Source organism: Dongia sp. agr-C8, from assembly GCF_054658695.1.
In genome coordinates, this window is sequence record NZ_BAAGHZ010000001.1 from 958,884 (window position 1) to 1,015,277 (window position 56,394).

Genomic DNA, 56,394 nt, shown 5'->3' on the forward strand with positions numbered 1-56,394 from the left:
GGCGCCGAGCTCTCCGGCGCCGATCTCCGGAGCGGCGCCCTGCTGATGGACGGCGGCGCAACCGACGCATCGGCCGACAGCGAGCTGGAGGAGGGACCGCGCCTGCGCCGCGCCAATCTCGATGGAGCGCGGCTCAGCGGTGCGATCGTCCGCCGGGCGGATCTCACCGGTGCCAGCATGCGCAACGCCAAGCTGGAGGGCGCCGATCTCAGCGGGACGAAGCTCCAGGACGTGGATCTAACTGGTGCCGATCTTTCCCGCTGCGATCTCACCAGCGCGCGCCTCGACCGTGCGAACGTCGCCGGCGCCAAGCTGGACGGCGCGGTGCTGAAAGGCGCGAACCTGATCGGCGTCGACCTCTCGACGCTGGCGCTCTGCAACGCCGACACTTCCGAGAGCATCCGGGTCGATGATTCGCCGGAGGCCTGGAACAAGCTGCAGGAGATGATCGCGCGCCACGTCCGCTGGGTCGATTCCGGCGGCGCGGAAGGCGCGCGCGCGGAGTTCGTGCGCGCGGACCTTTCCGGCCTCGACCTCTCGGGGGCGCGGCTGGTCGGTGCCGTGTTCAAGGAGGCGAAGCTGCGCGGCACCAAGCTGATCGGCGCCACGCTCAACCTGGCGAGCTTCCTCAACTCCGATCTCAGCGGCGCCGATCTCAGCAATGCCGAGCTGCGCGGCGTCCACTTCGATCAGTCGGTGCTGGATGGCGCCAATTTCGGCGGTGCGGATCTCGGCGTCGAAACGGTGCGGATGTCGGCAACCAAATCCGCGGATCATCCCAGCGTGATCTCGGCTTGCACGCTGGTGAAAGCCAACTTCACCGGCGCTTCGCCACGCCGATTGGTCGCCAAGGAAGTGGACTTCGGCAAGGCCGTCGCCGATGCGGCGTTCTGGGACTTGCTGAAGCCGGCGCAGCCGGCGACCTGAGGAAACTACCGCTCGGCCGTCAGTGAACGACGCGCTTCACCAACGCCGGCTCCTTCTCGGCCTCGAAGGCCCCGATCGGCTCCAGCGAGTTCAGCAGGTCTTCCAGCGCATCCGACTGGTCGTCGGAAAGCGCCTCGGGCGCGGCGGCAGCCGCCGGCGATGCCGCATGCAGGGCCGCTTCGTCGATCTCGGCCCGGCAATGGGCGGCGATCTTGCGCAAGAGCTCCGCGGAATCGATCGGCTTGGCCACGAAGTCGTTCATGCCGGCCTCGAGGCAGCGGCGGCGGTCTTCCTGCATCGCGTTCGCGGTCATGGCGATGATCGGCACGGCCTTGCCCATGGCGCCCAGCTGGCGAATGCGACGGGTCGCCTCGAGCCCGTCCATCTCCGGCATCTGCATGTCCATCAGGATCACGTCGAAGCTCCTGGCATGGACCGCCTGGACCGCCTCGACGCCGTTGGCCGCGACCTCGGCTCGCATGCCGGCCTTTGCGAGGATGGTGGTGACCAGCAGCTGGTTGACCTGGTTGTCCTCGACGACCAGCACGCGGAGCAGCGATCCGGTCACGTTGCCCGGCATGAGCTCGGCCGGGGCTGCGCGATGCGGGGTCGCCTCGCCGACGCCGAGCACCTGGGCCACCGCCGAGATCAGCGCCGAGCGCCGGACCGGCTTCGGCAGGCTTTCGTCATAGCCGAGGTCGAGCACCTGGTTGCGGTTCAGCATGGCCGCGGAGGAGGAGAGGATGCATTTCTCGATCGTCACCCAGGGCATCCGCCGCGCCGCGGTCAGGAAGTCCGGTCCGGTCAGGTTCGGCATCATGTGGTCGACGACGGCGAGCGCGATCGGCATGGCAATGGCGTTGCGCTCGAGGTCGGCCAGCAGCACTTCCGGGTCCTCGTAGGAGAGGACGCGGGCGCCGAAGCCGCTCATGTAGCGCGCGAAGATCTCGCGGTTGATCGTGTTGTCGTCGACGATCAGCACGGTGCGGCCGCGCAGCTTGTTGCCGATGACGGCATTGGTGTTGTCGGCATGGTCGCGGCCGAGGCCGAACCGGCCGGTGAACCAGAAGGTGCTGCCGCTGTCGCTGCCGGTACGGGAATCGACGCCGATATCGCCCTGCATCAGGTCGACGATCTGCTTGCAGATGGCGAGACCCAGGCCGGTGCCGCCGAAGCGCCGGGTCATCGAAGCATCGACCTGGCTGAACGGCGAGAACAGCTTGGTGCGTGCCTGTTCCGGCACGCCGATCCCGGTGTCGCGCACCGAGAAATGCAGCTTCACGTCGTCCGGGCCGGCGTCGGCGAGCTCGACGGTCACGCTGACGCCGCCGGACTCGGTGAACTTCACCGCGTTGGACAGGAGATTGATCAGCACCTGGCGCAGCCGGCCGGGGTCGCCCTTCAGCATGGTGGGGACTTCCGGCGAGATGAAGCTTGCGACCTCGATGCCCTTGGTATGGGCGCGGCTGGAAACCAAGTCGATCGTACTGTCGATCACGGAGACGAGTTCGAACTCGATCGCCTCGAGATCGAGCTTGCCAGCCTCGACCTTCGCGAAGTCGAGAATGTCGTTGATGATGGAGAGCAGCGATTCGCCGGATTGCTGCAGCACCTCGACGAAATGCTGCTGCTGGGAATCGAGCTTGGTGTCGGAGAGGAGGCCCGCCATGCCGAGCACGCCGTTCATCGGCGTGCGGATCTCGTGGCTCATGGTGGCGAGGAATTGGGTCTTGGCGACGTTCGCGGATTCGGCCTGCTCCTTGGCGGCGCGCAGATCCTGGGTCATCGCCGCCGCCAGGCGCTCGGCGCGGGTCTGGGCGCGGCTCAAGGACCAGATGATGCCGGCGGCGAGCAGGCTCGCCGCAAGACCGGTCGTCAGCATGACGCTCGGCAGCCGGGTGTCGCGTTGCAGCAGGAAATTCGAGCGGGCCCGGAACTCGAAGGTGAGCATCTGGTCCGCGAACTGCAGGATATCGTGATGGCTGTAGGTCGGGACCGCGCTCATGTCGAACAGGCTGGGCGCGACCGCGGGCGTCGCCGCGCTCGGGCTCGCCGTGCCATAAAGCAGGTTGTCCGGCATGGCCGCGCCCATATAGACCTGGATATCGACCACGTTGGCGGTCTCGGCGACCGCTTCGTTGACCAACTGGTCGAACTCGACTGGCAGCACGACCCAGCCGACCAGGCGCTCGCGGCGCTCATCGACCGATTTCGGCGCGCTGCCCGGGGTGTAGACCGGTGCCAGCACAAAGGCCGATCCGGCGATCTCGCCGACTTCCTCGGTCATCACCTTGGACAGCGTGGTCTTGCCGCTGGTCATCGCGCGGTCCGCCGCCTGGCGCAGCCGCCGGTCTGAGGCGAGATCGAGGCCGAGGAAATTCGGTGCAGCCGAAGCCGGCTCGAACAGCGTGACCGGATAGATCCGATCGGCTTGCGGATCACCGAGCGATTCAATCGAGATGTCGGAGGAATAGGTGTAGAGCCGGGTCAGCAGGCTGACCGCATAGGGCTTTGCGCGTTCGGCATAGCCGATGCCGATGAGGCCGGTCAGCGACTTCCAATCGAGCCCATTGGTGAAGGAGGTCCACTGGTCGGGATTGGTGTTGTTGACGATCTGCACCATGCCGAGGCCGAGCTCGGAGATCAGCGTCAGATGCGCGAGCCGTTCGGTGACCCGTTTCTTGACCAGATCGATCTGATGGACGAAGCGCTCCTCGGCCGTGCGCTCGATCTCGCCGCGCATGACATTGGCGAGATAGAACGAGAGCGCGACACCGCAGACCAGCACCAGGACCGGTAGCATCTTGATGACAAGACGCACCGCTCGTCTGCTGGCTGCGGGGATCGACCGCAATGTCGTCGAGACGACCATGGAGGCTCGCAGAGCTTCGCCCTTTCAGTGGGGAAAACGCAGAGACCCGTACCCGATGATGTGATGGTGCCCAGTTGAGGTGAAAGATTCGTTAAGGGCGCGCTTTTTCGGAGGATGAAGTTCATCCGCCAACCTTCGCAGCCAAAAAGGAAATTGGTCTCAAATTTTAGCTAAAGGCTGGATGTCCTCAGCGGCCGATGAAGCGTGGGTTGCGCTTCTCCAGGAAGGCCTTCAGGCCCTCCTGGAAGTCTTCGGTTTCAGCGGCTTGGCCCTGCAATTCCGCCTCGAGGGCCAGTTGCTGCTCGAGCGAGTGATGGCCGCTGGCATTCAGCGCCTGTTTGGTCAGGGCGACCGCGGCGGTCGGGAGTTGGGCCAGGCGCTCGGCGGTGGCGTCGATCTCTCTCGCAAAATCGGCGTCCGGAACCGTTTTCCAGATCAGGCCCCATTGCTGCGCGGTCTTGGCATCGACCGGCTCGGCGAGCAGAGCAAGGCCCAGGGCGCGGGCCGAGCCCACCAGGCGCGGCATGAAATAGCTGCCGCCGGCATCGGGGACCAGGCCGATCTTGGAGAAGGCCTGGACGAAGCTCGCCGATTCCGCGGCGATCACCAGGTCGCAGGCAATGGCGAGGCTGGCGCCGGCGCCCGCGGCAATGCCGTTGACGGCGGCGAGGACCGGAATCTGCAGGCTGCGCAGCAGCCGGATCGCCGGATTGTAGAGCCGCTCGACCACGGCGCGGACCGCGGCGCCGTCCTCCACCGCACCGGCCTCGCGCAGGTCCTGGCCGGCGCAGAAGGCGCGGCCTGACCCGGTGATGACCAGGGCCCGCGCTTCATCGTCGTTGGCGATGTCGGTCAGCGCATCGTCAAGTTCGCTCAGCATATCGCGGGTGAAGCTGTTCAGCTTCTCCGGGCGATTGAGGGTGATGCGCCGGATGGCGCCCTGGCGCTCGTAGAGGATGCTGGATTTGGTCATGAGAATAATCACTCGAGGTGCGTCGATGCGGGATAATGCCATGGCCGAACAACAATGCTACAGGCAATCCGATCGAGGATGAGGAGCAGCGTGATGGGGAAGTGGCTGGCCGCGGCCGGGCTGAACGGGCTCTGCGGCGTCGGGTTCGGGGCCTGGGCGGCACACGGCGCGGAACCGCTGATCGGGCCGGCTGCGGCCGAATGGGTGAAGACCGGCGCGCAGTATCAGCTCTGGCACGCGGCGGCCCTGCTGGCGTTGATCGGATTGCCGGCCGGATACGCGCGGCTGCGCGGCTGGGCCGGATCGTGCTTTTGCCTCGGCGCCTTGCTATTCTCCGGCAGCCTCTATGGGCTCGCGCTGATCGGCTGGCGCGGATTCGCTTTCATGACGCCGGTCGGCGGCCTGTTCATGCTGCTCGGCTGGTTGCTGTTGGTTGGTTTCGGATGGAAGGCATGGCGCAGCGGACAGTGATGCAGCTTCTGCTCGGCGCGGTCTTGCTGGCGCCCTGCGTTGCATCCGCACAGGATCAGGCGGGACCGCAGGACCTGACCCGCAACACCACCGATCCGATCGATCGGCTGGTCGGGCTGTGGCGCGTGGACAAGATCGAGGGCGCCGCGCCGGCCGATGTCGGATCGGGGCAGGTGTTGCGGATCGATCGCCAATCGGTCGCGACCCTGACGCAGGGCACCTGCAGCAACCCAAGCTTTGACGAGGATCTCGGCGCGATCACCGTGACCTGCCTGGGCCAGGACCTCGCATCGGCCGCCTGGAACCCCGAGCAACCTGGGAATCTCTATTGGGTCGAAGGCGGCCTTAGGGTGGAACTCAGCCGAATCTCCGGCACCGAGGCAATCGACTCCCCGCCGCCCGCCGCCGGGGAAGCGACGCCGGATGAAGGAACCGAAGGAGCCGAGGACGCGGAATGACCACGGCGCTCTACACCCACGCGGCCTGTCTGCAGCATGACACCGGGCCCGGCCATCCGGAACGGATCCAGCGGCTCGGCGCGGTGCTGCAGGCCGTCAAAGGGGCGGAGTTCAACGACGTCGTCTGGCGCGAGGCGCCGCTGGCCGAGATCGCGCAGATCGAGCGGGTGCATGACGCCGACTACGTGCGGCACGCGCTGGCTTCGGTGCCGGAACAGGGCTGGGTGCAACTCGACGGCGATACCGTGATGTCGCCGGGTTCGGGCGAGGCGGCGTTGCGCGCGGCGGGCGCGGTCGCCGCTGCGGTCGGCGCCGTTGTCTCGGGCGAGTTCAAGAACGCCTTCTGCGCCGTGCGGCCGCCGGGACATCACGCCGAGCGCGACATGGCGATGGGCTTCTGCATCTTCAACAATGTTGCGATCGGCGCCGCGGAAGCGCGGGCGGTGCATGGCTTGAGCCGGGTGGCGGTGATGGATTTCGACGTCCATCACGGCAACGGCACGCAGCACATGTTCGACCACGACCCGGGCTTGTTCTTCGCCTCGACCCACCAGATGCCGCTCTATCCCGGCACCGGGGCAATGGGGGAACGCGGCGTCGGCAACATTGTCAACGCGCCACTGCCGCCGGGCGCCGGCTCGGAAGAGTTCCGCGCGGCGATGGAGAGGATCGTGCTGCCAGCGATCGAGCACTTCCGGCCGGAGCTGATCCTGATCTCTGCCGGCTTCGACGCGCACCGCCGCGACCCGCTGGCGGCGCTCGAGTTCGAGAGCGAGGATTACCATTGGGCGACGGCCCGGCTTTGCGCGCTCGCCGAATCCTGCTGCGACGGGCGCGTGGTCTCGACTCTGGAAGGCGGCTACGACCTTGGCGCGCTCGGCGAGAGTGCTGCCGCCCATCTCGCCGCCTTGTGCGAGGCCTGATCTTATCTCCCTGAAGAGACTGGGAAAAGATTGGCCCCTGGCCGCTTGTTTGGGCCGGGAGGGCTATATAGAATGCCGCCGATTCTAGATGAATTTCTGGCGCCGGAGGACCGGCGCCATGCTGCTTTTTCGCAGCGACCATCCCTGGAGAACGAGATGGCGGAGAACCAGAACGCCGGCGGCAAGATACCGGCGGAGATCGCGGCTTTGAGCTTCGAGGAGGCACTGGCCCAGCTTCAGGACCTGGTGAAGAAGCTGGAGCGCGGCGACAACAAGCTCGACGAGGCGATCAGCTCATATGAACGCGGTGCGCTCTTGAAGCAGCATTGCGAGGCCAAGTTGCGCGAGGCGCAGATGAAGGTCGAGAAGATCGTGCTGGGCGCGAATGGATCGGTCGGCACGCAGCCGATGGATACGGACTGAAGAGACGGGGATATTTGGACGTGCAGATCGAACGAGCTTTGAACGAGGCCGCGAGTTCGGCCAACCGGGTGCTGGATGAACTGATCCCGGTGGTCACCGGCAGCGAAGCCCGGGTGGTCGAGGCGATGCGCTACGCCACCATGGGCGGCGGCAAGCGGATCCGCCCGTATCTGGTGCTGAACAGCGCCGCGCTCTTCAATGTCAACCCGGGCTATGCGCTGCGCGCCGCCGCGGCGGTCGAGATGCTGCATTGCTACAGCCTGGTGCATGACGATCTGCCGGCGATGGACGACAGCGACCTCAGGCGCGGCCGCCCGACCGCGCACAAGCAGTTCGACGAGGCGACCGCGATCCTGGCCGGCGACGGCCTGCTGACTTTGGCCTTCGAGGTGCTGTCTCACCCTGAGACCCATCCCGATGGCGGCGTGCGCGCCGAGCTGGTGCATGCGCTGGCGGTGGCCGGCGGTGCGGCAGGCATGGTCGGCGGCCAGATGATCGACCTCTCGGCCGAGAACATGACGCTCGACATCGGCGCCATCACCCGGCTGCAGCGGATGAAGACCGGCGCCATCATCGCCTTCTCCTGCGAGGCCGGCGCCATCCTCGGCCATGCCGGGCCGCAGGCGCGGCACGCGCTCAATGCCTATGCCCATGACCTCGGCCTCGCCTTCCAGATCGTCGACGATCTGCTCGATGCCGAAGGCACCGCGGAATCGATCGGCAAACCGGCCGGCGCCGACGCGGCGGCGGGCAAGGCGACCTTCGTCTCCATCCTCGGCCTGGAGCGCGCGCGCGACCAAGCCCGCCTGCTGGGCGAGCAGGCCAACGCGCATCTCGAGCAGTTCGGCGCCAAGGCCGATCCGCTGCGCTGGATGACCGAGTTCGTGATTTCGCGCAAAAGCTGACACGGGACTGAGATGGCGGAGGGATCCACCATAACCGGTTCCGCCAGCGAGAACCGGGGCAAATGGCCTGCCGAAATTCGCGCGACGGCAAAGCTCGCCGCGCCGATCGCGCTCGCCTTCCTGGCGGAGATCGCCATCGTCGTCGCCGATGCGGTGATGGCGGGAAAGCTCGGCGACGCGGCGATCGCGGCCGAAGGGCTTGGTGCGCATCTGCTGTTCACGCCGCAATTGCTGGCGATGGGCGTGATCTCCAGCGTTGCGGCGCTGGGCTCGCATGCGGACGGCGCCTCGGATCCGGCGATGCTGACGCGGGTCGCGCGACAAGGCATATGGCTGGCGACCCTGCTGGCGATCCCGGTTGTGCTGATCACGTTGACCATTCCGAGCATCCTGCTCTTCTCGGGCTACGACCCGGGCCTGGTCGGCATGATGAGCGGCATGATCTATGTCGGCGCGGCCGGCATTCCGGCCCTGCTCTGGTACACGGCACTCCGCAACTTCGCGACGGTGCTGCACAAGACCCGGATCGTGGTGGTGATCTCGCTGGTCTCGCTCGCCGTGGCGATCGGCAGCAACTGGGTCTTCCTCTACGGCAATCTCGGCGCCCCGGCTTTGGGCGTTACCGGCGTCGGCGTTTCCTGGTCGCTGGCGAGCTGGGTGCAGCTCGCCATCATGGCGGCCTATGTGAAGCGCGAGCCGATCCTCGCCAGATACCGCGTGCTGGCCAATCTCCTGCACGCGGATTGGCGGGTCCTGAAAGACCTGTTTCATGTCGGCTGGCCGATCAGCGCCAGCTATGCCTTCGAGACCGGCCTGTTTCTCGCTTCGTCGCTGATGATGGCGCGGCTCGGCAAGGAGGCGCTGGCGGCGCATACCGTGGTGATCAGCATCTCCTCGGTCTCCTACATGATTCCCTACGGCCTCAGCCAGGCGGCCACGGTGCGGGTCGGCTATTTCACCGGCGCAAGGGACCCGCGCGCCGCGCGCCGCGCCGGCTTCTCGGCGCTGTTGCTCGCTGTGCTCTGGATGATGATCACCGGCACCGCGATGGTGGCGTTGCCGGAGCACCTGGTCGGGCTCTATCTCGACCTCAACGATCCGATGAACGCGGGGGCGCTGACCATCGCCCTGATGATCATGCCGATCGGCGCCCTGTTCCAGGTGGTGGACGGCGTCCAGACCGCCGCGATCGGCGCGCTGCGCGGCGTCAAGGACACGCATGTGCCGATGGTGATCTGCTTCATCGGCTATTGGGTGATCGGTTTCGGCAGCAGCTGGATTCTCACCTTCCCGCTGGAGATGGGCGTGCGCGGCATCTGGCTCGGCATCTTCATCGGCCTCGCGGCTTCAGGCACGCTGCTGACCGCGCGCTATCAGCTGCTCTCCCGCCGGCTGGTCTCGACCGGCATCGTCGCGCATGCCGCGTGACCCGAAAGCGGCGAAGGAGCGCGCCGACAAGCTGCTGGTCGATCGCGGCCTGGCGCCGACCCGGGCGCGCGGCCAGGCGATGATCCTGGCCGGCCAGGTCTATTCCGGCACCAAGCGCATCGACAAGGCCGGCGACCTACTGGCCGGCGATGCCGATCTCAACGTCAAGGGCGCCGATCATCCCTGGGTCTCGCGCGGCGGGTTGAAGCTGGTGCATGGGCTCGATCATTTCGGGCTCGATCCCGCGGGCAAGATCGCGATCGACGTCGGCGCCTCCACCGGTGGCTTCACCGACGTGCTGCTGAGCCGCGGCGCCGCCAAGGTCTATGCGGTCGATGTCGGCCACGGCCAGCTCGCCTGGAAGCTCAGGAACGACTCACGCGTGGTCGTGCTGGAGCGCACCAACGCCCGCAATCTCGACCGCAACCAGATTCCCGACGTGGCCGACATCGTGGTCTGCGATGCGAGCTTCATCGGCCTGGAGACCGTGCTGCCGGCGGCGCTCGCGCTCACCGCGCCCAACGCCTGGGCGGTGGCGCTGATCAAGCCCCAATTCGAGGTCGGGCCCGACCGCGTCGGCAAGGGCGGGGTGGTGCGCGATCCGGCTCTGCACCAGGAGGTCTGCGCGCGCATCGCCGCCTGGTTCGGCGCCCAGGCCGGGTGGACCGTGCTTGGTATCGTCGAGAGTCCCATCCTCGGCCCCGAAGGCAACCGCGAGTTCCTGATCGCGGCACGGCGTGACACATGACCCCGACGCTCCCTGACATTCTCGAAATCCAGTCGCTCGGCGCGCAGGGTGACGGCGTCGCAACGGTGGGCGAGGCGCGGATCTTCGTGCCGTTTGCCTTGCCGGGCGACAAGGTGCGCTGCGAGATGGACGGCCGGCGCGGCGATGGCTGGCATGCAAGACTGATCGAGATCGTGGCACCCGGTCCGCAACGCCTCCATCCGGATGCGCCCTTCGCGCATTGCGGCGGCTGCATGCTGCGGCATTTCGAGCATGCGGCCTATCGCGCCTGGAAGTTCGGCCTGGTGGAGACCGCCTTGCGCCAGCGCGGGCTCGACCTGCCGGCGGGTGCGGCACTGATCGACACGCCGCCCGGCAGCCGGCGCCGGGCCCGCTTCGCGGCCGAGCGCACCAAAGACGGCCTCAACTTCGGCTTTCACATGCCGGAAAGCACCGAGATCGCGCAGGATGCCGAATGCCCGGTACTGTCGCCGCGCCTCATGGAATTGCTGCCGACTTTACGCGAGCTGACCACCGCCGCGCTGGGCGTCGGCGGCACGGCGACGGTGACCGCGACCCTGGCCGACAATGGTCTCGACGTGCTGATCTCGATGGAGAAGCCACTGGAACGCCGCCGCGCCTTGACCGAGGCAGCGGCGAAGGCGCCGATCGCCCGGCTGAGTTGGCAGCGCGGCCGCGGCGAGCCCGAACCCTTGCTGCAGCAGGTCGTCCCCCGCGTGCATTTCGCCGGCATCGGCGTCGACCTGCCGCCCGACGCCTTCCTGCAGCCGAGCGCCGAAGGCGAGGCGGCGCTGGTCGCCGCGACCGTTGCTTACGCCAAGGGCGCGAAGTCGATCGCCGATCTTTATTCCGGCTGTGGCACCTTCACCTTCCCGCTGGCGAAGGTCGGCAAGGTCGCGGCTTACGAAAGCTCGAAACCGGCGGTCGCCGCGATCATCGCCGCCGCCAACCGCAGCGGCCTCGCCGGCCGGGTGACGGCGAAGCCGCGCAATCTCGACGCCTCGCCGCTGCCGCCCGAGGAGCTGAAGCCCTTCGACTGCGTGGTGTTCGATCCGCCCCGCGCTGGCGCCCGCAGCCAGGCCGAGATGCTGGCGCGTTCACGCGTCAAGCACGTGGTCGCGGTCTCCTGCAACCCGGCGAGCTTCGCGCGCGACGCGCGGACGCTGGTCGACGGCGGTTTTGCGCTGGAGAAGCTGGTGGCGGTCGACCAGTTCGTCTGGTCGGCGCATGTCGAGCTGGTGGCGCTGCTGAAGCGCTGACCTACTGCTCGAAGGTGAGCCGCCCGTTGTTGACGCCCCAGGATTTCAGGCGCCGCAGGAATTCCATGCCGAGCAGCGAGAACGGCATCTCGGCCTCGGTCACGGTCGCCGGTATGTCATGCATGACGATCGGCCCGACCTTCAGGGTCTTCAGCCGGATCGGTGCGACCCGGACCGTGCCGTTCGCGGTGTCGGCCGCCATCGTGTAGTCGAGGTATTCCGGCTGCATCCCCAGCATCCGCGCATCATCCGGGGAAATCACGATGGAGGTGGCGCCGCTATCGACCATGAAGCGGACGCTGGAGCCGTCGATCGCACCGTAGACATGATAATGCCCGTCCGCCTCGGCCTGGTAGGCGATCGAGGCCGGGCCGGTCTCGGTGCCGTTGGCCGGGACCAGCTCGGCTGCAAAGCGGTCGCCGAGGCCGCCGAACTGGTCGCGATAGGAGTAGATCAGGATCAGCGCCGCGAAGATGACGCCCCAGGTGCCGAGATGCGCGAGCGTCGTCCCCGGCCGCGCCTGCAGTCGCGCCGCGAGACCGCCGGTCAGGACGGCGAGAATGACGCAGAGATAGATGAGCTGCATGCGCTTGTCGTCGTCGTTGAGCGCGCCCGGCGCGACTTTTGCCGCCAGCGCGACCACGCCGATCAAGACGGCGGCGACAAGGAGCCAAATCCATCGACTTTGCATAGAGGCAGATTAGCCCGCTGCGCCGGGCGCGGGGAAGCCGTTTGGCAAGCCCCGCGCTCCTCTCGGCTCGCATAACCGGCATGCGCCGGGGCGCCTTGTCCGCCTGAAAGCCCTTCTTTAGCTTTGCGCAAAACCAAGGATAAGGCAGGGGAAGCCTATGCCCGCCGCCGGGATTCCAGTCTGGGCGCTCTACGTCATAACCGTCGCGATCTGGGGCAGCTCCTGGTACGGGATCAAGGTCCAGCTCGGCGTGGTCGCGCCGACGGTATCGCTGTCCTATCGCTTCGCCCTGGCCGCGGCGATCCTCTGGCTGTTCTGCGCGGTCACGCGTCGCAGCCTGCGGTTTCCGGCGCGGAGCCACGTCTGGATGGCGCTGCAGGCGCTCTGTCTCTTCTGCGGCAATTACATCCTGTTCTATTACGCCGGCTTTCATGTGGTGAGCGGGCTGCTTGCGCTCTGCTTTTCCACCATCCCGCTGATGAATGTGTTCAACGCCGCTTTCTTCGTCGGCGAGCCGGTCGATCGCAATGTCATCCTGCCCAGCCTGATCAGCCTCGCCGGCCTGGTGCTGGTCTTCCTGCCGGAGTTCATGGAGAAGGGCCTCGGCTCCTCGCCGGTCATCGGCTTCGCCCTCTCGATGGTCGCGACCTATCTCGCCTCGCTCGGCAACGTGCTCTCGGTGAAGCTGAAGAACGTCAGCGTGCCGGTGGTGCAGGCCAACACCTGGGGCATGACCTACGGCGCGGCGTTCTGCGCCGTTGTCGCGCTCGCCCAGGGGGCGAGCTTCAACTACGACCCGCGCACGGAATATTCGGTGTCACTGGTTCTGCTTGCGGTCTTCGCCTCGGTGATCGGCTTCGGCACCTATCTCACCTTGGTGCAGCGGATCGGCGCCGGGCGCGCCGCATTCTCCTCTGTGCTGTTCCCGCTGGTGGCGCTTTCGATCTCGACCGTGGTCGAGGATCACCACTGGACCCCGCTGGCAGTCGCCGGCGTCGTGCTGGTACTCTCCGGCAATCTCATCCTGCTGCTGCGGCGCCGCGCTCCGGCACCCGCTGCTGAGCTCCAGAAAGGCCCTGCCCAATGAACACCACGCCCCGGTTCGACGCGCTGCCTTTTCAGCTGCGTCCGGAGATCAAGACCCTGCCGGATTCCGGCATCGTCGAGGTCTGGAAGATGGGCTTCACCGTGCCCGACGTGATCGGGCTCTGGGTGGGCGAGGGCGATCTGCCGACCACGCGCTTCATCTGCGACGCGGCTTCGAAGTCGCTCGAGGCCGGCGAGACCTATTACACCTACAAGGGCGGCATCCCGGAACTGCGCCAAGCGCTCTCGGCCTATTACAAGCGGCATTGGAAAGTCGACGTTTCCGAGCAGCGGATCATCGTCACCTCCAGCGGCATGAACGCGATGGTGCTGATCGTGCAGACGCTGTGCGGCGCCGGCGACAATGCGGTCTGCGTCTCGCCGTCCTGGCCGAACATCTTCGCCGCGATCCAGGTGATGGGGGCGGAGCCCCGCCAGGTGGCGCTGACCGGCGACGAGAAGGGCTGGCATCTCGACATGGAGAAGCTGTTCGCCGCCTGCGACGCGCGGACCAAGGCGATCTATCTCGCCTCGCCGGGCAATCCGACCGGCTGGGTGATGCCGGAGGAGCAACGCCGGGCGCTGCTGGATTTTGCCCGCAAGAAGCGGATCGCGATCATCGCCGACGAGGTCTATGGCCGCCTGATCTACGACGGCCGCACCGTCGCGCCGTCCTTCCTGGAGATCGCCGGGCCGGACGATCCGGTCTTCGTGGTCAACAGCTTCTCCAAGACCTGGGCGATGACGGGCTGGCGGGTCGGCTGGATCGTGGCCCCGCAGGCGATCACGCATAAGCTCGAGATGCTGATCGAATACAACACCTCCGGCGGCCAGACCTTCACCCAGCGCGCCTGTGTGGTCGCCCTGGAGCAGGGCGAGGAATGGGTGCAATGGATGATCGACCGCTGCCGCCAGAGCCGCGACGTGGTGATGAAGCGGGTGGCGCAGATGAACCGGGTCCAGGTCATCCCCGCCGAGGCCGCCTTCTATCTGATGCTGCGGGTCGAAGACATGGGTGACGCCACCGACTTCTGCAAACGCCTGGTGGTGGACGGTCGCGTCGGCCTCGCGCCCGGCACCGCTTTCGGCGCCGGGGGCGAGCAATATGTCCGGCTCTGCTATGCCCAGAGCCCGGAGCGAATCGGCCTGGCCATGGACCGGCTGGCCAAATTCCTGTCCGACCGCTGATCAGCAGGGGCCAGGGAGGCCCCGGGGGTTCACAAAATCGATATTCCTTCCAAGGGGTTCGGTCGGAAGTCTACCCAAGCCGGAAATCGCTATGCTAGTCTTCCCGCCTGGTTGGCCCGAACAAGCCGGACGCGCAAGTCCGGCAGCGGGGCGACTGAGGGAGCTCGGCCGCCCGTCGGCCGTATTACGAGAAGGGACAGACATGAAGAAGACCATCTTTGGCAGCCTGCTTGCGGGCGCCGTGCTTGCGTTGAGCGCGTTCACTGCCCAGGCGGAGGACAAGGTTTACAAGGTCGGCATGGACCAGACCGACTATCCGCCGTTCGCCACCAAGGACACCAGCGGCAAGTGGACCGGCTGGGAAGTCGAGCTGGCGATGGCGGTTTGCGAAGCCGCCAAGATCAAGTGCGAGCTCACCCCGACGGCCTGGGACGGCATCATCCCGGCGCTGCAGGAAGGCAAGATCGACTTCATCTTCGCCTCGATGACGATCAACGAGGACCGCAAGAAGCAGGTCAATTTCACGCACTTCTACTACGACTCGAAGACCATCATCATCGGCGCGAAGTCGGACACCACCAAGATCGACTTCGACAATCCGGATTCGGTGAAGGGCAAGGTGTTCGGCGCGCAGGACGCGACCATCCACTCGAAGTTCCTGCAGAGCCGTTTCGGCAAGACCGCCGAGATCAAGACCTATGACGGTCTCGACACCGCGCTCGCCGACCTCGCCGCCGGTCGCGTCGACTACGTGCAGGAAGGCCGCCTGACCACCGCCGACTTCATCAAGGCCAACCCGGACTTCGAAGAGAAGGTCGCCGTGCCAGAGGGCGACCCGATCATGGGCGAGGGCGTCGGCGCCGCCGTCCGCAAGGACGACCAGGCGACGCTCGACCTGCTCAACGCCGCGATCAAGGAAGTGGTCGTCAGCGGCAAGTACGACGAGCTCGTGAAGAAGTACCCGGTGCTCGTCGGCAATCTGGTCGAGCCGAAGTTTTGAGGGCCGACTGATCGACTGAACGGAAACCGCCCGGTCGCTGCGCCGGGCGGTTTTCTTCATTCCCGGCCGGCCGGTGTCTTGAGCGACCGGCCTCTCGTCGGGACGTAGTTTCTCGGGGACCGCCTATGCCCGAAGCGAAGTCTATCTGGCTGAGCCTTGCCTGGGGGGATGCAGGCTATGGGGACGAATTCTTCTACGGCGTCTGCATCACGCTGTTCATCTCCATTTCCGGCTATGCGATCGGCCTGGTCATCGGCATGTTCGGCGCCTGGGCCAAGCTCTGTCACGTCAAGTGGCTTAACCGCGCCGGCGACGTCTACACCACCGTCGTGCGGTCGGTGCCGGAACTGCTGCTGATCTTCATCATCTACTACACGGGCACATCGACGCTCACCGGCGTGCTGGTGGCGCTCCGTCTCGCCGATGCGGGGCTGGAGATCAACCCGTTCGTCGCGGTCATCTCGGCGCTGGGCCTGATCTACGGCGCCTATCTCACCGACGTGCTGCGCGGCGGCATCCAGGCGGTGCCGAAGGGACAGATCGAGGCGGCCAAGGCCTTCGGTATGCACGCGCCGAAGCGCTTCGTGCGCATCCTCTTTCCGCAGATGATCCGTTACGCCATCCCCGGCATGGGCAACCAGTTCCTGAACATCACCAAGGATAGTGCGCTGGTCAGCGTGGTCGCCGCGGTCGGCGAGCTGCTCTCGGTCGGACGCAGCGCCGCCAACTCGACCAAGCATTTCATCTTCTATTTCGGTGTGACGGCACTGCTCTTCCTCGCCATCTCGATCTGCTCGCTCTCGCTCTTCTACTTCCTCGAGAAGCGCGCCAATCGCGGCGTGCGGCGCGCGTAAGGGGGAAGGGCCATGAAGCTCGATGTCGTCTACATGATGACCGTGGTGATGCCGGCGCTGCTCTGGGCGCTGCCGATGACCCTGATCCTGACCATCTCTTCCGGCGTGATCGGCAACCTGCTGGCGGTGCCGGTGGCGCTGGCCAGGCTGTCGCCCAATCCGCTGCTGTGGGTGCCGGCCCGCCTGTTCATCCTGCTGATGCGCGGGACGCCGCTCGCGGTCCAGCTCTACTTCGTCTATTACGGCCTCGGCCAGCTCTTCCCCGGCTGGGTGATGCGCGAGTTCAGTTTCCTGCGCGACGGCATCTGGTACGCGATCTTCGCCTTCAGCATCAACACCGCGGGTTATTCCGGCGAGATCCTGCGCGGGGCCATCATGGCGGTGCCGCATGGCGAGATCGAAGCCGCGCGCGCCTTTGGCATGAACCGGTGGAAGGTCTTCACCCGGATCACCCTGCCGCGCGCGGTGCGGATCTGCCTCCCGACGATGAGCACGGAAACCATCCTGTTGGTCAAGGCGACCTCGCTCGCCTCCCTGGTCACGGTCAACGAAGTCATGCGCACCGCGACGTCGATCCGCATCGATACCTTCCGCGTCTACGACACGCTGCTGGCCGCGGCCATCGTCTACTTCTGCCTGATCTACGGCCTGACCCGCGTGCTGAACTGGCTGGAGCGAAAGCTGAACAAGGATCGCATGCCGGTTTCATCGATCATGGCGAAGCCCGCAGCGGCCTGATTCTTCAGCACAAGATGACTCACCGGACCAGAGTCCTCGCCGCGATCGCGGCCGTCGTCGTCCTCGCGGGCGGATACACCGCTTATTGGTTCATTGTGGCTGGCCAGCTGGAAAAGGGCATCGACGACTGGGTCGACTTCCAGCGACAACGGGGTGTGACGGTCGCGTTCGAGCGGACGCCGGTCGGCGGCTTTCCGCTCGCCTTCCGCACGACCTTCAGCAACCCGCATATCGCCGGCGCAATTGCGGGGCAGAGCTTCGATTGGCGTGGGCCTGATGTGATGGGCAGCATTTCGCCCATCGACTTGCACGCGATGTCCTTCGCCGGCTCCGGCCATCACAGCCTCGACCTCGGCGCCGGCCCGGCGACGGTGGATGCACAGGATCTCACGCTGCGCCTCAGCCTCGATGGCTTTGGGCAGGTCGCCGCGCTGGCGGCGAAGTTCGCCGATTTGAAAGTTGCTTTGCCGGACGGCAGGATCGTCACCGCTGCGTCTGGCGATGTATCGCTCGATGCCGGACCGCCGCCCAAGAGCGATAGTGACCCGCTGCTGCAGTTCGGCTTCAATGCCAAGGAGCTGAAGCTGCCGGACGACGTCGTCCTGCTGACTGCGGATCCGCTCGGCGAAGCGCGGCTAGACGGCACGGTCAAAGGCCCAATTCCGCCGGCTCCCTTGCGTGAAGCGCTGGCGGCCTGGCGCGATGCCGGCGGAACGGTGGAAGTGACGGATTTCGCGGCGGCGCAGGCAACGCTCTCCGTCTCCGGATCCGCGACCGTGGCGCTCGACGAGAATCTGCAGCCGATCGTCGCCGCCAGCCTGAAGGCGCGGGGCTTGAGCGAGACGCTCGACCTGCTGGCGAGCCAGCGCCGCATCTATCCCGAAGACGCGCTGAAGATGAAGCTCTTCGTCAAAGGCGCCGAGCGCGACACCAAGAACGGATACAAGGAGGTCGCGACCGGCCTTACCATCCAGGGCGGCTATCTCGCCTGGGGCCCGTTCAAGCTCGCCAAGCTGCCGCCGATCCAGTGGCCTTGAGGGTTACTGCCCTTCGCGCAGGCCTTTCACGAACTCGGGCAGGCCGACCTGCCGTTGGCGCTTCAAGCGCTCGGCGGTGAGGATCGCGCGCACCTGTGTGACGCTTTCCTCGATATTGTGGTTGACCACGATATAGTCGTACTCCGCCCAATGGCTCATCTCGTCGGCGGCCTTGGCCATGCGGCCGGCGACCACCTCGGCACTGTCCTGGGCGCGCGATTTCAGCCGCTGCTCGAGCTCGCGGGTCGAAGGCGGCAGGATGAATACGCTGACCAGATCATCGCGCGCGTTCTGCGCCACCTGCTGGGTGCCCTGCCAGTCGATGTCGAAGAGCACATCCTTGCCGGCGCGTAGGGCCTCGAAGACCGGGGTCTTCGGCGTGCCGTAGTAGTTGTCGAACACCTTGGCATGCTCCAAGAGCTCGCCGCGGTTGACCATCAAGCCGAACTCGGTCGGATCGATGAAATGATAGTCGACGCCCGCGGTCTCGCCGGGGCGCTTCTGCCGTGTGGTCGCTGAGACCGACATCGTCAGGTTGGGCTCGAGGCCCAATAGCTTGCGCGAGATCGTGGTCTTGCCTGCGCCCGAGGGCGAGGAGAGGACCAGCATAAGCCCGCGGCGCTTGACCTCGATGAAACCGGATGATGCCGGTGCGCTCATGCTCTCTCGCTCACTCGATGTTTTGAATCTGCTCGCGCAGCTGCTCGATCGCCGCTTTCAGGTCGATCCCGATGCCGGTGAGGCCGATGTCCGCGCTCTTTGAGCAGAGCGTGTTGGCCTCGCGGTTGAATTCCTGGCAAAGGAAGTCGAGCTTGCGCCCGACCGCGCCGCCCTTGGCGATGAGCTCGCGGGCCGCGGCGATATGGGCGGCCAGCCGGTCCAGCTCCTCGCGGACGTCCGCCTTGCCGGCCAGCACTGCCGCCTCTTGCGCCAGGCGCTCCTCGTTCAAGGGAGTGAGACCCTGCAGCAATTCGGCGAACTGCTTCTCCAGCTTCTGCCGGATTGCCAGCGGCTGGGCGCCGGCGCTGGCGGCTGCCGCCCGGCACAGCCGCTCGATTTCGTTCAAATGCGCGGCCGCCAGGTCGGCCAATCGCTTGCCCTCCACCTTGCGCATCTCGGCGAGGCCGTCGATCGCCTTGCCGAAACCGCGCTGCAAGGCTTCGCTGCGCCTGGCGGCTTCCGCCTCGTCGATCTGCGGCAGCTCGACGTCGAGCACGCCCTTCAAGGCGAGGATGCCGTCGAGCCGCGGCGGCTCGGCCGAGATCTTGCCGCCGAACTCGGCGATCACGCCCATGATCTGCTCCAGGGCCTCGCGGTTGATGGTGAGGCGGCCTTGCGAGGCGGCGTCATCGATGGTGAGCGTCACGGCCAGGTTGCCGCGCTTTACCGACTCCGCGGCGCGGGCCCGGATGAAGCCGTCGAGATGCTCGTAACCGGAGGGGAAGCGGCAGCGCACATCGAGATTGCGGCCGTTGACGCTCTTCAATTCCCAGGTCCAGCCGAAATCGCCCACCGCGCCCTCGGCGCGCGCGAAGCCGGTCATGCTGGCGATCGACAAACGATGTTCCCCCTTACCCGTGCGGCGGCTATCTTCGCCAAAGCGACGACTGAAGGCAAGCGAGGGCTCCCGTGACGCAATTCCAATCGATCCTGATCACAGGTGCCAGTTCCGGCATCGGCGCCGCGATCGCCGAGGAGTTCGCGGCGCCAGGCGTGACGCTGTTCCTGGGCGGCCGCTCGATCGAACGCCTGGCCGCCGTCTCGGAAGCCTGCCGCAAGCGCGGCGCCACGGTCGAGGCGACCGCGGTCGATGTCGTCAACCGCGCGCAGATGGAGGAATGGATCACCGGCGCGGACAGGAAGGTCCCGCTCGACCTGGTGATCGCCAATGCCGGCGTGTCGGGCGGCACGCTCCGCGGCATGGAGAAATACGAGAAGACCCGCGCCATCTTCGACACCAACATCGACGGCGTGCTGAACACCGTGTTCCCGGCACTGCCGGGGATGCGATCGCGCCGCCATGGCCAGATCGGCCTCATGGCCTCGCTCGCGGCCTATCGCGGCCTGCCCGGTGCGCCGGCCTATGGCGCGTCCAAGGCGGCGGTGCGGGTCTGGGGCGAATCGCTGCGCGGCAATCTCCGGAAGAAGAACGTGGGCGTCAGCGTGATCATGCCGGGCTTCATCAAGAGCCAGATGACGGCCGGCAACAAGTTTCCCATGCCGTTCCTGATGGAGGCCGATCGCGCCGCGCGAATCGTCCGGCGCGGCCTGGAGCGGAACAAGCCGCGGATCGCCTTTCCCTGGCCGATGGCCTGCCTTGCCTGGTTCATCGGCATTCTCTCGCCAGGGCTGATCGATCCCATACTCGACCGCCTGCCGAAGAAGGACTGATGGCGAGCGTGGGACCTGTTCTGCCCTCGGGTTTGACTCGGGCCGAAGCCGCTCAGCGACTGATCCGGTTTGGGCCCAATGTGCTTTCCGAGCCGGACCATCGCAATCTCGTGCGGATACTGATCGAGGTGCTGCGCGAACCGATGTTCCTGATGCTGGTCGTGGCGGCATTGCTTTACTTGATGCTCGGCGATCTTGGTGAGGGTGCACTGCTTGGCGGGTTTGCGGTGTTCAATCTCGGCTTGGTCGTCGCTCAGGAATGGCGGACAGAACGGGTTCTGGAGGCGCTCCGCGATCTCAGCAGTCCACGCGCATTGGTGATCCGTGATGGTGCCGAGCAGCGGGTGGCCGGGAGAGACGTGGTGCCGGGTGATATCATCGTCCTGGCCGAAGGCGATCGCGTTCCAGCCGATGCGGTGATCCTGGCCTGCGGTGACCTGCAGATCGATGAATCTCTGCTGACGGGCGAGGCCGTGCCGGTGCGCAAGCAGGCTGGTCCGGCGGAAGCACCGAGCATGCCGCCGGGTGGAGATGATCTTCCTTTTGCTTTTGCCGGAACGCTGGTGGTGAAGGGGCGTGGGGTCGCTGAGGTTCGCGCGACCGGCGCCAGCTCCGCTATCGGCAAGATCGGCGTGCGGCTGGCTGCGCTGGCACCGGAACCCACGTTGATACAGCGTGCAGCCGCTCGGCTGGCGAAGATTTTTGCCAGCTTCGCGCTAGGCGTTAGCGTGCTGGTGTTTGCGCTCTTCGTGTGGCTGCGTGGCGGTTGGCTGGACGGCATACTCGCGGGAATCACCGTCGCGATGACGCTGTTGCCGCAGGAAATTCCAGTTGTACTGGCCGTCTTCCTGGCGCTAGGGGCATTTCGTCTTTCGCGCCAGAAAGTGCTGACCCGTCGTGCCGCAGCCATCGAAAGTTTGGGAGCGGCATCAATCCTCTGCGTCGATAAGACTGGAACTCTCACCCAGAACCGCATGACGGTCGCCTGCCTCTACGCTGAAGGCCGGTTCCATGATGTTGGATCCGGCACGGCGGAACTCCCGGAACCCTTTCATGGCGTTACGGAGTTTGCAGTCCTAGCCAGCAATGAGCGGCCCCTGGATGCTATGGAACTCGCCATGCAGCGGTTGGGCGCGGAGGCGTTGAAGGGGACAGAGCATGTTCATCCGCATTGGCTGATGGTGCGGGAGTACGAACTGCAGCCGGGCTTTCTCGCAATGACTCGAGCTTGGGACGCCGACCCCGTGGATCCCAGTGACGGCTATGTCCTCGCTGCCAAGGGCGCGCCGGAGGCCATCGTCGACCTCTGCCACCTGCCGGAGGCGGCGCGGCGGACCATCGATGATGCGGTCCGCACCATGGCCGGTCGCGGACTGCGCGTTATCGCGGTTGCCCGCGGTCACACTATGCTGGAGACTCTGCCGAGCCTGCAGCACGATCTCGACTTCAATTTCGTCGGACTGGTCGGCCTCGCCGATCCGTTGCGGGCCGAAGCGGCGGCGGCGATCGCCGAGTGCCGCGCGGCCGGCATCGCCGTCGCCATGATCACCGGCGACTTCGCGGCAACCGCCACCGCAATCGGGCGGCAAGCCGGCCTGGAGCGCCCGGATCACGTCCTGACCGGGCCGGAACTCGCCAAGCTCGACGACCGCGCCCTCGCCGAACGGATTGCCGGGACCCGGATCTTCGCCCGCATCCTGCCGGAGCAGAAGCTGCGCCTGGTCGAGGCCTTCAAGGCGCGCGGCGACGTCGTCGCCATGACCGGGGACGGGGTGAACGACGCGCCCGCGCTCAAGGCGGCGCATATCGGCGTCGCCATGGGCGGCCGCGGCTCCGATGTGGCGCGCGAAGCCGCGTCGGTGGTGCTGCTCGACGACAATTTCGCGGCCCTGGTCGCGGCGGTGGCGCAGGGCCGGCGCATCTTCGACAATCTGCGCAAGGCGATGGTCTTCATCGTCGCGGTCCATGTGCCGATCGCCGGCCTGGCGTTGCTGCCGCTCGCCTTCGGCTGGCCCTTGCTGCTGTTCCCGGCCCATGTCGTGTTCCTGGAGATGCTGATCGACCCGGTCTGCTCGATCGTGCTGGAGGCGGAGTCGGCGGAAAGCGACTCGATGCGCCGTCCGCCGCGCCGTCGCGACGAGCCGATCCTCGCCCGGCGCGGCCTGCTCTGGGGCGTGGCGCAGGGTGCCGCTGCTCTGCTCGCCATCCTTTCGCTCTATGCCTGGTCGCTTGGACAAGGGATGTCCGGGGATGCCGCGCGCGGGCTGGCCTTCACCGCCTTGATCGCGGCGAACGTCTTTCTCGTTCTCGTCAACCGCGCCTGGGGCAGCGCGCCGTTCCGCGGCTTCCTGCGGCCGAACCCCGCGCTCTTCGCAGTGGTCGCCGCGGCGGCCGTGGCGCTGGGCCTGGTGCTCTATGTGCCGGTGCTGGAGCGGCTGTTCCACTTCGAAGCGCCGCAGCCCGGAATGCTCCTCCTGGCGCTCGGGATTGGCGCCGGGTCGGTGGCCTGGTTCGAGTTCCTGAAGCCGCTGCGCAGCGGCCGATAAGCAGCGTGGGCGTGCCGGGCGGGGAGGGAGGAAACGCCCGGCACGACCATCACGCGCGGGCGGTCAGGCGTTGGGCTTCACGCCCAGGTCCTTCAGCGCCTGCTGCAGATTCTTGATCCCGCTCGCCTGCTTGTTGGCGTTGCAGAGCGAGCCGCCCTTGGTGCGGAGCGACTTGGCGGCCGCGGCCTTGGCGGCGGTGCCATGGGTGGTGATCGCCTGGTCGAACTGCGCTTCCAGGGCGGAGCAGCGATCGGCCAGCTTCTGGCTCTGCTCGGTCGGCTTGGTCTTGGTCGTCGTCGCGGTGGAATCGGCCAGAGCCGCGGTGGAGAGCAGGATGGCGGCCAATCCGGCCGCGATGCCGGTGCGGATGATCATGGGTGGGTCTCCTCAAGTTGCTGTCGAATCCGGTCCGGGTCGCAAATTTGCCCGGGTCGGATGCCGCATCAGGCCACAACAGGGTAACGCCGGAATGTCAGCAAGCACGCGTTCTGCAACCGATGTTGACGCGGCGCTGCATCTGTTACGCGGCGTTACCCTTTGATCCTTTGCTGTCGTGTTCGATCAGGCCGCCGGCTTGGCGCCGAGGAGATGAACCGCCCGCTCCAGCTTCATCACGCCGACGTCGCTGTTGTTGGATTCGCAGGCATTGACGCCCTGGGCATGCAGGCCTTCGGCCTTGTCCGCCTTCGGCGCGCTCAGCTTGCCTTCGATGACGCTGTCGTACTGGCTCTCCAGCGTCGCGCACTTGGCGGACATTTCCTCGCGATTGCTCGGATGATTCGTCTCATGCGGGTTGGCGGCGGCGAAAGCTGCGGTCGACAGCGCGGAAGTGGCGGCGATCGCCATCAGAATGGTGCGAAAATTCATGATCAGGCTCCTTTTGATTCTTCCCGAGAAGGGTGCACGGTGATCGTGCGCTTGCCGGATGGCGCACCATTGCGCGATCCGATAGCGATGAGTTGGGGCGCCGGGATGGAAGCTGAAGATCGCTGCTGCGGGCTTTGGTAACCATCGGCAACCGGGCCTGCGCGGGTTACCGGTCGTTACCCGATTTGTGCTTTCGCCGGCGTTGCCTGTAATCTGCGCGGCATGATGCTTGGCGTTGACGACGCGCTTGCGACAGAGGACATGAAGGAAGCTGAGCTCTGGCTTGCCGACGCGTTCGCCTTGCGTGGAACACTGGAGCCGTTGCCCGGCGGGCAGGACCGGAACTTCAAGGTCACGGCCGCCGATGGCAGCCGCTATTTCTTCAAGATTCACCCGGCGGCGCAGGATCCGCGTGCCGAACTCCAGGCTGCCGCCCTGCATCACCTGGAGCAGCATGCGCCGGGACTGCCGCTGCCGCGGTTGTTCCTGGGGCGTGGCGGCACGCCGCTCGCCGTCGTGCGGGATGCGGCGGGGCGGGACCGGCTGCTGCGGCTGACCACTTGGCTCGACGGCAAGGTCTGGGGCGAAGCAGCGCAGCCTGGGCCACAATCCGCGGCCTCGCTCGGCCGCCTGCTGGCGCGGCTCGATCGCAGTCTCGCCGCTTTCCATCATCCGGCGGCGACGCAGCCGCACGCCTGGGACCTCGCCAACGCCGCCGCGCGGCGCGACGACGCGGCGCTGATTGCCGCGCCGGAACGCCGGGCCGTTGCGCAGGAGGTCCTGCACCGCTTCGTGCTCGAGGTGGCACCCCGCTTGAGCCCCATGTCGCGGCAAGTGATCCACGGCGATGCCAATGACCGCAACATCCTGCTCGATCGCGACGGCCTGGTCTCCGGCCTGATCGATTTCGGCGAAATGGTCGAGACCTGGCGGGTCAACGAGCTTGCGGTCGCCGCCGCCGCGGTCGCGGTCGGCACCGCCGATCCGATCGCCGCGATCCTGCCGCTGGTCGAGGCCTATTGCGCCGAGAACCCGATCGGCGCGCTCGAAGCGGACCTGCTGTTCGATCTCATTCTCACCCGATTTGCGGTCGAAATGGCGATGGCGGCGCGGCTATCCCGTGCCGAGCCGGAAGATGCCTGGACTGCGCTGACCGTTATGCGGGCGCTGAATCGGCCGCTCGCCGTCGCACGCCTGCGCCGTGCCGCCGGCCATGAGCCGGTGGCCGAGCGCCGTGCGATCGAGAGCTGGGTCCTGAAGCAGGGCGGCAGCTTCGGGCCGGTCCTGCCGGTGTCGCTGGAGAACCTGACCCTGTTGCCGCTCGGCGCCGATCGCGACGACACGCGCGGCCGCCCGTTCCGGGAAGCGCTGCAGGCTGCCTTGGCCGGTGTCGGAGGCACCGCCGTCGGCCGCTATGGCGAGGACCGGTCGATCTACGATGCAGATACGGGAAGCGAACGGCGCACGGTCCACCATGCGATCGACGTCTACGCGCCGGCGGGCACCCCGGTTCTGGCGCCTCTCCCAGGCCGGATCGCGATGATCGGCAACGACACCAGCCTGGATGGCTTCGGCGGCATCGTCGTGCTGGAGCATGAGCAGGGCACGCCGCATCGCTTCTGGACCTTCTACGGCCATCTCGCCCCGGCCAGTCTCGCGGACAAGGCCATCGGGGCGCCGGTGGAGCAGGGTGCGGCGCTGGGGGTGCTCGGCACGCCACAGGAGAACCGCAACTGGCCGCCGCACGTGCATATGCAGCTGATGACCGCGCTCTGCTTCGACCGTGCGGAGTCGATCATCGGTCTCTCGCTTCGCAGCGAGTGGGACCTCTGGGAGAGCATATTTCCCAATCCCAACGGCATCCTCGGCCTCCCTGTTGCGACCGCGGCCATCGTCGCGCGCGACCCGGAATCGCTGCGCCGCTTGCGTCGGCAAACGACCAGTCCGGCGCTCGGCCTCGCCTACGACGTGCCGCTGAAGATGGTGAAGGGAGCGGGCGCTTATCTGGTTGACGAAGACGGGCGCCGCTATCTCGACATGGTCAACAACGTCAGCCATGTCGGCCATGCTCATCCGCGCGTCGTCGAGGCGATCGCGCGTCAGGCGGCGCTTCTGAACACCAACACGCGCTACCTGCACGAAAACCTGGTCGAATACACAAGGCGGCTGACACAGCTGCTCCCGCCGGAGCTCTCGACCGTGTTCCTGGTGAATTCCGGCAGCGAGGCCAATGATCTGGCACTTCGGCTGGCCAAGGCTCATACCGGCGGCACCGAGGTGATGGTGCTGGACCATGCCTATCACGGCCATCTCTCTTCACTGATCGACATCAGCCCCAGGAAGTTCGACGGCAAGGGCGGTGCGGGCCGTCCGCGCCATGTCTGGGTCACCGAGATGCCGGATCTCTATCGCGGGCGCTTCCGCTATGGCGACGCCGATGCCGGCCCGCGCTATGCGGAAAAGATCGCGACTCTGCTTCGTGACATCAACGGCCTCAACCGCCGTCCAGCCGCGTTCTTCGTCGAGGCGATCCTCGGCTGCGGCGGCCAGCTGGTCTTGCCGGAAGGCTATCTCAAGGCCGCCTTCGAGGAGATCAGCGCCGCCGGCGGCATTTGCATCGTCGACGAGGTGCAGACCGGCTTCGGCCGCGTCGGCAGTCACTTCTGGGCCTTCGAGACCCAAGGCGTGGTCCCGGATATCGTCACCATGGGCAAGCCGATCGGCAACGGCCATCCGATGGGCGCCGTCGCCTGCCGGCCGGAGATCGCCGCCGCCTTCGCCAGCGGCATGGGATATTTCAACACCTTCGGCGGCAACCCGGTCTCCGCCGCGGCCGGCCTCGCGGTGCTCGACATCATCCGCGACGAACGCCTGATGCCGAAGGCGCAGGCGATGGGCCGCACCCTTCGCGACGGCCTCAGCAAACTGGCCGAGCGCCACGCTCTGATCGGCGACATCCGCGGCCTCGGCCTGTTCATCGGCGTCGAGCTGGTGCGCGACCGCGAGACCCTGGAACCCGCCGCGGACGAGGCGAAGGCCGTCGTCGAAGCGATGAAAGGCGAGGGCATCCTCCTGAGCACCGAGGGTCCGCACCGCAACGTGCTGAAGATCAAGCCGCCCCTGGTGATCGCGCAGGCGGATTGCGCCTTCTTCCTGGAGACGCTGGACCGCGTGCTGAGCCAAGTCGGCACCAGACCCGCGGGTCAAGCCCGCGGGTGACGGCAGTACTTTAGGCCGTCCTGCCCGGGCTTGACCCGGGCATCTCGCGCCGGTCGGAACTCAGACCGCTTCCGTCTTCACGCTGGTCAGCACGGTCTCGATGCCGACCTGGCTCCGGAGCTGGTTGGCGATGATCGCGCCGAGATCGGCGTCGAGGCCGGCGACTTGGAGGTCCACGGTCAGCTCGTCGGTGCCGGTCGCGACGCTGAACAGCTTCGACGGCACCATGCCGCGCTTGGCGAAGACTTCGATCAGGCGGGGCAGGGTCCCGGGATCGGCGACCGCCCGCACGGTGAGGCAGAAGGTCGGAACGGGATTCCGGCCGCTCGGATGACGCGGCAGGCTTTCAGGGGCACTCATTTTTAAGGAACTCCGAAGCTCAAGGTGATCGGGAAAAACCGGCCGTGTCCGGACGCTGCTCAGAGCGTCCGGCCGATAATTCGCGCAATCCCGAGCTTCGGCTGTGGATAAGTCATGGCATAACCCTAGGCGGCGCCACAGCGCTTGTCAAATCTGCACTTCGCGCCGTTTCCGACCGGGAATCCTGCTGCGCCCTGCGGGGAAATCCCCTAAACAAAGCCCCTGTCCAGGCGGACGGAACGAGTCGGGCAAGGGATGACGCAGAAGATCGGAGATGGAGCGCCGGGCGGACGGGGGAATATCCCGCTGCTGGCACTGGACGGCATCTCCAAGCGTTTCCCGATGACCGTCGCCAACGATGGCATCAGCCTTGCGATCCAGCCCGGCGAGATCCACGCCTTGCTCGGCGAGAACGGCGCCGGCAAATCCACCCTGGTGAAGATCATCTACGGCGTGCTGCATCCCGATGCCGGCGAGATCCGCTGGAACGGCGCGCGCATTTCGATCGCCAATCCGGCCGCCGCCCGGGCGCTCGGCATCGGCATGGTGTTCCAGCATTTCTCGGTGTTCGAGGCGCTGACCGTCGCCGAGAACATCGCGCTGGGCTTGAACGACAAGCAGCAGCGCAAGGGCCTGCGCGAGCGCATCGCCAAAGTCTCCGACGATTACGGGCTGAAGCTCGATCCCGAGGCGACCGTGCATCACCTCTCGGTCGGCGAGCGCCAGCGCGTGGAGATCGTGCGCTGCCTGCTGCAGAACCCGAAGCTGCTGATCATGGACGAGCCCACCTCGGTGCTGACACCGCAGGAGATCGAGCGGCTGTTCACGACCTTGCGCCGCTTGGCATCGGAAGGCTGCGCCATCCTCTATATCAGCCACAAGCTGGAGGAGATCCGCAGCCTCTGCGAGCGCGCCACGATTCTGCGCCAGGGCAAGGTGGTCGCCGAATGCGACCCGCGCCAGGAGACGGCGAAGCACCTGGCCGAGCTGATGATCGGCACCACCTTGCGGCCGCCCTATCATCTCCAGGAGGATTCTGCGGAGACCTCGCCGCCGCGGCTGGAAGTGGATCATCTCTCGGTCAAGAGCGACCGCGCCTTCGGGGTCGATCTCGACCAGATCTCCTTCACCGTTTCGGCGGGTGAAGTGCTCGGCATCGCCGGCATCGCCGGCAACGGCCAGACCGAGCTGATGGCCGCACTCTCCGGCGAGACGCCGGCCAATCGCGCCGAGGCGGTCATCCTCGACAGCAAACCCGTGGGCCTGCTGGGTCCGGCGGAGCGGCGCCAGCGCGGCGCCGGCTTCGTGCCGGAAGAGCGGCACGGCCATGGCGCGGTCAAGGACATGACCCTGGGCGAGAACGCGCTGCTCTCCGCCTACCGCACCAAGGGGCTGGTGCGCGGTGGCCTGGTCGACATGGGCAGCACCATGCGCTTCGCCGCGGAGATCATAAAAGGCTTCGCCGTGCGGAGCGATGGACCGGGGGCCGAAGCGCGCTCGCTTTCCGGCGGCAACCTGCAGCGCTTCATCGTCGGCCGCGAGATCATGCAGCAGCCGGGCGTTCTGGTCGTGGCCCAGCCGACCTGGGGCGTCGATGCCGGGGCCGCGGCCTCGATCCGACAGGCCTTGCTCGATCTCTCGGACCAGGGCGCCGCGGTCGTGGTGATATCGCAGGACCTCGACGAGCTGATGGAGATGGCGGACCATATCGCGGTCATCGCCAACGGCCGGCTCTCGGCCCCGCGCGCCGTGGGCGAAGTGACCGTCGCCGAACTGGGCCTGCTGATGGGCGGTATCGCGGCACAGCCGCAAGAGAGTCGCCATGCCGTTTCGGCTTGAGGCACGCGGCCGGCACTCGCCGCTCTGGACCTGGCTGTCGCCGGTGGTCGCGATCGCCCTAACCTTGTTCGTCTCAACCATGCTGTTCGCCGCCATGGGGCAGCCGGCGGGTGCCGCACTCTACACTTTCGTCGTGGCGCCGATCTCCAGCGTCAACGGCATCGCCGAGCTCGGGGTCAAGGCGGCGCCGCTGGTGCTGATCGGCGTCGGCCTGGCGATCGGCTTCCGCGCCAATGTCTGGAACATCGGCGCCGAGGGTCAGCTCATCCTCGGCGCGATCTTCGGCGGCGGCGTCGGGCTCTGGGCGGGTGATGACACCGACTTCTGGATCCTGCCGGCGATGATCCTCGGCGGCGCCCTCGGTGGCGCATTCTGGGCCGCGATCCCCGCACTGCTGAAGACTCGCTTCAATGCCAGCGAGATCCTGACCAGCCTGATGCTGACCTATGTGGCGCAACTGCTGCTGATCTATCTCGTGGTCGGCCCCTGGAAGGATCCCGAGGGCTACGGCTTCCCGCAGACCCGCCTGTTCGGCGAAGGCGCCACCATGCCGATTCTGATCTCCGGCACCCGGGTCCATCTCGGCGTACTCGCGGCGGTCATCGCGGTCGGAATCTGCTGGCTCATCCATGCCAAGACCTTGCTCGGCTTCCAGCTCCGCGTGCTGGGCCAGGCGCCGCGCGCGGCGGCCTACGCGGGCTTCAGCGGCGAGGGCCTCACCTGGTTTGCGTTGTTGCTGGGCGGCGCGCTCGCGGGCCTTGCCGGCGTGTTCGAGGTGGCGGGGCCGATCGGCCAACTCACGCCCTCGATCTCGCCGGGTTACGGTTTCACCGCGATTATCGTCGCGTTTCTCGGCCGCCTCAATCCGGTGGGCGTGCTGTTGGGCGGCATCGTGCTCGCGCTCTCCTACCTCGGCGGTGAGCAGGCACAGATTGCGCTGGGCCTCCCGAAGGCGATCACCGGCATCTACCAGGGCGTGCTGCTGTTCTTCCTGCTAGGTGCCGACCTGCTGGTGCATTACCGGATCAGGCTGGTGAAGCGCGTGCCGGCAGGAGGTGCCGCGTGAACGGGGTCGAGCTCTTCACCTCGGTCGCCCTGTCGGTGATCTCGGCTTCGACGCCGCTGCTGCTCGCCGCGACCGGCGAGCTGGTCACGGAGAAATCCGGCGTCCTCAACCTCGGCGTCGAGGGCATGATGCTGGTCGGCGCCGTCATCGGCTTCGCCGTCACCCTGGGGACCGGCAGCGCCGTGCTCGGCATCTGCGCGGCGGCGCTGGCGGGGGCGGCGATGGCGCTGGTCTTCGCCGTGCTGACGCTGACGCTGCTCACCAACCAGGTCGCGACCGGCCTGGCGCTCACGATCTTCGGGATCGGGCTTTCGGCCTTGATCGGCGCCGGCTATGTCGGCCAGCCGCTGCAGCCCTTGCCGAAGCTCGACATCCCCGGCCTCTCCACGATCCCGCTCCTGGGGCCGATCCTGTTCGGCCAGGATTTCCTCGTCTATCTCTCCTTCGCGGCGCTGATCGGTGTCTCCTGGTTCTTGCGGAAAAGCCATGCCGGCCTCGTGCTGCGCGCGGTAGGCGATTCCCATGATGCGGCGCATGCGATCGGCTACGGCGTCATCAAGGTGCGCTATCTCGCGACCCTGTTCGGCGGCGCGATGTGCGGCATTGCCGGGGCCTATTTCTCGCTCGCCTATACGCCGATGTGGGCGGAGAACATGACTTCGGGCCGTGGCTGGATCGCCCTGGCGCTGGTGGTGTTCGCCGCCTGGCGGCCGGCGCGGCTGCTGCTCGGCGCCTATCTCTTCGGCGGAATCACCATCCTGCAGCTCCACATCCAGGGCTTCGGGATCGCCATCCCCTCGCAATTCGTGTCGATGCTGCCTTACCTTGCCACCATCGTCGTGCTGGTGGCGATTTCCAGCGACCGGACCCGCGTGCGCCTGAACACGCCCGCCTGTCTCGGCCGTGCTTTCAACGCTGCTGGGTAACTTCAAGAAAACATCTGAGACCAAGGAGGCTTTGAGATGCAGATGAAACGCAGAACTTTCGCCAAGTCGTTGGTCGCCGGCGCCGGCCTGATTGCCGCACCGCGATTGATCACCAGCGCCCGCGCCGCCGATCCGTTCAAGGCGGCCTGGATCTATGTCGGTCCGGTCGGCGATTTCGGCTGGTCCTATCAGCACGATGTCGGCCGCAAGGCGGTCGAGGCGGCGCTGGGCGACCAGGTCAAGACCACCTATGTCGAGAGCGTGCCGGAAGGGGCCGATGCCGAGCGCGTGCTGCGCGACCTCGCCACCGCCGGCAACAAGATCATCTTCGCGACCTCGTTCGGCTTCTGGCAGCCGGCGCTGAAAGTCGCGAAGCAGTTCGCCGATGTGAAGTTCGAGCACGCGACCGGCTACAAGCGCGCCGACAATCTCGCGACCTACAACATCCGCTTCTATGAGGGCCGCTACATTCAGGGCGTCATCGCCGGCAAGATGTCGAAGTCGGGCATCGTCGGCTATATCGGCTCGGTGCCGATCCCGGAAGTGATCATGGGCATGAACGCCTTCATCGCCGGCATGCGCACGATCAATCCCAAGGCGACGCTGAAGATGGTGATGATCAACGCCTGGTACGACCCCGGCAAGGAAGCCGATGCCGCCAAGGCGCTGCTCGACCAGGGCGCCGACATCATCGCGCAGCACACCGACTCTCCGGCGCCGCTGCAGACCGCGCATGACCGCGGCGTCCAGGGCTTCGGCCAGGCCTCGGACATGATCAAGTTCGCGCCGACCACCCAGCTCACCTCCTCGGTCGATCACTGGGACGACTACTATGTCGAGCGCGTGAAGGCGGCGATGGACGGTTCCTGGAAATCCGGTGACGTCTGGGGCGGCTTGAAGTCGGGCATGCTGAAGATGGCGCCCTACACCAACATGCCGGACGACGTGAAGGCCTTGGCCGAGAAGACCGAGGAAGGCATCAAGAGCGGCCAGACCATGATCTTCATGGGCCCGATGAAAGCCCAGGACGGCTCGGTGAAGATCGCCGACGGCCAGATGCTCGACGACGGCGCCATCGCCGGCATGGACTGGCTGGCCGAAGGCGTCGAAGGCCAGCTGCCGAAGTAGTATTACCGTGCCGCAGACAGCAGGTTTGCGGCATCCCCACCCAGCCCTTCCCCGAAGCCTCGCTGACGGGGGAGGGCTTTTCTTTTTCGTGCGGCAGGCGCAGCCAGAAGATGACGCCTTGATCTTGGGGATGTCGGTGTGGCGTCTCTAGGCCGAAGCGCCCTCAGGCGTCGGAAGCCGCGTCGGACAAGCGGCGGATGATCTGCGCCACCGGCGCGGAAATCTCCGGCGGCTCCTTGACGATATCCTCGGGGTCGCTGCGCTCGAGACTGGTCAGTTCGACCAGGGCTTCGGGATCGGGCTGCGGCTCGGCTGGTTTCGCGCGCGGGGTCTGGATGCGGCCCTGGACGGTCTGTGCAGGCACCGCCTGCGCGGGCGCCGCCTGCGGCTGCACCAGGACCGGGCGCGCGGGCGGCGGCGGCGCGGCCGGAGTCTCCGGCGCGGCATTGAGGATCTGTTTGGCGGCGCTCGATCCGGTTTCGGTCAGCAGGCTGCGCACGCCGCGCTCCAGGCGGAGCATCGCCTCGCGGAGCGGCGTGTTGTTGCGGCCCTCGACCAGCTCCAGCAAGGTCATCACCATGGTGCGGAGCTGCTCGTTCTGGCTCTCCAACCGGGCAATGTCGGTTTCCTTGCCGGCGAGCTCGACTTCCTGGCGCGAGATCGTATTGCGGGCATCGTCGAGTTCGGTCTCCAGCGAGGCCGAGCGGATGCGGGCGGCCTTCAGGTCCTCGGCCTGGCGGGAGAGGGCGCCTTCGACGATCCGCACCAGGTCGTCGAGCCTGAGCCCGTACTTGCGCTGGTCGGCTTCGGCGCCGCCCAGACGCTCGCGGGCGGCTTCGACCCGTGACTGAAGTTGTGCCAGATCGTCCATCGGACCCTCGTCGGAACGGTAGGTTTAGCTTCCGCGGTCTTGGTTAATTCTGCGTTAAGACCGGTCGCCAAGTCCTTCTTTAAGGCTGGAACCGCGGCAGCAAGGAGTCAAGCGCCCCCACGTACGTCACCCGCGGGCTTGACCCGCGGGTCTGGTGCCGTCGGTGAAAGATGCCCGGGTCGAGCCCGGGCCTGACGGTTGGTGGGTCAGTACCCCAGTGCGCAGCCGTCCTTGCGGGGATCGGAGCCGGCCAGCAGGACGCCGCGGTTCCAGTCGATGGCGATCGCCTGGCCGCCGCCGAGCGGCGAGTCCAAACGCATCATCTTATGCCCACGGTCGGCGAGGCCGAGGAACACCGCCTCGGGGATGCCGCTTTCGGCGCCGACCAGCCCGTCCTCGTGGTGCACCCGCGGGGCATCGAGCGCCGCCTGGGGGTCGAGGCCGAAATCGACCATGTTGGTGAGCGCATGGACCTGGCCCATCGGCTGGTAATCGCCGCCCATCACACCGAAGGACAGCGCCGCCTTGCCTTCGCTGGTGACCATCGCCGGGATGATCGTGTGCATCGAGCGCTTGGCCGGCCCGATGCAGTTGGGGTGGGCGGGATCGAGCGAGAAGCAGGCGCCGCGGTTCTGCAGCAGGATGCCGGACTTCTCCGTCGCCCGCGCGCTGCCGAAGCCGTAGTAGATCGAGTTGATGAAGCTGACCGCGTTGCGGTCGCGATCGACCACGCTGAGATAGGTGGTGTCGGGATGCGGCTGCAGCATCCGCGCCTGGTGCAGGTCGAGCGTCTGGGTGGGCCGGATCTGCGCGGCGAGGCTGCGCGCATATTCCTGGGACAGCAGTTTCTCGACCGGGATCTCGGCGTGATCCGGATCGGCGATATGCCGGTCGCGCGCGAGATAGGCGAGCTTGGCCGCTTCGATCTCGAGATGCAGCCGGTCCGGCGTCAGCGGGCCGGCGCCGATCATCGGGAATTGCGAGAGGATGTTCAGCATGAGGAGCGCGGTCAGGCCCTGGCCGGGTGGCGGGCATTGCCAGACATCGAGGCCGCGATAGCTGGTCTTGATCGGCAGGACATAGCCGCCGCGATGCTCCGCCAGGTCCTGCAGGCGGAGCAGGCTGCCTTCGGCGCGCAGCGTGCCGACGATGTCCTCGGCGACCCAGCCTTCGTAGAAGCCGGCAGCACCCTTCCAGATGATCTCGCGCAGGGCCTTGCCCAGCAGCGGCAGCTTAACGATGTCGCCGGTCTTGGGCGCGCTGCCGCCCGGCAGATACTGTTTCGCCGCCGCCGGATGGCGGGCGAGCCGCGGCGCGTCTTCGGCCCAGTCGGCCGCGACCCTGGGCGCCACCGGAAAGCCGTCCTCGGCATAGTGGATCGCTGGCCGCAGCAGCTGGTCGAGGCCGAGCTTGCCATGGTCCTTGGCGAGGCGGCACCAGGCCTCCACCGCACCGGGCACGGTGACGGCATGGATGCTGTCGGGGTCGAGCTTGGCGATGCGCTTCTCGCGGAACCAGTCGGGATGGGCCGCCCGCGCGGCGCGGCCGGCGCCGTTATAGGCGAGGATGCGGTCGCTGCCGCCGACCGACATCAGCACGAAGCAGTCGCCGCCGATCCCGGTCATTGCCGGCTCGACCACGGCGAGGACGGCAGCGGCCGCTATGGCGGCGTCCATCGCCGTGCCGCCGGCCAGCAGCATTTCGATGGCTGTCAGTGTTGCAGAGGGGTGCGACGTCGCCGCGGCGGCCTGGCCGGCCACCACCACGGAACGCCCCGGCGCTTGAAAATCCCGTCCCCCAGTCATCAATCTCGCTTAACGGGACGGCGGGGCCTGCGCAAGGCCTCTCGTCACCCGCGTCCCCGGACTTGATCCGGGGATTGACCCGCGGGTCTGCCGGAGGGAGATGCGCGGATCAAGTCCGCGCATGACGACGGAAATGGAGCCCCAGTGACCCGGGTCACTGCGCGCTGGACGGAACTCGGCTATTGTTTGAACCGTCGGCTGGCAGGCGCGACGAACTTACCAGTACCGGACGCGACCGGTATCGACATGGACGAAGTTCGACGCCGTATACATGCCGACGCCGCCGCGCTTCAGAGAGACGGCGGTCTCGTGCAGCGTCCGGAGCTTCACGTCGGCCAGGCGGATATCGATCGCCTTGCCGTCGAGATGCATGCTGCGCTTGGCGACGCCGCTGCTTTCGGCGTTCAGCATCGAGTTGGTCTTCGGGCTGCGATAGCCGGAGATGATCTGGAACGGCTGCTTGCTGCCGGTCTTCCAATGCAGCTCGGTCAGCAGATCCAAGAGCTTCAAATCCATGGCGAAGACGTCGCCGGTGCGGAAGTCGCGCAGGATGTGGTTGATGTCCTTCAGCGCGCCCTTGTCGAAGCTGGCACCCCGGAAATAGGTCGCCTTCAGCTTCTCGTCGGTATGGGTGTTGTAGAAGGTCAGCGTCTTGTCGCCGGACGAGCCGGTGGACGCGAAGGCTGCCGCCGGCACCATCATGCTGGATGCGGCAGCGGCCAGGCCGAGGCCGAGCAACCGGCGGCGGCCGAGCAGGGGAGAGGAATCGGTGGTGTTTTCGTGTTGGGTCGCCGCGAACGGCCCTTGCGATGCCATCATTCTCTTCGGTGCTATTGAGGTTATGGGCGAAAGTTTGCACAGATGTTCTTGCATGGCAAAGTTAATTTGCCCTTGACAGAGCATTTTAGATAAATGCTCGCACCTTCGTGATAGTGGCCGAAATGCCTTGTTGGACAGGGACTTGACCCGCCGGGGTGATTCGCGGCAAATCCCGCGTCACGATTTGTTACCGTTTTGAGGACCCGACGTGCCGATCCTGCTCGGCCTGGATACCGGCGGCACCTATACCGACGCCGTGCTGTTCGACCCCAAGAAAGGGGTCCTCGCCTCGGCCAAGGCGCTCACCACCAAGCATAATTTGTCGATCGGTCTCAAGGGCGCCATCGAGAAGGTGCTGCCGCATCTGCCCGCGGGCGTGGCGCCGGCCGAGATCGCCCTGGTCTCGATGTCCACGACGCTCGCGACCAATGCCATCGTCGAGGCCCATGGCGCGCCGATCTGCCTGATCCTGGCCGGCTATGACGCCAAGGCCCTGGAGCGGGCCAACCTGAAGCAGGCTTTGGGCAGCGACCCAGTGGTCTTCATCGCCGGCGGGCACAAGCCCAGCGGCGACGAGCAGGCGCCGCTCGATCTCGAGGCGGCCCGGGCGGCGATCCTGCAACATGCGCCGAAGGTCGCGGCTTTTGCCGTGTCGGGTTATTTCTCGGTCCGCAACCCGGCCCATGAGCTGGCGCTCCGCGATCTCATCCGCGACCTCTCCGATCGCCCGGTCTCCTGCGGCCATGAACTCACGTCGAAGCTCGACGCGCCGCGCCGGGCGCTCACCTGTGCTTTGAACGCGCGATTGATCCCGCAGCTTCAGCAGCTGATCGTTTCGGTCGCCGGCCTGATGGAGGAGAAGGGGATCGACGCGCCGCTGATGGTGGTGAAGGGTGACGGCTCGCTGATGGATTCCGCCATGGCCTTGGCTTGCCCGGTGGAGACGATCCTCTCCGGCCCGGCGGCGAGCCTGGTCGGCGCCAAGCATCTCTCCGGCGAGGACACCGTCATCGTCTCCGACATGGGCGGCACCACGACCGATATCGCCATGCTGAAGCACGGCCGGCCGGTTCTGAACAAGGAAGGCGCCACGGTCGGCGGCTGGAAGACCATGGTGGAGGCGGTTGCCGTCCACACCTATGGCCTCGGCGGCGACAGCGAGGCAAGGATCGACGAGCATCACGGCTTCACCCTCGGGCCCCGGCGCGTGGTGCCGCTCAGCCTGCTGGCGATGCAATACCCGGCGGTCGTCGACGTTATGCGCGCGCAGGTCGAGAGCGATGAGATGGTGCAGTATCGCGGGCAGTTCGCCTTGCGGCAGCGCCCGCTCGACACCGGCTCCACCGGATTGAGCGCCGGGCAGCAGCAGGTCTGGGATCGTCTCGCCGACGGACCGGTGGCGCTCTCCGACATGATCGTCGGCCCGGCCGTCGCCCGGAATCTCCAGCGCCTCGTCGATCGCGGGCTGGTGGTGATCTCCGGCTTGAGTCCGAGCGACGCGGCGCATGTGCTCGGGCTGCAGACCGGCTGGAACCGCGAGGCGGCGGAACTGGGCGCGCGGCTCTTCCTGCGACGCGCGCCGCAGGCCGGCTGGCATCCGCCGAAGGATGCCGAGACGCTCTGTCGCGACGTGGTGGAGCGCGTGGTCATCCAGTCGGGACGCGCGCTGCTCGATGCCGTGATCAACGAGCAGGCGCGAATCGATGATCACCATTGGGGCGGTCTCGGGCGCTATCTCATCCAGCATTCGCTGTCGGCGAAAGATGCGGTCTCGTCCGATGAACTCTTCGACGCCGTGCTGTCCCTCAAGCATCCGCTGCTGGCGATCGGCGCGCCGGTCGGCAGCTATTATCCGGAGATCGCCAGGCGTCTCCGCACCCGACTGGTGATTCCGAAATTCGCGGAAGTCTCGAATGCCGTGGGCGCGGTCGCGGGCGGAATCATGCAACGTGTGACGGCCGTCATCACCTCTCCCGCGGAGGGTCGGTTCCGCGCCCATCTTGCCAGTGGAATCAAGGATTTCGCCGATCTCGAACTGGCCTGCGAACACGCCCGGGAATGGGCCACGGCGACCGCAACCGAGCAGGCCAAGGCAGCCGGCGCGGCGGAGATTGAACTTTTCCACGAGCGCGACGACAAGATCTTCGAACAGCCTGGCGGGATGAAGATCTTCATGGAAAGCAACATCGCCGCCACGGCGTTCGGCCGACCGGCTCTGGCGACCGCGTAACCACGCTGGTCGATCCGATCTGAGATCGGCGTCACAGCCTCCACCCATGACAGAGAGCGGCTGCTTTGGTAATCTCCGGCCGCCGCTCCAGACAGATTGGTGAACCATGCGACGCGCAACTTTTCGTAACGCCGCCCTGATTTCGGGCGCCTTTTTTCTGGCTGCGGCAGGCAATGCCTGGGCTGAATCCGCCGACCGTTTCGCCGACAAGCAGCCGGCGCCGACCGAGGTGCCGGAGCTGCCGGTGGCGGCGCCGAGCGCGGTGCCGAACATCGCCGCGGAGCTCGACGCGCTGCAGCGCGACCCGACCACCGCCGGCCTGAAGCTCGATTGGAATGCGCTGAAGGAATACTACGCCGCGCGTGGCAACAACGCGATCTGGACCACCGCGAACGGCTACACGCTTGTCGGCCAGGCCTGGATCGTCCAGATCCCGCGCGCGGTGCGTGCCGGCATGCCGATGCCCGAGCAGACCCTGTTCCGGGTCGCCGGCATGACGCCGCCGACCGACCAGGCTTCGCAGACCCGCAACGAGGCGTTGATGTCGGCGGTGTTCGTCGCCTCCGCCGTCGATGCGATCGGGCCGCTTGGCAGCGCCAAGCTGCGCGGCGCCGCGGTGCTCGACAAGGTCGCGGCGGCGAAGGATCCGGCCGACGCGATCGCGCAGGAATGGCCGGTCTACTACCGCTTCTGGAGCCTCTACGCGAAGCTGCCGACCTATGTCGCCTATTATCAGGCCGGCGGCTGGCCGAGTGTGCCGAAGGTCGACAAGGTCGAGCCCGGCCAGACCAACGAAGTCATCCCCGCGGTGCGTGCGCGCCTGCAATATACCGGCGAGCTCGCCGCGACCACGGCCTTCACCGACAATGTCTATGACACCGACCTCCAGGCCGCGGTCGCCGCGTTCCAGCGCAGCCATGGCCTCAACGATGACGGCGTCATCGGCGGCCGCACGCTGGAAGAGCTGAACGTCTCGGCCGAGAAGCGGCTGCAGATGATCCTCTTGAACCTCGACCGCATGCGCGAGCAGGGCGGCAAGTTCGAGCCGCGCCACCTGGTCGTCAACATCCCGAGCCAGGAAGTGAAAGTGATCGAGGACGGCAAGGTCGCCTTCATGACCAAGGCGATCGTCGGCAAGATCGACCGCAAGACGCCGACCCTCGACAGCGTGATCAAGGTCGCGAAGTTCAATCCGGAATGGAACGCGCCGCACAAGATCGCGTCGAACGACGAGGTGCGCCGCATGCGTGCCGACCCGAGCTTCCTGGAATCCCATGGCTTCACCGTCTATGACGGCAACGGCATGGAGGTTTCGCCGAGCTCCATCAACTGGCACGAGGTCGGCCCGGGCAACTTCCCCTACCGCCTGGTCCAGGCGCCGGGGCCGGAGAACGCGCTCGGTCCGGTGAAGCTCGATTTCCCGAACAAGGATGCGGTCTATCTGCACGGCACCAACCAGAAGCAGCTGTTCGCCAAGCAGGACCGCTACTTCTCCTCGGGCTGCATGCGGATGCAGCAGCCGATCGACATGGCCGCCTTCCTGCTGTCCGACGATCCGGAATACCAGCGGGACCGGGTCGACCAGATCGTCGAAAGCGGCAAGACCGTGCTGGTCCCCTTGAAGACCCCGATGCCGGTCCATGTCGTCTATATGACCGCCTGGACCGACGAGGACGGGGTGCTGCAATTCCGCAAGGACATGTATAAATACGATCGCTATGCTGCGCTCCCGAACGACCTGCAGCCCGCCGCGAACCTGGTCGCGGAGACGCAGCAGCCCGCGAAACCTGCAAAGACCGAGTCAAAATAACGATGCATGCCCACCGCCTCTCCGCCGCCGCGATCGGCCTCGCCGGTCTCCTCCTGACCTTGATTGCCGGTAATGCTTCGGCGGACGGCGTGAAGGGCTTCGAAGCCTATGAGAAAGGCGACTACGCCACGGCGTTGAAGGAGTTCCTGCCCCTGGCCGAGGCCGGCCAGACCTCGGCCGAGGCCGCGGTCGGGCAGATGTATTTCGAAGGCAAGGGCATGGCGCCCGACCCGAAGGAAGCGGCGCGCTGGCTCGAGCCCGCCGCCGCGAAGGGCAATGCCCGCGCCCAGTACCTGCTCGGCAAGCTCTATCTCTCCGGCGAGGGCGTCGCCGCGGCCGATCCGGCCAAGGCTGCGGCTCTGACCAAGGCCGCGGCCGACCAGATGCTGGTCGAGGCCCAGGTCGATACCTGCGCCTTCTACTACCAGGGCGTGGGCGTCCAAAAGGACCTGGTGCAGGCCTATCTCTACGCCAACCTCGCGGCGCAGCAGGGCAGCCAGGACGGCACCGCCATCCTCACCTTGCTCTCCCAGGACATGAAGCCGGAGGACGTCGCCAAGGGCGACGCCGCGGTGCGCGCCTGGAAGCCGGTCCTGCCGGATATCCAAGATCCCAACATTCAGTAACGACTCGCCGGAAGCGAATCGTATTCGCTCCTGATCTGTGCGAGCCTTGCGGGCCACCGTCTCGTGAACCCGAGGATTCGCCGCCGTCATGGTTGCCCTGCTGGTCATCGCTGGGCTGTTCTTCCTGGTCATCGTTCCGATCCTCGCCATCAGCGCCAGCATGAGGGCCGGCGCGCTGCGCGGCGACGTCACCCGGCTGCAATCCGTCATCAACTCCCTGCAGCGCCGCCTCGGCGAATTGGAGCAGGGCAGGACGCCGGTCGCCGCGGCGCCGACGATCGCCGCGCCGCCCCCGGAACCCGTCGCCGCCGCTGAGCCCGCACCCGCGACTGTCGCAGTCGCGGATGCACAGCCCGAGCCCGCCGCGCCGCCCGAGCCCGCCATCATCCCGGAGCCGGCCAAGGCGGCGTCGCGCAGCTTCGAGCAGCGCCTCGGCGGCAGCATCTTCGTCTGGATCGGCGCCGTCATGCTGGCCTTGGCCGGCGCCTTCCTGGTCAAGTATTCGATCGATGTCGGCCTGCTTTCGCCGGCTGTCCGCGTCTTCCTCGGTCTGTTGATGGGTGCGGCGCTGCTGGGTGCCGGCCAGTGGATGCGCAAGCGCTCGGCCAACATCGCGCAGGCGCTGGCCGCCGCCGCCATCGCCGACTGGTTCGCCAGTCTCTTCGCCGCGACATCGCTCTATCACCTGATCGACCCGCTGACCGGATTCATCGCGCTCGGCCTGGTGACCGCGATCGGCATCGCGCTCTCGCTGCGCGAAGGCATGCTTGTCGGGCTGGTCGGCATCGCCGGCGGCTTGATCACCCCAGCCATCGTCCACACCGATACGCCGCAGCCGGCGGCGCTGTTCGTCTATCTCTATCTGATCCAGCTCGGCGCCCTGGTGCTGCAGCACAAGCGCGGCTGGTGGCAGCTGGCGGCGCTCGGCATCGGCGGCGGTCTGTTTTGGGCGCTGGTGCTCGCGTTCTATCCGTCCACGGCACAGGGCGCGCGGCTCGCCGCGCTCTGGCTGCCGCTCTTCCTGCTGGCGACCGATCTGACCCAGCTCTGGTCGCTCTATGGCAAGGGCGGCGTCGCGATCAGCCGGGAGATGACCATCACCGCGCGCGCCGCCAGCATCGCCTGCTGCCTGCTGATGGCCTTCTGGCTCACGACCGGAAGCTACCGGCTCGACGACTGGGGCTTCCTGGTCGCGCTGGTGCTGCTGCACCTGGTCGCGGCGCGGAAGTTCACGCGCGAAGAGATTCCGGCGCTGGTCGGCGCGGCGATCGCGGTCGCCGCCTTTGCCGGCTGGAGTCCCTTCGGCTACGACTGGAGCGCGCATGCGGCGATCGACCGCAGCAGCGACGTGATCCTGATCGGCCTGGTCCTCGGCGCGATCTTCGGCGCCGGCGGATTTTGGTTCGAGCTCGGTTCGCAGAAGCCGGTGCGCTGGGCGGGCCTCTCGACGCTCGGCACCGCCTTCCTGTTCGGCGGCGCCTATCTCAACCTCAAGGAGGCGGAGCTGCTGCTCCCCTGGACGATCCAGGCGGTGATCCTCGCGGGCTTGCACATGGGCGCCGCTGAACGCTTGAATCGCCTCCGGCACGTGGATGCGCGATACACCGGCGCGCTCGGCCTGCATTGCCTCGCGGTCTCGGGCTTCCTCGCGCTGGCGGTGCCGATGCAGCTGGAGCAGGAATGGATCGCGGTCTCCTGGGCGATCGAGCTGCCGATCATGGCCTGGGTGGCGCTGAAGCTCGATCTCCCTTGGCTGAAGCGCGGCATCTGGGCCGGCGGCGCGCTGGTGGTGGCGGCGGTGCTGCTCTCCGGCTTCCCGGCCGGCGAATGGATCCTGTTCAACCGGCTGCTCTACGGCATCGGCATTCCCTGCATCGGGTTGATCGCCACCGCGCAGATCCTGAAACGCACGGAGGCCGACAAGGAAACGCGATTGCTGGTCACGGTGCTGGAACTGGCCGGCGCCGGCTTGCTGGCGCTGCTGATCGCCCTGGAGATCGACCATGCGGTCGGGCGCGTGGTATTCGACAGCGGCGCAAACTTCCTGCGCGTCGGACTTGCGATCAGCGTCTGGGCAGCGCTGGCTTTGGCGCTGCATCATCTCTATCGGCGCCAGAACGATCCCGCCTTGCTCTATGCGGCGCATGGTTTCACGGTGCTGGCGTGCCTCGGTTTGGTGCTCGGCGGAATTATCGCGGTCAATCCGTTGTTCGAGCATGTCCATGTCGGCGAGACCTGGGTGTTCAACCGGCTGATGGTGGTCTATGCGATCCCGGCGGTCCTGTTGCTGCTGCTCGCCGACCAGCTGCGCCGGCCGGTGCTGCCCACCAAGGCCGGCGAGGCTCCGGCGCGGATCGTCGGCCTGCTGGCGCTGGTCACTGGCTTCATCTGGGTCACGCTCACGATCCGCCAGATCGCCCAGGGCCCGTTCCTCGATGCGGGCTTGATCACCGACGCCGAGCAATACGGTTACTCCGCCGCCTGGACGCTCTACGGGCTCATGCTGCTGGGCCTCGGCACCTGGAAGCGCAGCCAGATCCTGCGCTACGCCTCGGCGGTCGTCATCCTGATCACGGTCTCAAAGGTGTTCCTGATCGACGCCTCGGACCTCACCGGTCTCTACCGGGTCGCGTCCTTCCTCGGCCTCGGCCTGAGCCTGATCGGGATCGGCTACCTCTACCAGCGCCTGCTGTTCCGGCGGGCCGAGTAGACCCGCTACGGCCCCGGCCGTTTCCGGCGAAACTTGATTTCGTACATGCGCTGTACATGCATCGACGCAATCGCTGGGGTTTCTTCAATCCGTTCTCAAAGGTCAACCGCGGCGGTCTCCTCGCGGAAGCTACTCGATCCAGGCCACGCGCAGCGTGTTGGTCGAGCCGGGGCGGCCGAAGGGCACGCCGGCGGTGATCACCAGGCGCTCGCCCTTCTTCGCGAACTCTTGCTTCAGCGCGACCCGGGTCGCCTTGTCGACCATCTCGCTGAAGGTGCGGATGTCGGCGGTGTGGACGCAATGCGCACCCCAGAGCAGCGCCAGCCGCCGCGCGGTGGCGAGGTCCTCGGTCAGGCAGAGGATCGGCGCATCGGGCCGCTCGCGCGCGACCCGCAAGGCGGTCGAGCCCGAGGTCGTGTAGGTGACGATCGCCGAGGCGGTCAGGGTGCGCGCGACCTGGGCGGCGGCGGCGGAGATCGCGTCGGCGCCGGTCGCTTCCGGGTCGGAATGCTGGGCGTCGATGATGCGGCGGTAGGAGGGATCGCGCTCGGTCTGCTCGATGATCCGGTTCATGATCGAGACCGCCTCGATCGGATATTTGCCGGAAGCGGATTCCGCCGACAGCATCACCGCGTCGGCGCCGTCGTAGATCGCGGTCGCCACGTCCGAGGCTTCCGCGCGGGTCGGCGTCGGGGCGTTCACCATGGATTCCAGCATCTGGGTCGCGACCACCACCGGCTTGCCGGCCTTGCGGCTGGCGACCACGATCCGCTTCTGCAGGCCCGGCACGACCTCGGCCGGGAGCTCGACGCCGAGATCGCCGCGCGCCACCATCACGGCGTCGGAGAGCTCGATGATCTCATCGAGATGCTCGATCGCCGCCGGCTTCTCCAGCTTGGCGATGATGCGGGCGCGGCCGGCGATCAGGCGGCGGGCTTCGGCGATATCCTCCGGCCGCTGCACGAAGGAGAGGGCGATCCAGTCGGCGCCGAGGTCGAGCCCGAAGCGCAGGTCGCCGCGGTCCTTCTTGGTCAGCGGCGAGACGTTGAGCACGGCATCGGGGATGTTGACGCCCTTGCGGTCGGTCAGGCGCCCGCCGGTCAGCACCTCGCAGTCGATGCAGTCCTTGCCCTCTTTCTTCACGACCACGCGGATACGGCCGTCGTCGAGCAGCAGGTTGGAGCCGGGCGCCACCGCTTCCAGGATTTCCGGATGCGGCAGGGGCGCCCGCTTCTCGTCGCCGGGCTTCTTGGAATCGAGGTCGAAGCGGAAGGCCTGGCCGGCCTTGAGATCGACGCCGCCCTCCTTGAAGGTGCCGACCCGGAGCTTCGGGCCCTGCAGGTCGACCAGCACGCCGATCGGCCGGTCGAGATCGTCCTCGATCTCGCGGATGATGTCGTAGCGCGCCTTATGGTCCTCGTGGGTGCCGTGGGAGAGGTTGAGCCGGAAGATGTCGGCCCCGGCCTTGAACAGCGCCTCGATCTGCTTGCGCGTGGTGCTGGCGGGCCCAAGCGTCGCGACGATCTTGGCCTTGCGTTGGCGTCTCATCCCAAGCCTTTTGTAATTGTAGGATTAATCTCGGTCGACAAGGATAACACGGAAGTCATTGACGTTGGTACGCGTCGGGCCGGTCACGATCAAGTCCCCCAGCGCGGAAAAGAAGCCGTAGCCGTCATTGTCGGCGAGGCGGGCCTTGGCTTCGACGCCCAGCCCGGCCGCCCTGGCGATGCTGTCGGGGCTGAGCAGGGCGCCGGCATTGTCCTCGGTCCCGTCGATGCCGTCGGTGTCGCCGGCCAGGGCATGGATGCCCGGCCGGCCGTCCAGCGCCACCGCCAAGGCCAGCAGAAATTCCGCGTTGCGTCCACCGCGACCCTGGCCGCGCACCGTCACGGTGGTCTCGCCGCCGGATATGATGGCGGCGGGGGCCGGCGCCGGCTGACCGTGGCGCTGCACCTGGCGGGCGATCCCGGCATGGACCAGGGCGACGTCGCGGGCCTCGCCCTCGAGATCGCCGAGCACGATCGGCCGGTAGCCCTGCAGGCCGGCGACGGCGGCGGCGGCATCGAGCGCCGCCTGCGGCGTGCCGAGCATCACGGTGGAGGCGCCGGCGAGGCGCGGGTCGCCGGGCTTCGGCGTCTCCGCCAGCGGCGATTCCAGGTGCCGGCGCACGGCGTCGGGCATCGGCATCTTGTATTTCTCGAAGACCGCGATCGCGTCGGCCACGCTGGTCGGGTCGGCGACGGTGGGCCCGGAGCCGATCACCGACGGATCATCGCCCGGCACGTCGGAGATCAGCAAGGTGACGACGCGCGCCGGATGCGCGGCGGCGGCGAGGCGGCCGCCCTTGATGCCGGAGAGGTGTTTCCGCACGCAGTTCATCTCGCCGATATTGGCGCCGGATTTCAGCAGGCCCTTGTTGACCGCCTGCTTGTCGGCGAGGGTCAGCGATCCGCCGGGCATCGCCATCAGCGCCGAGGCCCCGCCCGAAATGAGGCAGAGCACGAGATCGTCCTTCGTCAGGCCCTCCGCCTTTTGGAGGATGCGGCGCGCCGCCTGCTGCCCGGCCTCGTCGGGCACCGGATGCGCGCCCTCGACCACCTCGATCCGCTGGGTCGGCAGGCCGTGGCCATAACGGGTGAGGACCAGGCCTTCCAAGGGTCCCTGCCAGTGATCTTCCACCGCCTTGGCCATGGCGGCGGCGGCCTTGCCGGCGCCGAGCACGATGGTGCGGCCCTTGGGCGGCGCGGGGAGGCGGCCGGGCAGAATCTTCAGCGGGTCGACGGCCCCGATCGCGGCGTCGAACATGCGGCGCAGCAGTGCCTTGCGATCGATGGTCAAGACGGCGGATCCCCTGGGACTAAGCGGCGATGGCCGCACTCTATAGGCGGAAGGAGGGGGGTCAAGTCGGAGGGCGACGGAAACCGCCGCCGGAGCGGCGGGTCGGGCTCAGGCCTTCGCCAATTCGGCCAAGGCGATCTTCGCCACGGCCAGGCGCGGCTCGGCCGACGCGCCGTCCTCGATCGACCAGGCCGCCGAGAGGCCGGCATGGGCGAGGACCCATTGCAGCAGGCGATGGCGGTCGAGGCCGGCTGCGGCGGCGATGACCGAAAGCTGTTGCGACAGGCGTCCCGGCGCTTCGGCCGTCGCCGGATCGGGATTGCAGAGGATATTGGCGAAGTCATAGGCGCGCTCGCCGATGACGCCCTTGGGATCGATCGCGCGCCAGCCGCCCGCCGGGGATCGCAGGATGTTGAAATGGTGGATGTCACCGTGCAGCACAGTCACGTCACGGAGATCGGCGAGCAGATCGCGCGCCACGGCATGCGCGGTGGCGAAGAGTCCGCCCTCGCGGTCGGCGGCCTGGTGCAAGGCCGCGAACCAGAGCGCGAGCGGCATCGCCGGCGGTGGCGCGGCGGATCGGGGCGCATGCAGCTTGGCGGCGACGGCACAGACGATGCGGCTGGCTTCGTCGTCGGCGCCGCCTCGCGCCATTGTGGCGAGCGCCGCGTCATCTTCCAGCCGCTCCATCAGCAGCGCGTCGCCCTCGGCGGCGATGACCGCGGCGGCGCCGTCGCCGTTCCACCATTGCATGAAGGCGTTGCCACGCCGCTCGTCATCCTCGGTCGCGACCTTCAGCATCGCGCGCCGGCCGTCGCGGATGACCGGCAGGAGACGGCTGGTCTGGGTGACGATCGGCGCGCCGTCGGGTATCAAGTTCCAGCGCGCGAAGTAGGTGTCGAAGCACGTCAGCGGGCTCGTCACGAAGGCCGGCGCGTGACGGTGCTGGCGCGGCGGGCCAGCAGGATGCCGCCCATGATGGCGATGCCGGCCAGCATCTGCAGCGGGGTCAGTGCCTCGCCTAGGATCGGCCAGGCGAAGACCGCGGAGAAGAAGGGGTTCATGAGCAGCGTCAGCGAGGAGAAGGCTGCCGAAAGATGACCCATCGCCCAGTTGATCGAGGACTGGCCGAGCACCTGCGAGAGGAAGGCGAGGCCGCAGACCACGGCCCAGGCATAGAGATTCTGCGGCACGACCTTGTCCTCGGTGGCGAGCGCCACGGGCAGCAGGATCACGGTCGCGGTCACCGAGCCCCAGAACATCACCTGCGCGGTTGAGAAGCCACGCTGCCGCGCCGCCGTGCCGAAGCGGAAATAGAGCGCATAGGCGATGCCGGTGAAGAGGCCGAGGCCGAGCACATAGGCGTCCTTGATCTCGACCGGCTTGCTGCCGCCGGCGATCAGCCCCCAGGTGCCGATCATGGCCAGCGCCAGCCCGACCAGGAACAACGGGCGGAAGCGCTCGTGCAGGAACAGGAATCCGGCGAGCGCCACCCAGATCGGCGTGGTGTTGCCGAGCAAGGTCGCGGTCACCACCGTCGTCATGTGCAGGCACCAGTGCCAGGCGATGAGATCGGCGGCGAGCGCGGCGCCGGCGAGCATCGCGAACAGCATCGCGCGGCGGTCGCGCGGGATGAAGCCGGGATCGCTCCGCGTCCTGGCGTCGCGCAGCATCCAGGCCAGGAAGAAGGGCAAGGCGAGCCCCATGCGGTAGAAGCCGGTCGAGGTCGGGCCGACCTCGGAGAGCTTCACGAAGATTCCGGAAAAGGAGATCAGGCCCGCGGCGAAGACGAGCATCGGCAAGGCGAGACGATGGGCCGTCGCCTCGGAGAGATGGTGGCCGGTCTTGGGTACGCCGGAATCGGGCATGCTTGCTGGAATGTGATGGGGGTGCTGATGACAGGAACCGAGGCTTCTTCTAAGCTTCGGTTCCAACCCGGTCAATCGCGACCCGCGCAGCACAGGCATGCAATGACAAGCAATACGGGTGGGGATCTGCTCGTTGCAGGCGATCCGCCGCCTTTTGAAGTGGTCAACCCGGAGGGCCGCGCAAGGTTGGTCCTGTTCAGCGACCATGCGGGTCGCGCCATCCCCAAGAAGCTTGGCACTCTGGGCCTCCGCCAAGCCGAACTCGACCAGCATATCGGATGGGACATCGGCATCGCCAATCTGGCGCGGAAACTCGCCGCGGCGCTGGATGCGCCGGCGGTGCTGGCCGGCTATTCGCGGCTGGTGATCGACTGCAACCGGCGGCTCGACGACCCGACTTCGATCGCGCAGGAGAGCGACAAGATTCCGGTGCCCGGCAACCGCGGCCTCTCGGCGGAAGACCGCAAGGTGCGGCAGGACGCACTCTTCAAGCCGTATCACGCGGCCATTGACGGTGTGATTGCGCGCAAGCGCGCGCAAGGACCGGATCCGGCGGTGCTCTCGCTGCACAGCTTCACCCCGCGGATGAACGGCTTCGCCCGGCCCTGGCATGTCGGCGTGCTGTGGAACCGTGATCCGCGCCTGCCGGTGCCGCTGATGGCGCGGCTGATGCAGGAGGAGGGATTGGTGGTGGGCGACAACGAGCCCTACAGCGGGAAGGACGAGCACGGCTATTCGGTGATCGTCCATGCCGAGAAGCAGGGACTGCCGCATGGCCTCATCGAGATGCGGCAGGACCTGATCGGCGACGCCGCCGGCGTCGCGCGCTGGGCGGAGACGCTGATCCGCGTGCTGAAGGATGTCCTTGCCGACCAGAGGGTCTATCAGCCGCGCGCTTGACCCTGCCGGTTGCGCACCCGATCATGGGCGTAATCACGGTCTTGAAGAGGTCATCATGGACGAGAAGACGCAAACCGAGTTGGAAGCCGCCGCGTTCCGCCGGCTGGTGCAGCACTTGCGCGAGCGCACCGACGTGCAGAACATCGACCTCATGAATCTCGCCGGCTTCTGCCGCAACTGCCTGTCACGCTGGTATCGCGAGGAGGCGGAGAAGAAGGGCGTCACCGTTCCGGACGCGGATGCGCGCAAGCACGTCTACGGCATGCCCTATGAGGAGTGGAAGGCGAAGTACCAGAAGGAAGCCACCCCGGCGCAAGCGGAAGGCTTCAAGATCGCGCACAAGCATTGAGGCGGCGCTGAGTCCTCGCTTGAGGCGTCACGCTACCTGGCCTTCCCCCATCTTGGGAGAAGGGACTCTTGTGTAGAAGCTACGGTGAGAGAACGCGAAGGCTGAATGCATTCGCGATGGCTCTCGCATTCTTCCCCGCCCCCAAGATGGGGGCGGGTGAGGGTGGGGGTTGATGGTTCCGCTACTGTGATATAGCGCGCCGGCCTACGCCGCCAGCAGCGTCTTCAGGAATCGGTCGACGTCGTCCTTCAGGCGCTGCGACAGCGACAGCAGGCCGCGCGCGGCTTCGGAAACCTCCGACGCCGAGGCGCCGGTTTCCTCGGCGGAGACGCGCACGCTCTCGATCACGTCCGAGGTCTCGGCGGTGCCGCGGGAGACGTTCTGGGCGCTCTGCGCGATTTCGCGGGTCGCCGCGTTCTGCTGGTCGACCGAGGCGTTGATATGCGAGACCACTTCGCTGACCTCGCCGATCGTCTCGGAGACCGACTGGATTGCGGTCACGGATTCGCGGGTGGCGCTCTGGATCGCGTTGACCTGGGCGGAGATGTCCTCGGTCGCCTTGGCGGTCTGGTTGGCGAGCGACTTCACCTCGTTGGCGACCACGGCGAAGCCCTTGCCGGCATCGCCGGCACGGGCCGCTTCGATCGTCGCATTGAGGGCGAGCAGGTTGGTCTGCGAGGCGATCTCATTGATCAACCGCACGATGTCGCCGATCTTCTGCGCTGCTTCGGTCAGCTCGCGCACCTTGGCGCTGCTGGTGCCGGCTTCGTTCACGGCGCGCGCGGTGATCTCGGTCGAGCGCTGGACCTGGCGCTGGATCTCCGAGACCGAGGCCGAGAGCTCCTCCGCCGCGGCGGCGATTGACTGGGCGTCGCCGGAAGCGGCATTGGAAGCGGTCGCGGCAGTGCCGACCCGCTGTGCATTGTCGCGCGCCGAGGCCGCCATCGCGGTGGCGAGCGCGGTGGCGCGGTCGGAATCCGACGAGACCTTGTCGATGATCGAGCGGACGGCCTGCTCGAAGCTGCCGGCGACTTCGCCCAGCATGCGGCGGCGGTCCTCCTGCGCGGTGGCTTCGCGGGCGCGGATCTGCTCGGCGAGAGTCTCGGCTTCCTTGCTCGATGCCTGGGCCTTGTCCAGCGCGGCTTCGGAGTCGATGAGGGCATTGGCCATGTGGCGGGCGACCCAGATCAGCACGCCGGCCTCGATCAGCACGATGACGGCGTGGATGACGACGCGGAAGAAGTCGCCGCCGTTGGGGAACACCGCGCTGGGCAGCAGGAAGTTGAGCGCCAGGTGATGCACCGCCACGGTCGCGGTGGCGATCAGGATCACCGGCCATTCGCAGAACGCCGCCAGCATGGCGAGCGAAGCGAAGAAATACATGTGCATGTCGATCTGCCACAGGTGGCCGTCCAGGGCCGCGACCAGGGTGGCGACCGTCAGCATCATCGCGGCGGCCTGGAAGTAGCGCAGGGCGGGACCCTTCGCGGCGAAGGTCATGGCGCCGGTCGAAAGCGCGAGCACCGCGCCGATGCCGGTGACGATCCCGGGTGCGCCGTGGCGCATCCAGTCGATCAGCGCGACCAGCGGGAAATGCAGGCAGATGAAGATGCCCAGCAGGCGGGCGGTGTGCTTACGCAGGGATTCGACGGCGTTCATGATGTTCCCTTGCTCTCTTCCGGTAGCGCACCGCTGCAGCCGACGGCACTGTCGGCGCGGAAGACCAGGCTGGCCCCGGCGCGGTAAAGCTTGCTGACGAAATCGGGATCGTCGGAGACGGCGATGACGGTCTCGGCCCAGCCCCCGGCCGAGACCAGGCGTCCATCGGCGGCGGCGATCACCTGGGCGGCCGCGGCCTCGTCCTGGCCGTAAACCAGGATGCCGACCGGGGTTCCGACCTTATTCGATGGCAGCAGTTCGGCGACGCCGAGCCCGATCGTGCCGCAGACGACGAGCGCCGCGGCCGGAAGCGCTGTTGCAAGATGCTTGATCATGGTCAAGGCGCACCGATCCCGGCTGTCGCTGAAGGCGGGACTATGGCGCGATCCACGTAAACGCAGGGTTAATTTGCCGGGGTTTCCCCCACGGGGCGGGTGGGGCGTCGCTGTTTGAAGACGATGACCGCCAGCCCGGCCAGCACGACGGCGCCGCCCAGCAGCAGCGCCGGCGGCAGCGCCTCGCCGAGCAGGGTCGTCGTCACCACGATGCTGACGATCGGCATCAGGATCACGAAGGGCATCAGTTCATCGACCCGGTGGCGCATCAGCAGCCAATACCAGATGGCATAGGGCACGGCGAAACCGGCCAGCGCGATGATCGGCACCGCGCCCCAGGCGCTCAGCGGCACATCGGCCAGGGTGTGCAGCTGGCCATGCTCGAAGAGCAGCGACATAACCAGCATTTGCGGCGCCGCATAGCGGGTCATGCCGGCATAGAGCATCATACCCTGGTCCTTCGCGACCACCGGAATCGCGGCTTGTGCGACCGACCAGGAGGTGACTCCGAGCAGCATCGCCGCGAGGCCGAACCAGGCATCGGTCGCTTCCGGCTTGCCGACGACGATGACGATGCCGATGAGGCAGATCACGGAACCGAGCGAGTTCCTGATGCTCGGCTTGTCGCGGCCCATAAACCAGGAAGCGACGACCCCGATCGGCAGCTGCGCCTGCATCGCCAGCACCGCGGTCGAGGCGGGGAGGTATTTCAAGGCGACGAAGACCATGCCGGTCTGCAGCGCGCCGCCGAAGAAGCCGAGCAGGAACAAGGTGCGCTGTGGTGTCTTCGGCCGGGGATAGAGCGGCGCCGAGATCAAGGCCACGAAGGCGTAGACCATGGCGACCAGCGCCATCGGCGGGAAGACTTCGACATAGGGTTTGCAAAGCGGATAGGTGGCGCCCCAGCAGATCTGTATCAGGACCGCGAGAAGAATGTGAGTGAGCGGCATTTTTGCTTTGGCGACGCGAGGATGCCGCACTCTGCCTGGAATTTTCGAGGCGGGCAACGACACCCGTTATCCACCTTATCCACAGGCCCTGTACCGTGGACGCTGCCGGACCCGGCCGCTAGATTGCCCGACACGTTTGCCGAGTCGCATTCTTATTCAATGGAGTCACCACCATGGCCGACGCGGGGGGCATTGCCGCCGACCGGTTGAAGTCGTTCATCGAGCGCATCGAGCGCCTGGAAGAAGAGAAAGCCGCCATCGCCGGCGACGTCAAGGAAGTCTACTCCGAGGCGAAGTCGAGCGGTTTCGACACCAAGATCATGCGCCAGATCGTCCGGCTGCGGAAAATGGAGCCGCAGGAGCGCAGCGAGCAGGAGCAGCTGCTCGACGTCTACAAGCAAGCGATCGGGATGATCTGACTGCAATGACGCATCCGGCATTGGCTGCGGGCCGCGGCGCGGTCGTCACCGGCGCGGCGAGCGGCATCGGACTGGCCACTTCCGTCCGCCTCGCGTCGATGGGGCTGAAAGTCGTGCTGGCCGATCTGCCCGGCGCGGCCTTGGATGCGGCGGCCGAGACGGTGGCCCAGGCGGCCAAGGGCGGCAAGCTGGACGTGCTGGCCGTGCCGACCGATGTCGCCAAGCTCGACGAAGTGCGGCGGCTCCGCGAGCTTTCGTTCAACACCTTCGGCGACATTGCCTTTGTGATGAACAATGCCGGGGTCGAGGCCACCGCCGGCGCCTATGACGACTATGCCGGCTGGCAGAAGGTGCTCGGGGTCAATCTCTGGGGCGTCATCAACGGCGTCCATGAATTTGCGCCGGCCCTGATCGCGCAGAAGAAGCCCGCCCTGATTGTCAACACCGGCTCGAAACAGGGCATTACCACGCCGCCGGGCAACACCGCCTACAACGTCTCGAAGGCCGGCGTGAAGGTGACGACCGAGGCCTTGGCGCACAGCTTGCGCAACGAACCGGGCTGCGCCGTGACGGCGCATCTGCTGATCCCGGGCTTCGTCTTCACCGGCATGACCGCGCGCGGCCGGAAGGAAAAGCCGGCCGATGCCTGGACGCCGGAGCAGACGGTCGATTTCATGCTGGAAAGCCTCGGGCGCGGCGATTTTTACATCCTCTGCCCCGACGGCGCCGTCACCCGCGACATGGACGAGCGGCGCATGGAATGGGCCGCCAACGACATCATCCGCAACCGCCCGGCCTTGTCGCGCTGGCATCCGGACTACAAGGACGCCTTCGAGGCCTTCATGAAAGCGCCCCGCGGCAAGTAGCGCTCCATGTTTCCGTCATCCCGGCGCCAGGCGGGACCAAGTCCCGGGATGTAGGCTGAGTGTGTGGCGCTGTGTCACTTGCCGTTTCCACCAGGTTTCCCGCAAGATACCCGGAACGAGGGCGATAACCTCGGTTTCGGGAGGCGCGCATGTCGGCGAAGTTCGACGCCATCTACCAGCGGTCGATCGACGATCCCGCCGGATTCTGGGGCGAGGCGGCGCAGGGGATCGACTGGATCAAGCCCTGGGAGCGGGTGCTCGACGACCGCAACCCGCCCTTCTACCGCTGGTTCTCCGGGGGTGAGCTCAACACCTGCTGGAACTGCCTCGACCGCCATGTCGAGGCGGGCAGGGGCGCGCAGACCGCGCTGATCTATGACTCGCCGGTCACGCAGACGGTGCAGCGCTTCTCCTATCGGGAATTGCGCGACGCCGTCGCCCTGTTCGCCGGCGTGCTAAGAAACCAGGGCATCGGCAAGGGCGACCGGGTCATCCTCTACATGCCGATGGTGCCGGAAGCGCTGATCTCGATGCTGGCCTGTGCGCGCCTGGGCGCGGTGCATTCGGTGGTGTTCGGCGGCTTCGCGCCGAAGGAGCTGCGCTCGCGGATCGACGATGCCAAGCCCAAGGTGGTGGTGACCGCCTCCTGCGGCATCGAGGTGGCGCGGATCATCGCCTACAAGCCTTTGCTCGACGCGGCGATCGAGCAGGCCTCGTTCAAGCCGGACAAGGTCATCGTGCTGCAGCGGCCGATGGAAGAGGCGAAGCTCATCACCGGCCGCGACATCGACTGGAACGAAGCGCTCGCGGCGGCAAAGCCGGCGGGCTGCGTGCCGGTGGCGGCGACCGATCCGCTCTACATCCTCTATACCTCCGGCACGACCGGGCGGCCGAAGGGCGTGGTGCGCGACAACGGCGGCCATGCGGTGGCGCTGCACTGGTCGATGGAGAATATCTACAGCCTCAAGCCGGGCGAGACCTGGTTCACGGCGTCGGATGTGGGCTGGGTGGTCGGCCATTCCTATATCGTCTATGCGCCGCTGCTCAAGGGCTGCACCACGATCCTCTATGAGGGCAAGCCGGTGGGCACGCCGGATGCGGGGGCGTTCTGGCGCGTGATCTCCGAGCACAAGGCCAAGGCGATGTTCACCGCGCCGACCGCCTTCCGCGCGATCCGCCGCGATGATCCGGAAGGGACGCTACTCAAGAACTACGATCTCACCGGCTTCCGCGCGCTGTTCCTCGCCGGCGAGCGATCGGATCCGCCGACCTTGGAATGGGCGGAGCAGCTGCTGAAGGTGCCGGTGATCGATCACTGGTGGCAGACCGAGACCGGCTGGTCGATTGCCGCCAACTGCCTGGGCATCGAGCTCTTGCCGGTGAAACACGGCTCGCCGACCCGGCCGGTGCCGGGCTGGCGGCTCGAGGTGCTGGACGAAAGCGGCCAGCCCGCCGGACCGGGCGAGATCGGCAATCTTTGCGGCAAGCTGCCGTTGCCGCCGGGCACCTTCCCGACCTTGTGGAACGACGACGCGCGTTTCGTCGAGAGCTATCTCACCCGCTTCCCCGGCTATTACCAGACGGCGGATGCCGGGATGATCGACGAGGACGGCTATGTCCATGTGATGGCGCGGACCGACGACATCATCAACGTCGCCGGCCACCGGCTCTCGACCGGCGGCATGGAAGAGGTGCTGGCGAGCCATCCCGATGTCGCCGAATGCGCGGTGATCGGCGTGCATGACTCGGTGAAGGGCCAGGTGCCGCTGGGCTTCCTGGTGCTGAAGGCCGGGGTCGAGCGGCCGATGGACAAGATCGTCGGCGAGGTGGTGCAGCTGGTGCGCGACCGGATCGGCCCGGTGGCGGCGTTCAAGACCGCGACGGTGGTGAAAAGACTGCCGAAGACGCGTTCGGGGAAGATCCTGCGCGGGACGATGCAGAAGATCGCCGACGGGCAGGACTACCCGATGCCCGCGACGATCGACGATCCCGCAATCTTAAGCGAGATCGACGACGCGTTGCAGGACATCGGCTACGCGAAGAAATGATGCTGAGCCGCGGCGAGAGATGCGCGTCCCCGGATCAAGTCCGGGGACGCGCATGACGCCTTCATTCGGCCGTCATCGCCGGGCTTGACCCGGCGATCTCGTGCCGACTAGCGGCTGCTGCCGCCGGCGCGCTGGCCGCCCTGGCGGTTGCCGCCTTGACGATTTCCGCCCTGGCGTTGGCCGCCGCCGTGATTCCGGCTCTGGCCCTGACGATTGCCCTGGTGATGCGGGCGGCTCTCGCCGTTGCGGTGGCTCTGGCCCTGATGGCCATTGGCCTGGCGGCTCTCGCTGCCGCCGTGGTTGCGGCTGTCGCTGGCGCCGGCGCCCTGGGTCCGCCCGTTGCCGCGGGCCTCGCCGTTGCGATGACCGCCGCCGCCGTTGGCCGACTTGCGCGCAGCCTGGCCCGGTCGGCCCTTGTGCTGGCCGCGGTTGCCGCCGCGATGGCGCATCGGGATGGCGCCATCGTCATCGAGCGGCGCGTTGCGCGGATCTTCCGGCACGCCGATGAAGGCATGGTCCGCGACCACCGGCACCTTCATGCGGGTGATGCGCTCGATGTCGCGCAGCAGGCCGCGCTCCTCGTGATCGCAGAAGCTGAGCGCGACGCCGGTGGCGCCGGCGCGCGCGGTGCGGCCGATGCGGTGGACATAGGCTTCCGGCTCCATCGGCAGCTCGTAGTTGACGACATGGCTGATGCCGTCCACGTCGATGCCGCGGGCGGCGATGTCGGTCGCGACCAGAACCTTCACCTTGCCGTTCTTGAAGGCGTTCAAGGCCTGCTGCCGCGCGCCCTGGCTCTTGTTGCCATGGATCGCGGCAGTGCCGAAGCCGTCCTTCTCGAGCTGCTCGGCGAGACGATTGGCGCCGTGCTTGGTGCGGGTGAAGACGATGGCGCGGGTCATCTCCGGCGTGCCGAGGAGCTGCGCCAGCAGTGCACGCTTGTGGCCGCGGGCGACGTAGTAGAGCTT

At 66.9% G+C, this 56,394-nt stretch carries 50 protein-coding genes (2 of these 50 running past the window's edge); 31 read left to right on the plus strand and 19 right to left on the minus strand.

What is annotated here, in order from left to right; translation table 11 throughout:
- Positions 1–927, plus strand: the 3' portion of a protein-coding gene (locus tag ACYQ4T_RS04405; protein ID WP_459851064.1) for a pentapeptide repeat-containing protein. The gene continues 321 nt to the left of window position 1, outside the view; 927 of the gene's 1,248 nt are visible here — the last part of the coding sequence; its start codon lies beyond the left edge, outside the window; the stop codon is at positions 925–927.
- A 19-nt stretch (positions 928–946) separates the two neighbouring features.
- On the opposite strand, the gene ACYQ4T_RS04410 is transcribed toward ACYQ4T_RS04405, so the two are convergent.
- Together ACYQ4T_RS04410 and ACYQ4T_RS04415 are read right to left on the minus strand one after the other, a co-directional pair.
- Positions 947–3,748: a response regulator gene (locus ACYQ4T_RS04410; protein WP_459851065.1), complete on the minus strand. Its 2,802-nt coding sequence runs from the start codon at positions 3,746–3,748 to the stop codon at positions 947–949.
- 238 nt (positions 3,749–3,986) lie between these two features.
- Entirely contained in the window at positions 3,987–4,772 is a 786-nt protein-coding gene (locus tag ACYQ4T_RS04415) for an enoyl-CoA hydratase-related protein (protein ID WP_459851066.1), read from the minus strand.
- 93 nt (positions 4,773–4,865) lie between these two features.
- Between ACYQ4T_RS04415 and ACYQ4T_RS04420 the strand changes: the two genes are divergently transcribed.
- The 8 genes from ACYQ4T_RS04420 (at position 4,866) to ACYQ4T_RS04455 (ending at position 11,387) form a co-directional block, all read left to right on the plus strand.
- Positions 4,866–5,243: a DUF423 domain-containing protein gene (locus ACYQ4T_RS04420; protein ID WP_459851067.1), complete on the plus strand. Its 378-nt coding sequence runs from the start codon at positions 4,866–4,868 to the stop codon at positions 5,241–5,243.
- A complete protein-coding gene (locus ACYQ4T_RS04425) occupies positions 5,225–5,701 on the plus strand; it encodes a hypothetical protein (RefSeq protein ID WP_459851068.1) in 477 nt (158 codons plus the stop codon). The genes ACYQ4T_RS04420 and ACYQ4T_RS04425 overlap by 19 nt, the downstream gene beginning before the upstream one ends.
- Positions 5,698–6,624: a histone deacetylase family protein gene (locus tag ACYQ4T_RS04430; protein WP_459851069.1), complete on the plus strand. Its 927-nt coding sequence runs from the start codon at positions 5,698–5,700 to the stop codon at positions 6,622–6,624. Before ACYQ4T_RS04425 ends, ACYQ4T_RS04430 begins: the two co-directional genes overlap by 4 nt.
- A gap of 156 nt (positions 6,625–6,780) precedes the next feature.
- Positions 6,781–7,047: an exodeoxyribonuclease VII small subunit gene (locus ACYQ4T_RS04435; protein WP_459851070.1), complete on the plus strand. Its 267-nt coding sequence runs from the start codon at positions 6,781–6,783 to the stop codon at positions 7,045–7,047.
- A gap of 14 nt (positions 7,048–7,061) precedes the next feature.
- Entirely contained in the window at positions 7,062–7,952 is an 891-nt protein-coding gene (locus ACYQ4T_RS04440; protein WP_459851071.1) for a polyprenyl synthetase family protein, read from the plus strand.
- Between the two features lie 12 nt (positions 7,953–7,964).
- A complete protein-coding gene (locus ACYQ4T_RS04445; RefSeq protein WP_459851072.1) occupies positions 7,965–9,380 on the plus strand; it encodes an MATE family efflux transporter in 1,416 nt (471 codons plus the stop codon).
- Positions 9,370–10,128, plus strand: a complete 759-nt coding sequence (locus ACYQ4T_RS04450) for a TlyA family RNA methyltransferase (RefSeq protein WP_459851073.1) — start codon at positions 9,370–9,372, stop codon at positions 10,126–10,128. The genes ACYQ4T_RS04445 and ACYQ4T_RS04450 overlap by 11 nt, the downstream gene beginning before the upstream one ends.
- Positions 10,125–11,387, plus strand: a complete 1,263-nt coding sequence (locus tag ACYQ4T_RS04455) for a class I SAM-dependent RNA methyltransferase (RefSeq protein ID WP_459851074.1) — start codon at positions 10,125–10,127, stop codon at positions 11,385–11,387. The genes ACYQ4T_RS04450 and ACYQ4T_RS04455 overlap by 4 nt, the downstream gene beginning before the upstream one ends.
- A 1-nt stretch (position 11,388) precedes the next feature.
- Here the strand turns inward: ACYQ4T_RS04455 and ACYQ4T_RS04460 are convergent, their stop codons facing one another.
- A complete protein-coding gene (locus ACYQ4T_RS04460; protein ID WP_459852034.1) occupies positions 11,389–12,030 on the minus strand; it encodes a retropepsin-like aspartic protease family protein in 642 nt (213 codons plus the stop codon).
- A 205-nt stretch (positions 12,031–12,235) separates the two neighbouring features.
- Between ACYQ4T_RS04460 and ACYQ4T_RS04465 the strand changes: the two genes are divergently transcribed.
- From ACYQ4T_RS04465 to ACYQ4T_RS04490, 6 genes are all read left to right on the plus strand, one after another.
- Entirely contained in the window at positions 12,236–13,165 is a 930-nt protein-coding gene (locus ACYQ4T_RS04465) for a DMT family transporter (protein WP_459851075.1), read from the plus strand.
- The gene (locus tag ACYQ4T_RS04470; RefSeq protein WP_459851076.1) at positions 13,162–14,352 is read left to right on the plus strand and encodes a pyridoxal phosphate-dependent aminotransferase; all 1,191 of its coding nucleotides are present in this window, start codon (positions 13,162–13,164) and stop codon (positions 14,350–14,352) included. The genes ACYQ4T_RS04465 and ACYQ4T_RS04470 overlap by 4 nt, the downstream gene beginning before the upstream one ends.
- Positions 14,353–14,554: 202 nt before the next feature.
- Positions 14,555–15,352 carry a transporter substrate-binding domain-containing protein gene (locus ACYQ4T_RS04475; RefSeq protein WP_459851077.1) on the plus strand — a complete coding sequence of 266 codons (798 nt, stop codon included), beginning with the start codon at positions 14,555–14,557 and terminating at the stop codon, positions 15,350–15,352.
- A 125-nt stretch (positions 15,353–15,477) separates the two neighbouring features.
- A complete protein-coding gene (locus ACYQ4T_RS04480; protein ID WP_459851078.1) occupies positions 15,478–16,206 on the plus strand; it encodes an ABC transporter permease in 729 nt (242 codons plus the stop codon).
- Between the two features lie 12 nt (positions 16,207–16,218).
- A complete protein-coding gene (locus tag ACYQ4T_RS04485; RefSeq protein WP_459851079.1) occupies positions 16,219–16,944 on the plus strand; it encodes an ABC transporter permease in 726 nt (241 codons plus the stop codon).
- 14 nt (positions 16,945–16,958) lie between these two features.
- Entirely contained in the window at positions 16,959–17,981 is a 1,023-nt protein-coding gene (locus tag ACYQ4T_RS04490) for a DUF2125 domain-containing protein (protein WP_459851080.1), read from the plus strand.
- A gap of 3 nt (positions 17,982–17,984) precedes the next feature.
- On the opposite strand, the gene gmk is transcribed toward ACYQ4T_RS04490, so the two are convergent.
- Positions 17,985–18,641 carry a guanylate kinase gene (gene gmk / locus ACYQ4T_RS04495; RefSeq protein ID WP_459851081.1) on the minus strand — a complete coding sequence of 219 codons (657 nt, stop codon included), beginning with the start codon at positions 18,639–18,641 and terminating at the stop codon, positions 17,985–17,987.
- Positions 18,642–18,651: 10 nt separating this feature from the next.
- On the minus strand, positions 18,652–19,539 hold the full coding sequence (locus tag ACYQ4T_RS04500) for a YicC/YloC family endoribonuclease (RefSeq protein WP_459851082.1): 888 nt from the start codon (positions 19,537–19,539) through the stop codon (positions 18,652–18,654).
- A gap of 71 nt (positions 19,540–19,610) precedes the next feature.
- Between ACYQ4T_RS04500 and ACYQ4T_RS04505 the strand changes: the two genes are divergently transcribed.
- A complete protein-coding gene (locus ACYQ4T_RS04505) occupies positions 19,611–20,372 on the plus strand; it encodes an SDR family NAD(P)-dependent oxidoreductase (RefSeq protein WP_459851083.1) in 762 nt (253 codons plus the stop codon).
- Positions 20,372–22,918 (plus strand): cation-translocating P-type ATPase, encoded by a 2,547-nt coding sequence (locus tag ACYQ4T_RS04510; protein WP_459851084.1) that lies wholly within the window; start codon positions 20,372–20,374, stop codon positions 22,916–22,918. The genes ACYQ4T_RS04505 and ACYQ4T_RS04510 overlap by 1 nt, the downstream gene beginning before the upstream one ends.
- A gap of 63 nt (positions 22,919–22,981) precedes the next feature.
- Here ACYQ4T_RS04510 and ACYQ4T_RS04515 read toward each other — a convergent pair whose 3' ends face one another.
- Entirely contained in the window at positions 22,982–23,293 is a 312-nt protein-coding gene (locus tag ACYQ4T_RS04515) for a hypothetical protein (protein ID WP_459851085.1), read from the minus strand.
- Positions 23,294–23,479: 186 nt separating this feature from the next.
- Entirely contained in the window at positions 23,480–23,785 is a 306-nt protein-coding gene (locus ACYQ4T_RS04520; RefSeq protein WP_459851086.1) for a hypothetical protein, read from the minus strand.
- Between the two features lie 261 nt (positions 23,786–24,046).
- On the opposite strand from ACYQ4T_RS04520, the gene ACYQ4T_RS04525 reads away from it, so the two are divergent.
- Complete coding sequence (locus ACYQ4T_RS04525; RefSeq protein ID WP_459851087.1) at positions 24,047–27,004, plus strand: aminotransferase class III-fold pyridoxal phosphate-dependent enzyme; 2,958 nt, start codon at positions 24,047–24,049, stop codon at positions 27,002–27,004.
- 60 nt (positions 27,005–27,064) lie between these two features.
- On the opposite strand, the gene ACYQ4T_RS04530 is transcribed toward ACYQ4T_RS04525, so the two are convergent.
- Positions 27,065–27,364, minus strand: coding sequence for a hypothetical protein (locus tag ACYQ4T_RS04530; RefSeq protein ID WP_459851088.1), 300 nt, complete (start codon positions 27,362–27,364; stop codon positions 27,065–27,067).
- Between the two features lie 255 nt (positions 27,365–27,619).
- Between ACYQ4T_RS04530 and ACYQ4T_RS04535 the strand changes: the two genes are divergently transcribed.
- The 4 genes from ACYQ4T_RS04535 to ACYQ4T_RS04550 are packed head-to-tail and all read left to right on the plus strand — an operon-like array spanning position 27,620 to position 32,323.
- Complete coding sequence (locus tag ACYQ4T_RS04535) at positions 27,620–29,203, plus strand: ABC transporter ATP-binding protein (protein ID WP_459851089.1); 1,584 nt, start codon at positions 27,620–27,622, stop codon at positions 29,201–29,203.
- On the plus strand, positions 29,187–30,269 hold the full coding sequence (locus ACYQ4T_RS04540; protein WP_459851090.1) for an ABC transporter permease: 1,083 nt from the start codon (positions 29,187–29,189) through the stop codon (positions 30,267–30,269). Before ACYQ4T_RS04535 ends, ACYQ4T_RS04540 begins: the two co-directional genes overlap by 17 nt.
- A complete protein-coding gene (locus ACYQ4T_RS04545; protein ID WP_459851091.1) occupies positions 30,266–31,195 on the plus strand; it encodes an ABC transporter permease in 930 nt (309 codons plus the stop codon). Before ACYQ4T_RS04540 ends, ACYQ4T_RS04545 begins: the two co-directional genes overlap by 4 nt.
- A 42-nt stretch (positions 31,196–31,237) precedes the next feature.
- The gene (locus ACYQ4T_RS04550) at positions 31,238–32,323 is read left to right on the plus strand and encodes a BMP family ABC transporter substrate-binding protein (protein ID WP_459851092.1); all 1,086 of its coding nucleotides are present in this window, start codon (positions 31,238–31,240) and stop codon (positions 32,321–32,323) included.
- Positions 32,324–32,486: 163 nt separating this feature from the next.
- On the opposite strand, the gene ACYQ4T_RS04555 is transcribed toward ACYQ4T_RS04550, so the two are convergent.
- From ACYQ4T_RS04555 to ACYQ4T_RS04565, 3 genes are all read right to left on the minus strand, one after another.
- Complete coding sequence (locus ACYQ4T_RS04555; protein ID WP_459851093.1) at positions 32,487–33,194, minus strand: hypothetical protein; 708 nt, start codon at positions 33,192–33,194, stop codon at positions 32,487–32,489.
- Between the two features lie 206 nt (positions 33,195–33,400).
- Entirely contained in the window at positions 33,401–34,999 is a 1,599-nt protein-coding gene (gene ggt, locus ACYQ4T_RS04560) for a gamma-glutamyltransferase (RefSeq protein WP_459851094.1), read from the minus strand.
- A 216-nt stretch (positions 35,000–35,215) separates the two neighbouring features.
- On the minus strand, positions 35,216–35,818 hold the full coding sequence (locus ACYQ4T_RS04565) for a YcbK family protein (RefSeq protein ID WP_459851095.1): 603 nt from the start codon (positions 35,816–35,818) through the stop codon (positions 35,216–35,218).
- 208 nt (positions 35,819–36,026) lie between these two features.
- Between ACYQ4T_RS04565 and ACYQ4T_RS04570 the strand changes: the two genes are divergently transcribed.
- The 4 genes from ACYQ4T_RS04570 (at position 36,027) to ACYQ4T_RS04585 (ending at position 43,194) form a co-directional block, all read left to right on the plus strand.
- Complete coding sequence (locus ACYQ4T_RS04570; RefSeq protein ID WP_459851096.1) at positions 36,027–38,048, plus strand: hydantoinase/oxoprolinase N-terminal domain-containing protein; 2,022 nt, start codon at positions 36,027–36,029, stop codon at positions 38,046–38,048.
- 106 nt (positions 38,049–38,154) lie between these two features.
- Complete coding sequence (locus ACYQ4T_RS04575; RefSeq protein WP_459851097.1) at positions 38,155–39,858, plus strand: L,D-transpeptidase family protein; 1,704 nt, start codon at positions 38,155–38,157, stop codon at positions 39,856–39,858.
- A 2-nt stretch (positions 39,859–39,860) separates the two neighbouring features.
- Positions 39,861–40,484, plus strand: a complete 624-nt coding sequence (locus tag ACYQ4T_RS04580) for a tetratricopeptide repeat protein (RefSeq protein ID WP_459851098.1) — start codon at positions 39,861–39,863, stop codon at positions 40,482–40,484.
- 88 nt (positions 40,485–40,572) lie between these two features.
- Complete coding sequence (locus ACYQ4T_RS04585; protein ID WP_459851099.1) at positions 40,573–43,194, plus strand: DUF2339 domain-containing protein; 2,622 nt, start codon at positions 40,573–40,575, stop codon at positions 43,192–43,194.
- A gap of 129 nt (positions 43,195–43,323) precedes the next feature.
- Here ACYQ4T_RS04585 and pyk read toward each other — a convergent pair whose 3' ends face one another.
- From pyk to ACYQ4T_RS04605, 4 genes are all read right to left on the minus strand, one after another.
- A complete protein-coding gene (gene pyk / locus ACYQ4T_RS04590; RefSeq protein WP_459851100.1) occupies positions 43,324–44,742 on the minus strand; it encodes a pyruvate kinase in 1,419 nt (472 codons plus the stop codon).
- A gap of 24 nt (positions 44,743–44,766) precedes the next feature.
- The gene (locus tag ACYQ4T_RS04595) at positions 44,767–46,032 is read right to left on the minus strand and encodes a glycerate kinase type-2 family protein (protein WP_459851101.1); all 1,266 of its coding nucleotides are present in this window, start codon (positions 46,030–46,032) and stop codon (positions 44,767–44,769) included.
- Positions 46,033–46,140: 108 nt separating this feature from the next.
- Positions 46,141–46,956 (minus strand): aminoglycoside phosphotransferase family protein, encoded by an 816-nt coding sequence (locus ACYQ4T_RS04600; protein WP_459851102.1) that lies wholly within the window; start codon positions 46,954–46,956, stop codon positions 46,141–46,143.
- Positions 46,953–47,900 carry a DMT family transporter gene (locus tag ACYQ4T_RS04605; protein WP_459851103.1) on the minus strand — a complete coding sequence of 316 codons (948 nt, stop codon included), beginning with the start codon at positions 47,898–47,900 and terminating at the stop codon, positions 46,953–46,955. Before ACYQ4T_RS04605 ends, ACYQ4T_RS04600 begins: the two co-directional genes overlap by 4 nt.
- Positions 47,901–48,086: 186 nt before the next feature.
- Here ACYQ4T_RS04605 and ACYQ4T_RS04610 point away from each other — a divergent pair, with 186 nt between their 5' ends.
- Complete coding sequence (locus ACYQ4T_RS04610; protein WP_459851104.1) at positions 48,087–48,800, plus strand: N-formylglutamate amidohydrolase; 714 nt, start codon at positions 48,087–48,089, stop codon at positions 48,798–48,800.
- A gap of 55 nt (positions 48,801–48,855) precedes the next feature.
- Positions 48,856–49,149: a DUF1244 domain-containing protein gene (locus ACYQ4T_RS04615; protein WP_459851105.1), complete on the plus strand. Its 294-nt coding sequence runs from the start codon at positions 48,856–48,858 to the stop codon at positions 49,147–49,149.
- A 204-nt stretch (positions 49,150–49,353) separates the two neighbouring features.
- Here ACYQ4T_RS04615 and ACYQ4T_RS04620 read toward each other — a convergent pair whose 3' ends face one another.
- The 3 genes from ACYQ4T_RS04620 to ACYQ4T_RS04630 all read right to left on the minus strand — a co-directional run bounded on the left by ACYQ4T_RS04620 (position 49,354) and on the right by ACYQ4T_RS04630 (position 52,093).
- Positions 49,354–50,808: a methyl-accepting chemotaxis protein gene (locus tag ACYQ4T_RS04620; protein ID WP_459851106.1), complete on the minus strand. Its 1,455-nt coding sequence runs from the start codon at positions 50,806–50,808 to the stop codon at positions 49,354–49,356.
- Positions 50,805–51,143 (minus strand): hypothetical protein, encoded by a 339-nt coding sequence (locus ACYQ4T_RS04625; protein ID WP_459851107.1) that lies wholly within the window; start codon positions 51,141–51,143, stop codon positions 50,805–50,807. The genes ACYQ4T_RS04620 and ACYQ4T_RS04625 overlap by 4 nt, the downstream gene beginning before the upstream one ends.
- 68 nt (positions 51,144–51,211) lie before the next feature.
- A complete protein-coding gene (locus ACYQ4T_RS04630) occupies positions 51,212–52,093 on the minus strand; it encodes a DMT family transporter (protein WP_459851108.1) in 882 nt (293 codons plus the stop codon).
- Between the two features lie 173 nt (positions 52,094–52,266).
- Between ACYQ4T_RS04630 and ACYQ4T_RS04635 the strand changes: the two genes are divergently transcribed.
- From ACYQ4T_RS04635 to ACYQ4T_RS04645, 3 genes are all read left to right on the plus strand, one after another.
- Positions 52,267–52,512, plus strand: a complete 246-nt coding sequence (locus ACYQ4T_RS04635; RefSeq protein WP_459851109.1) for a DUF2312 domain-containing protein — start codon at positions 52,267–52,269, stop codon at positions 52,510–52,512.
- 5 nt (positions 52,513–52,517) lie between these two features.
- The gene (locus ACYQ4T_RS04640; RefSeq protein ID WP_459851110.1) at positions 52,518–53,378 is read left to right on the plus strand and encodes an SDR family NAD(P)-dependent oxidoreductase; all 861 of its coding nucleotides are present in this window, start codon (positions 52,518–52,520) and stop codon (positions 53,376–53,378) included.
- Between the two features lie 149 nt (positions 53,379–53,527).
- Positions 53,528–55,426 (plus strand): propionyl-CoA synthetase, encoded by a 1,899-nt coding sequence (locus ACYQ4T_RS04645; protein ID WP_459851111.1) that lies wholly within the window; start codon positions 53,528–53,530, stop codon positions 55,424–55,426.
- A gap of 107 nt (positions 55,427–55,533) precedes the next feature.
- On the opposite strand, the gene ACYQ4T_RS04650 is transcribed toward ACYQ4T_RS04645, so the two are convergent.
- Positions 55,534–56,394: the 3' portion of a DEAD/DEAH box helicase gene (locus ACYQ4T_RS04650; protein ID WP_459851112.1), read on the minus strand. 711 nt of this gene lie beyond the right edge of the window; the window shows 861 of its 1,572 coding nt (coding positions 712–1,572); its start codon lies off the right edge, out of view; its stop codon occupies positions 55,534–55,536.

Bases quoted from the DNA above. Each gene is read 5' to 3' on its own strand.
- ACYQ4T_RS04415 (WP_459851066.1), bottom strand. From the start codon at position 4,772: ATGACCAAATCCAGCATCCTCTACGAGCGCCAGGGCGCCATCCGGCGC.
- ACYQ4T_RS04420 (WP_459851067.1), top strand. From the start codon at position 4,866: ATGGGGAAGTGGCTGGCCGCGGCCGGGCTGAACGGGCTCTGCGGCGTC.
- ACYQ4T_RS04425 (WP_459851068.1), top strand. From the start codon at position 5,225: ATGGCGCAGCGGACAGTGATGCAGCTTCTGCTCGGCGCGGTCTTGCTG.
- ACYQ4T_RS04430 (WP_459851069.1), top strand. From the start codon at position 5,698: ATGACCACGGCGCTCTACACCCACGCGGCCTGTCTGCAGCATGACACC.
- ACYQ4T_RS04435 (WP_459851070.1), top strand. From the start codon at position 6,781: ATGGCGGAGAACCAGAACGCCGGCGGCAAGATACCGGCGGAGATCGCG.
- ACYQ4T_RS04445 (WP_459851072.1), top strand. From the start codon at position 7,965: ATGGCGGAGGGATCCACCATAACCGGTTCCGCCAGCGAGAACCGGGGC.
- ACYQ4T_RS04450 (WP_459851073.1), top strand. From the start codon at position 9,370: ATGCCGCGTGACCCGAAAGCGGCGAAGGAGCGCGCCGACAAGCTGCTG.
- ACYQ4T_RS04455 (WP_459851074.1), top strand. From the start codon at position 10,125: ATGACCCCGACGCTCCCTGACATTCTCGAAATCCAGTCGCTCGGCGCG.
- ACYQ4T_RS04465 (WP_459851075.1), top strand. From the start codon at position 12,236: ATGCCCGCCGCCGGGATTCCAGTCTGGGCGCTCTACGTCATAACCGTC.
- ACYQ4T_RS04470 (WP_459851076.1), top strand. From the start codon at position 13,162: ATGAACACCACGCCCCGGTTCGACGCGCTGCCTTTTCAGCTGCGTCCG.
- ACYQ4T_RS04475 (WP_459851077.1), top strand. From the start codon at position 14,555: ATGAAGAAGACCATCTTTGGCAGCCTGCTTGCGGGCGCCGTGCTTGCG.
- ACYQ4T_RS04480 (WP_459851078.1), top strand. From the start codon at position 15,478: ATGCCCGAAGCGAAGTCTATCTGGCTGAGCCTTGCCTGGGGGGATGCA.
- ACYQ4T_RS04485 (WP_459851079.1), top strand. From the start codon at position 16,219: ATGAAGCTCGATGTCGTCTACATGATGACCGTGGTGATGCCGGCGCTG.
- ACYQ4T_RS04490 (WP_459851080.1), top strand. From the start codon at position 16,959: ATGACTCACCGGACCAGAGTCCTCGCCGCGATCGCGGCCGTCGTCGTC.
- gmk (WP_459851081.1), bottom strand. From the start codon at position 18,641: ATGAGCGCACCGGCATCATCCGGTTTCATCGAGGTCAAGCGCCGCGGG.
- ACYQ4T_RS04510 (WP_459851084.1), top strand. From the start codon at position 20,372: ATGGCGAGCGTGGGACCTGTTCTGCCCTCGGGTTTGACTCGGGCCGAA.
- ACYQ4T_RS04515 (WP_459851085.1), bottom strand. From the start codon at position 23,293: ATGATCATCCGCACCGGCATCGCGGCCGGATTGGCCGCCATCCTGCTC.
- ACYQ4T_RS04520 (WP_459851086.1), bottom strand. From the start codon at position 23,785: ATGAATTTTCGCACCATTCTGATGGCGATCGCCGCCACTTCCGCGCTG.
- ACYQ4T_RS04525 (WP_459851087.1), top strand. From the start codon at position 24,047: ATGAAGGAAGCTGAGCTCTGGCTTGCCGACGCGTTCGCCTTGCGTGGA.
- ACYQ4T_RS04530 (WP_459851088.1), bottom strand. From the start codon at position 27,364: ATGAGTGCCCCTGAAAGCCTGCCGCGTCATCCGAGCGGCCGGAATCCC.
- ACYQ4T_RS04535 (WP_459851089.1), top strand. From the start codon at position 27,620: ATGACGCAGAAGATCGGAGATGGAGCGCCGGGCGGACGGGGGAATATC.
- ACYQ4T_RS04540 (WP_459851090.1), top strand. From the start codon at position 29,187: ATGCCGTTTCGGCTTGAGGCACGCGGCCGGCACTCGCCGCTCTGGACC.
- ACYQ4T_RS04550 (WP_459851092.1), top strand. From the start codon at position 31,238: ATGAAACGCAGAACTTTCGCCAAGTCGTTGGTCGCCGGCGCCGGCCTG.
- ACYQ4T_RS04555 (WP_459851093.1), bottom strand. From the start codon at position 33,194: ATGGACGATCTGGCACAACTTCAGTCACGGGTCGAAGCCGCCCGCGAG.
- ggt (WP_459851094.1), bottom strand. From the start codon at position 34,999: ATGACTGGGGGACGGGATTTTCAAGCGCCGGGGCGTTCCGTGGTGGTG.
- ACYQ4T_RS04565 (WP_459851095.1), bottom strand. From the start codon at position 35,818: ATGATGGCATCGCAAGGGCCGTTCGCGGCGACCCAACACGAAAACACC.
- ACYQ4T_RS04575 (WP_459851097.1), top strand. From the start codon at position 38,155: ATGCGACGCGCAACTTTTCGTAACGCCGCCCTGATTTCGGGCGCCTTT.
- ACYQ4T_RS04580 (WP_459851098.1), top strand. From the start codon at position 39,861: ATGCATGCCCACCGCCTCTCCGCCGCCGCGATCGGCCTCGCCGGTCTC.
- ACYQ4T_RS04585 (WP_459851099.1), top strand. From the start codon at position 40,573: ATGGTTGCCCTGCTGGTCATCGCTGGGCTGTTCTTCCTGGTCATCGTT.
- pyk (WP_459851100.1), bottom strand. From the start codon at position 44,742: ATGAGACGCCAACGCAAGGCCAAGATCGTCGCGACGCTTGGGCCCGCC.
- ACYQ4T_RS04605 (WP_459851103.1), bottom strand. From the start codon at position 47,900: ATGCCCGATTCCGGCGTACCCAAGACCGGCCACCATCTCTCCGAGGCG.
- ACYQ4T_RS04615 (WP_459851105.1), top strand. From the start codon at position 48,856: ATGGACGAGAAGACGCAAACCGAGTTGGAAGCCGCCGCGTTCCGCCGG.
- ACYQ4T_RS04620 (WP_459851106.1), bottom strand. From the start codon at position 50,808: ATGAACGCCGTCGAATCCCTGCGTAAGCACACCGCCCGCCTGCTGGGC.
- ACYQ4T_RS04625 (WP_459851107.1), bottom strand. From the start codon at position 51,143: ATGATCAAGCATCTTGCAACAGCGCTTCCGGCCGCGGCGCTCGTCGTC.
- ACYQ4T_RS04630 (WP_459851108.1), bottom strand. From the start codon at position 52,093: ATGCCGCTCACTCACATTCTTCTCGCGGTCCTGATACAGATCTGCTGG.
- ACYQ4T_RS04635 (WP_459851109.1), top strand. From the start codon at position 52,267: ATGGCCGACGCGGGGGGCATTGCCGCCGACCGGTTGAAGTCGTTCATC.
- ACYQ4T_RS04640 (WP_459851110.1), top strand. From the start codon at position 52,518: ATGACGCATCCGGCATTGGCTGCGGGCCGCGGCGCGGTCGTCACCGGC.
- ACYQ4T_RS04645 (WP_459851111.1), top strand. From the start codon at position 53,528: ATGTCGGCGAAGTTCGACGCCATCTACCAGCGGTCGATCGACGATCCC.